This is a genomic window from Hymenobacter segetis, assembly GCF_038448715.1.
GTDB lineage: Bacteria > Bacteroidota > Bacteroidia > Cytophagales > Hymenobacteraceae > Hymenobacter > Hymenobacter segetis.
This window is the reverse complement of sequence record NZ_JBCEVZ010000025.1, coordinates 1-57,671: the sequence shown is the minus strand read 5'-3', so window position 1 is coordinate 57,671 and position 57,671 is coordinate 1. Positions and strand designations below refer to the sequence as shown.

Sequence of the window (57,671 nt, the reverse complement as noted above, 5' to 3'; positions counted from 1 at the left end):
GGCGACGAAAGTGGGGGCGGCAGATGCTTGCTGGCGGGGTGAAAATCGGCAGCTCAGTTCCAGCACGCCGCTTTGGGTGCCGGGCGTGAGGATGAATTCGTGCGGCCGGCCGGGGGCCAGCGTGGCAGTCTGGACCCAGCTCAGAGCCGCAAAATACTTGGTGGTATCGAGCTGGTGGGTTAGTAAGGCGCGGCCCGCCGCTTGCATGGTGATGGCCGATTTATGGTCGGCTTCGTGCGAATAATCGGTGCCCATATCGGCCCAGCCGGCGGTGGGGAAAGGGAAGCGCAAAGCCACTTTCAGGCGCCCGGCTTTTAGGAGCTCCGAAGTGACTTTGGCGGCCACAGCATCCTGCGCTTGGTGGCCGACGGTGACCACGTCCACCGCCGCGCCTTCCACCGTGAAATGGCTCTGGATTTCGCCCGTCCACGGGTTCAACTCCTGGTGGATGTTTTTGAGGTCCTGTATTTTGGCCAGCTGGCCGTTTTTCTTAAGGATGATAAAGCCCAGATTGCCCAGCTGCAGGCGGTGCGGATTGGCGCGGAGGTAGTCAACGGCATCTTTGTTGCCGGGCGTTTTCACCTGCACCGAGTAGCTCACGGGGCGGCCGTTGAACTGGTATTCGCGCAGGCTTTGGGCGAATTTGTAGCCTTCTTTATTCGGGAAGCGGTGCCAGCCCCATTCCGATTCGGTGCCGAGTGGAATGCCCTTCTCGTAGTGCAGGGGGAATGTTTGCAGGCCCGTGATGTCGGCGGTGAAGGCGAATCTGCCATTGCCCACGGATAGGGAATTGAGCGAGTCGGTATTCGTGATTACCACTTTGTGGCGCTCCACGAGGGCCTGCCGGTTGATGGGCTGGGCGGCAAGCGAGAAGATGCTGGTTGCTAATGAGATAGTTAGTAAAAATTTGGAAGTCAGTTTCATAAGGGTTAGGAGAAGCATTAGTTACGGTCAAGTGTCACGCTCATCAGCCCAATTACCACGTCGTTGGCCAGGGCTTTCAGGGAGAGGGATTTTAATTTTTTGCTGGGGTCGAGGAGCAGTTCCAGCACGGTGGCCGCGCCGCCGTCGATGGCGCGGGTGCTAAAGCCTTTGATGCTGTTGTACTGGCTGAAATCGCGGGTGATGAGGCCGGTTTTGAGGTGGACGCGGTAAGGTTTCGGCGCGCCGGTTTGGAAGGCGAAGCCGTCGTCGAGGTAGTCCTGCTCGATGGGCCACCAGGAGTCGGGGTTGCGCAGGGGCAGGGTGGCGGTGGTGTTGTCGGCGTAGGTGATGGTGATTTCGCCGTTGAGGAACTGGCTTTGCATGGCGTTGGTGGAGCCGGCCATGAGCAGCACGGCGCGGCGGGCGCGGCCCCGTAGCGGCAGCGTGGCTTGGTGGGGGTAGTTGTCCCACTGCGATACGAAGAGGATATTCTTCGCACCGGCCACGCCAGGTGTGCGTAGCGGCACGCCTTCAGGCAGTTGGATTTCGTTTTTCGAACCAGCTAAGTGGCGCAGGCCGCTGTCGTCGATATTGGCCTGGGTGAGAGGGTAACACCAGTTTCCGATGCCTTGGGTGGGCAACTCCAGGGTGGCCACGGCGGGGCGGGGAATAAGGTATTTGTTCCGGAAAATCTGCGTTACCCGGTCATTGAAAGCGGCGGATAAATCAAGCGCTTCCCACTTGGCAGTATTAGTAGAATTAGCTGTAGGAGCGGAAGTGTCCGGGCGTTGCACGGAAATTTTCAGCGGTTCCCACCACGTCAAATCACCCTGCTGAAGCTGTGCGAAAGCGGTGCGGCTGCCGGGCATACCGGCCACCTGCGCCGCGAGTGCCGAGCCGTTCAGGCGGGGCTGCCGCAGCACCTGCTGCGGGTCGGAAACCTGAATAATCCGGGCATGGGCAAACGTGACGTTAAAAGCCGCACCGAAAGCAGCTGATTCCTGCGACGCGGCGGCATCGGGCATTTCGCCCTGCCACTCGATTTCCACCACGTAGCGTGCTGCCGGGGCGCTGCTGATTTCGATAGTCGGCTGGCCCACGGCGGCGGCTACGTTGTGCCAGGCGGCCGGCTGGCCGTTCACTGTCAGCGAAGCCACGCGGCTGGCCAGGGCGGGCACGCGCAGCTGGAGCGCCAGCTGTTTCGGGAGGTGCGGGGCGATGGTATAGGTTTCGCGGCGGCCCTGGCGGCGGAAGTGGAAAGTGACATCGGGCACTTGCAGCGCGGCCGAATCCCAGGCGGCGGGCAGGCCGGGGCTGATGCGTAGGGTATCGTGCAGGGCATCGGGGCGGATGCCGAACAGGCCCTCGACCAACGAGCGGCTTGCCATGCCGATGGGGTCGGCGAAATCGCGGTAAAGTTCGCCCCGGTAGGTGTCATAGAAAGAAATCTGCTGGAAATTACCGGGGCTGCTGCCCAGGTACTGGCTTTCGAGCAGGGCACTTTTCCAGAGCAGGAAGGCTTCTTCGCGGCGGCCGGCCTGCCAGTTGGCGAGGCTGGTGTGCAGGTTTTCGGCCAGCACCACGTTGTTCAGCGACCAGTCGTAGGGCTGCCAATTCGTAGTTGAAAGCAGGTAGTAGCCGGCATCGGGCAGGCCGGCGGCGCGCACCGGGATGTGCGGCATCTCAGCATCAATGTAGCGGAGTGCCTGGTAGGCCTGGAAGGCATCGGGTACTTCCGAATCGAGGGCGTGGTAGATGGTCCAGAGGCCGGCGGCGGGGTGCAGGCTTCGGAGGCCGAGGGCATCTTGGTATTCGGCGTACCGGCCCTGGGCGGGCAGCCACAGCCGGCTTTGCAGCGCCTGGTGGATGTGCTGCGCTTCCTGGCGGTAGGGGGCGGGGTTTTCGCCCAGTAGGCGGGCCAGCTCGGCGGCTTTTTGGTTGGCGAAGTAATTGTAGGCCGAACTGTGGGTGACGGCCCCGCCGCTGTATTGCAGCGCATCGGAGGCCCAGATGGCGGCGTAGGCATCGTAGAGGCCGTCGTTGTCGGGGTCGAAGTTGCGCTTTTCCCAGGCCAGGTGGCGCTGGAGCACGGGCCACATCTCGCGGGCAAATTTCAGGTCACCGGTCCAGTTGAAATGGCGCAGCAGCTCGTCGATGAACACGAGGTTCATGTCGTAGTGGTGGGCGCGGAAATCACCGCCGGGGTTGCGCGATATGTAGCCTTCGGTAAACACGGCGGTGCCCAGCTTCTCAAGCTGCCGGGCCAGGTGCAGGGCGGTATCGGGCGTGACCGGGCCGTTGGGCGGGCTGGTGAGCTGCGACTTGGCATAGGCCCGGAAGTGGGTAGCGGCGCGGTCGTGCCAGCCGAGCGGGTCGGCCACGTAGGGACCGCGCCAGCCATCGAGGCGGATGCGCCAGGCTATGGCTCCGTGCAGGTAGGAGGGGGCTTCCCAAATGGCATCGGCGGCCACGGACAGCGCCCCGCCCAGCGTGTTGATGTAGGGGTCGGGCGTGCTGACTTTGACACGGCCGGCCAGCGCGGCGCGGGCGGCTTCGGCCTGGGCAAACGCGGTCGGTAAAGCGGCGTAGGTGGGTATTGGAGCCGTTTCTGACTTTTGCACGGCAAAGTAAAACTCCTTCTCACTTATGACCGGTACCGTGCCCGCCAGCACCGGCGTGGCCGATGCGGAGGATGCCAGAAGCTGCTGCGGCGTCTCCTGCTGCGTGGCGTCGGCTACATGCGTTTTGGATGTGGGCGGCACCACGCCCATCAGTATTTTTGGCTCAGCAGCGGTTGGCTTTGCCGCTTTGTCAGTGCCTGCTACCAGCTTCGTAGCCGTGCCGTAGTTTAGCGTAAAACTGTTCTTTTTCAGGTCAAACGCATTGCCCTGGCAATACTCCGGCTTCAGGTAAAAACTTGATTCTGGGTCGGCTCCAATGTCGCCGTCGCGGCTGAATTTCTTGCCCGTGGCTCCGCCGAAAGCCCAGAGCAATTGCACGGAATTGGCCGGCACGTTTTCGAAGCGGGCTTTTATGATGAGGCCTTCGGCCTCGGCACGGGCCAGCACTTCGAGGTGGAGCTTGCCGGGTCCCAAAAGCGGGTCGGTGATGTCGTAGAGCATCAGGCCCGGGCGGTAGCGGGCGGTGATGTTTTCGGCTTTGATAAGCCATTTGCTTTGGCCGTTGGCCAGCAGTCCGAATTTCAGATTGCCGCCCATGCCGGGCAGGTAGAGGGCAAATTCGGGCAGGTCGCCGGCCTCGACGCGAAAGGCCGTGTTGGTACCGTAGAGGGCGCGGGTGAAGCGGTGCGTGCCGTTGGTGATGACGAAATCGGTGCCTTCCGGGTGATAGCGCAACGTGCGCGGCTGATTGTGCCAGAGCGGCGGCGGCGGCGGCGCAGTTTGCGCCCGGGCCAGCGGGCCGGCCAGCAGCAGGATTGCGCAGAACAGGAAAGCGTTTTTGAGCATAGCGGCGGGTTAGGGCGCGGGCGAGCCGGCCGGCGTTGAATACACTTCCACTTCCACCAGACCCAGGGTGCCGGGCGGGCCGGCCTGGTCGGTGGCGGCGGTGGGCACTTTGGGCGTTTCGAGTTCGGTGATATTGAAGGCGTCTTTGGCTTGAGTGGTGCCGGTTAGCTCGATGCGCAGTTTCTGGCCGGTGCGCGGCGGAAATATCGCGGTGAAATAGCCCAGGCTGCGCTCCGTGGTACCGCTGAAAATCTCCTGCCCATCGAGTAAAATACGAATGGGATAGGTGCTGGTGCGCCATCCCGTCAGTTTCATCGCCACCTGGCTGATGGGGGCGGTACGGGCCAGCGCGTACTCAATCCACGGCCGGGCCTCTTTACGGTCCGAAATCCACTCCGACAGCTCATTGTCATCGAAGCTGAAAGCAGCGTTGGCCGCATTGGAGCTGGCGGTAGCGGCGGTAATCGGCACCGTCACCCGCGAGACGGTGAACGACGGCCCGGCCGGCGTGGGCCCACGCCGCAAACTCACCGGCAAATCTGCACCCGGCAGCTGCGTCATCAAGCCGTTTTCTACACGCACAGGTTCCGATTTCAGGCTGACCGTAGCCGGTTTCAAGCCCTCAGAGGTGGCGGTAATATTGATTTTGCCGGCCTGCGTGGTGCTGCGGATGAGCACGCGGTTCACGCCACCTTCCACGGGCAGGCTCTTGGCCAGAATGTAGTTGCCGGGCCCCTGCGCCAGGCCGCCGCGCCACTCGGCCGGCCCGCTCAGGGTGAAATTCACCATGTTCAAAGCCGTGGGGCAGCGGCGGCCTTGCGCGTCAATTGCTTCAACCTGAACTAAGGCCAAATCGGTGCCATCGGCGTGCAGGCCGGTGGGGCTGAGTATCGGGCTGAGGCGCAGGGCCATGGCCGGGCCGGCGGTCTGGTGCTCGGCTTCGCTCACGGACTTGCCGGCCGCATCGTAGCTCACGGCGCGGAGGGTGCCGGGCTGCCAGGTCACGTTTTTGAAGGTGAACAGGAAGCGGTAGCTCTGCTGGCCGAATCCTAGGGATTTGCCGTTGAGAAACAGTTCCACTTTCTCGCCGTTTGATACCACGTCCACGTTTTTCACCGTGCCCGTTTTGTAATTCCAGTGGCCGATGATGTGCGTGTGCATTTTTTCCGGCTCGACCCAGCCGTCCCACATTACCTGGTGGGCGTAGTAGCCGTCTTTGGCAATGCGCAGGGCGTCGACTTCGCCGCTGCGGCGGTAGTTTTCCTCGCCCCGGTAGTGGGTATTAGTGTCGCTGAACACGATGTTGACGCCGCCGGCGCTGGTGCGGGTGCCGGTGCCGGGCCGCTCGTGCCAGTAGTCGTACCAGCGCATCACATCCTCGCGGGCCTGCGAGTCCTGGTTGCGATTGTAGTCGGCGGCGTTCGCGCCTTTGTAGAGCGGGCCTGCGCCGTCCTTGTGGAAGGGTGGCGTGAGTTCGTCCCAATACTTGCGCAGGGCCTCATCGCGCGAGTATTCCATAGCCCAGAGCGGCTTGGTGGCGCTTTTGTTGATGTAGAGCATTTCGCCGCCGTACTCGGCTGCTGGAATATCCAGCATCTCGCGCGAGCCGATGGCGCGGCCGCCGTGCGGGTCATATTGGTTCCGAATGTCCTTCAGTTCCTGCATGTGAGCAGCGCTGATGCTCTCGTTGCCACCCTCGTAAAACAGGATGCTGGGGTTGTTGCGGTTGTAGATGATGGCGTCGCGCATCAGCTCCAGGCGCTGGCCCCAGCGGCGGTCAGCCACGTCCTTTTCGGCGTCGCCGGCGGGCATGGCCTGGGGCAGGCCCACGCGGTCGCAGCTTTCGATGTCCTGTTTCCAGGGCGTGACGTGCATCCAGCGCACCAGGTTGGCGTTGCCGGCCACCATCAGGCCGTTGCTGTAGTCGGAGAGCCAGGCCGGGATGCCCAGACCCACGGCCGGCCACTCGTTGCTGGTGCGCTGGGCGTAGCCGTGCACCTGCATGGCCCGGTCATTCAGCTTGATGAGGCCGTTGGCAAATTCCGTTTTGCGGAAGCCGGTGCGGGTTTTTACTTCGTCGATGGCCTTTTTATCGATGATTAATCGGGTTGAAACCGTGTATAAATAGCCATAGCCCCAGCTCCAGAAATGTAACCCGCTGAGGCTGGCGCGGGCCGTTACCGTCTTCGTTTCGCCCGGTTGCAAGGTCGTTTCGCCACCGCTGAAGGTGCTGACGGGTTTGCCCTCGCCATCGGCTACCGACGTTTCAAAGGTGAAGGTGCGGGCGGCCGGAAATTCGTTTTTCACCTGCGCCTCGGCTACTATCGTGGCCCGGCCGCCGGCCACGTCGAAATCCTGCGCATAGACATACACGCCCGTGGTGCCCAGCGCCGAAAATAGCGGCAGCGTCTGGTGCAGCGGGCTCATTACGTGTAGAAACACGTTCTTGGGAATGCCGCCGTAGTTCGCGTTGAAGTTGCGGTTGCTCCATTGGAACACCTGGCCGCTGGCTTTTTCCTTGTAATCCCAGTCGTTGTCGGTGCGCACGGCTAGCACGTTGTCGGCCGGCGCGGGCTTGAGAAAAGGCGTTAAATCGAAGCCGATGGCCATTACGCCGTTTTCGTGCAGCCCCAGGCGCTGGCCGTTCAGGTAGAACTCGCCGGCCAGCCGCACGCCTTCAAACTCGATGAAGACTTTTTGCCCTGCCGCCCCGGCTGGCAGCCGGAAGTGCTTGCGGTACCAGGCCACGCCGGTGCTCAAATCCTTGATGTCCTTGCTGAACGCCTCATCCTCGTTCCAGGCGTAGGGTAGCGTCACCTTTTTCCACTGGGCATCATCAAATGTGACGGCTTCGGCACCGGGCGCATCGCCCACCCGCACTTTCCATTCCGGGTTGAAATTGAATTTCTGGCGGCTGGCTGCAGGTGGCGCGGCTTGGGCAGCGGCGGCTACTTTCAGTATCAGAAACCCGCACAAAAAGCACCCACGTACAAAGCGCAGGTTTGCCAAAAAGCCGGAAAATAAGCGGGTGAGTTGCGGCATCGGGTGGGAAATAGGAGGGAGGAGCAAAAGAAGCGGCCGTCGCGGCCCGCACTGTCCTGTACTGTGGGGTGCGGCGGGACGGTCCGAACGCAGCTACGCCCGGTTTCGGCCCCGCCAGCATAGTGCCGACCGAAGCCAAAACCGGGCGTAGCGCCTCAGCAAACAGGGTTTTTAGTAGCCGGGGTTCTGGTCGTAGAGACCGGGCACTGCCGCCAGCTCGGCCTGCGGCACGGGGTAGAGCAGCAGGTTGGCGGTGATGGGCCGGGTGATTTTGTTGAACGGCGGGGCCAGGTCTTCACGTGCGGCCCAGGCGTTCATCACGGTCAGGGCCAGACCGGAGCGCATGAGGTCGTTCCAGCGCAGGTTCTCGCCGGCAAACTCGCGGCGGCGCTCCTCCATGAGCGTTTCCAGAGTGAGAGTGGTTAGGGGCGGCACGCCCGCCCGCACCCGGATGGGGTTCACCAGCAGCAGGGCATCGGCCACGCTGCCGCCCACGCCGCGCATCTGGCATTCGGCCTTCATCATCAGGATGTCGGTGTAGCGCAACACGATGTAGTTCAGGCCCCAGTCGGTGCGGCTGGCGCCTTTGGCGGCCACGTTCACGTACTTTTTGAAGAACGGCCGGGTATCCGAGATAGTCGTCGCACCGGTGACGTACGAGAAGCCAGGCTGGATGTTGAATGCTTTGCGCACGTCAGCCGTCGCATACGTATTCACCAGGTCGTTCGAGCAGGGTTTGATTTCGACCGAGCCGGCCGAGAATGACAAACCAATCTGAGTATAGTAGCCATCGGGCACCACAATGTTCTGGAACGAGCCACCCACCGTGCCGTTGGCGAAGTACTGAATGTCGAAGATTACCTCCGAGTTGTTCTCGGCCGTGGGCGAGAAAATGCCGGCGTAGGTGGCCTGGGTGGCGTAGCGGGCCGTGCCAGTGGCCGCGATGATTTCGCTGAGCAGGGCATTGGCTTTGTCAAACTCGTTGGAGTTCATGCCGGGGCCTTTGATGCCGTAGTCCGGGCCCGAGCGGGTGAGGTACACCAGCGCCAGAATGCCCTTGGCAGCTCCCACCGTCACGCGGCCCACGTTGGCCCCCGTGTAGGAAACGGGCAGGTTGGTGATGGCGGTGCCCAGGTCTTTAATAATCAGCTCATACACTTTGGCCACGTCGGCGCGCGGAATCTGGGCTACTTCGCGGGGCAGCAGGGCATGCTCAATCACGGGCACGCGGCCAAACTTGCGCACCAAATCGAAATACATGAAAGCCCGAATGAACTTGGCTTCGCCCTCGTAGCGGGTGCGCAGCGCGGCCGGCACCACCGAGCCATTGGCGGCCAGCTGGTCGAGCATCACGTTGGCCCGGTAGATGGTGGCGTAGTCCGTAGCCCAGGCATCGGCCACGATGGCGTTGATGTTGAGCAGGGTGGAGAAGTTGTTGATGGGGTCCCAGTCGCGCCCGCCTACGGCGCTGGAGGCGTAAATATTGTCGGAGCGCACTTCCGACAGGTACACCTCGCGGTCGGGGTAGCCGCGCAGCTGGCTGTACACCGAGGTCATGGCTTGGTCGAAGTCGGTGGCCGATTTATAGAAGTCTGGTACCGAACCGTTCGAAATCGGCAGCTGGTCCAGGTCTTTTTCGCAGCCGCTCAGGGCCACGGCGCAGGCCAGGCTTAAGAAGAGGAATATACGTTTCATGGGAATTTTCAGAAGGGTGAGTGGGACAAACCCAGCCGATTAAAAAGTGAGGTTCAGGCCCAGAATCAGGGTTTTGGCCAGCGGCAGTCCGCCGTAGTCGGAGCCCGACACGAAGGTGCTGCCGTTGTTGGTGTTCAGGGCGTCGGGGTTGAGGCCGCCGTAGTAGTTGTCGTGCCCGAACCAGTTTTCGGCGGTCACATACACGCGGGCACCCTGCGCCACGCTCTTCTTGATAATCAGGCCCAGGTCGTAGCCCAGCGTGATGGTGCGCACCCGGTAGTAGTTCGACGAGTACAGCCAGTCGGTGTTGCGGATGAAGGTGGTGCTCAGCGGCGTCGCCTTGCCCTTGATGCCGTCGCCGGGGTTGTCGGCCGAAAACCACCGGTCGCGCACGCGGCCCAGGGCGTTTTCCTTGTAGCCCACGCCCATCCGGTCGATGGCCCGGCCCAGGGTGGAGTAGATGGAGCCGCCGGCCTGGCCCTGCACCAGGAAGCTCAGGTCGAAGCCCTTGTAGCGCAGCGTGTTGGTCATGCCGTAGGTGTAGGTGGGGTTGGGGTTGCCCACCACCTGGCGGTCGTTGAAGTCAATTTTGCCGTCGCCGTTGAAATCTTCAAACTTGGGCTCGCCGGCCGACTGCGTGCCCAGCTGGGCCACCTTGCTGTCGATGTCGGATTGCGAAAGGATGCCAGTCTGCTTCACCACGAAAATGCTGTAGATGGGCAGGCCCACTTTCAGGATGTTGCTGGGCGTATCCAGGCCGTTAGGCACTTCGATGGTGGCATCGCCGGGGCCCAGGTGCACCACTTTGTTCTCGTTGTGGCTCAGGTTGAAGGAAGTAGTCCAGGAGAAGGCGCCTTCCAGGTTGCGGGTGTTCAGCTCCACTTCCCAACCGTTGTTGCGCACCTCGCCAATGTTCTGCAGGCTGGTGGTGAAGCCCGAGCCGCTGGCCACGGGCACGTTCAGGAGCAGGTCCTGGCTTGTTTTGGTGTAATAGTCGGCCGAGGCCGTGATGCGGTTTTTGAGGAAGGCCACGTCCACGCCGAAGTCCACGGTGCGGTTGCGCTCCCATTTCAGCGACGGGTTGCCCACTTTGTTGGGAGCCTGGCCCGTCACCTGCACGGCCGAGGTGCCGCCCAAGGCGTAGTTGGCAAAGCCCAACGTGGCAATGCTGCTGTAGTCGCCGATGGTGTTGTTGCCGGAGTAGCCCAGGCTGCCGCGCAGCTTCAGGTCGCTCAGTACGTTAGTGGTAGCCGCCATAAACGGCTCCTGCGAGATGCGCCAGCCGGCCGATACGGCCGGGAAAACGCCGGCCCGGTCCTCAAACCCGAAGCGCGACGACGCATCGCGGCGCACGCTGGCCGAAACCAGGTACTTACCGTCGAAGGCGTATTGCAAACGGCCGAAGTAGGAGAGCAGCACGCTCTGGGTCTCGGTGGTGTAGTTGGCGGCCGTGCCCGTGATGTTGGTGGCCGCGTTCAGCGTGGTCAGGTTGTTGTTGATGAAGCCACCGTTTGCGGCCAGGGCCACGTTGTCGAGCTTGGCAAAGTTGTAGGCCTGGCCCAGCAGCACCGAGAAGTCGTTTTTGCCGATGACCTTGCTGTAGGTGGCCGTGTTTTCGTTCACAAACGTCTGGCGGCGGAAGGCGGCGTACGAGCCGCTGGCCAGCGAGGTAACCAGCGTGCGCGTGGGTGGCTGAAACGACTTCGACGTGGCGTCGGTGTTGTCCATGTTCAGCGAGGAGCGTAGCCGCAGGCCCGTAATGGGCTGAAACTCGCCAAACACCGTGCCCAGGGTCCGGAACGTGCGGGTATCGCCCTGATAAGCCTTGATAAGGGCAATCGGGCTGGCCGTGCTCACGCCCCAGCGGTACGCGTCGTTTTTGCCATAAGCCGTGTTCACGCCGGCCGTGTCTTCCACCACCGGGGTTTCGGAAAGCAGCTGGTGGAAGCGGTTGTCCTTGCCTTCGATGCCCGGGTCGGTGGCAATCGAAAACGACGGGCTCACTGTCAGGCCGAAGCGCAGCTTGTCGCTGGCTTTTACTTCCACGTTGGCGCGGGCCGAGTACCGCTTGTAGTCAAGGCCAATAGCGAAGCCCTGCTGGTCGCTGTAGTTGCCCGATACGAAGTAGTTCACGTTATCGGTGGCCCCGGAGGCGCTCACCTGGTAGCTCTGGCTCAGGCCGGTGCGGTAGAGCTGGTCCTGCCAGTCCACAAACGCCAGGCCGGGGTGGCCGGGCATGGCCCAACGCTCGTCCAGCATCAGGTCGGTGTTGTACTGCGTGGGCCCCAACTGCGTGGGCAGTACGCCCGTGGCCGTGAGCGTCGAGTTCAGAATCTGGCGGCGGGTGGTGTTGTTCTGGTCGGCGGTGCGGGGCGTGGCACCGGGCGTGGTCGGCGTCGAGCGTACCCAGTTGGTGTTGATGATTTCCGTGGCTTTCGAAATCCACTCATCGCCGCTCAGCACGTCGAGCTTTTTGGCGGCCCGCGAGCCGCCCACGTAGGTATTCACGCTGATTTGGGGCTTGCCCGAGCGGCCGCGCTTGGTGGTGATGAGCACCACGCCGTTGGCCGCCCGCGAGCCGTAGATGGCGGCCGCGGCCGCATCCTTCAGCACCTCAATCTTCTCAATGTCATTAGGGTTGATGTTGTCCAACGGGCTGCCGGCGCTGAAGCGCCCGCCACCGTTGGCCGCCGCCGTCTCCAGCGGAAAGCCGTCGATTACATACAGCGGCTCGTTGCCGGCCGAAATAGAACCCGCACCCCGCACCTGAATGCTGAAGGCCCGGCCGGGCACGCCCGATACCTGCTTCACTTGCACGCCGGCCAGCTGGCCCACCAGCGCCTGGTCGACGCGGGTAATGGGCCGTTCTTCCAGCTTGCGGGCATCCAGGGTGGCAATGGCGCCGGTCACGTCGGCCCGCTTCTGGGTGCCGTAGCCCACCACCACCACCTCGTCGAGGCTCTTGGTGTCGTCGCTCAGCTTCACGTTGAAGCTGCCGGGGCCGGAAAAGGGTTTTTCCTGGGTTTGAAACCCAATAAAGCTGAAAACCAGCGTGCCGGCCTTTTCAGGTACCGAGATGGTGAACGAGCCATCGGCGTTGCTGGTGGTGCCCAGCGTGGTGCCTTTCACTACCACGGTCACGCCGGGCAGGCCTTCGCCGGTGGGCGAGGTCACTTTGCCGGTCAGCTGCCAGTCGGCGGCTACGTGGCGCACCGGGTGCGCGGCGGCCAGTGCCGTTCCCGGCCCCGCCAGCAGGAGCATTGGCACACACGCCGCGAGACGCAACCGATGCCAGGGATAAAACTTCTTCATGAGCGTATGAACTTGGGTGAGATTTTTTTGAAGAAAGAAGGGACGTGGAGGCCGAACCTGAGGCCAATATTATGAGCGTGTTTCGCCGGTACTCTCCTGTAGACTACTGCTTAGCTGCACTTAGTTTAGTAGTTGCTTACTCACTACCGTCGAGGCTGCCACCTGCGGGCCGCGCCCGGCTGGCCGGCCTCACACTTTGAGTAACCCAAAATCCGGTGCCGGAGCGCCGGGCCGGTAGCAAAGTGCTGCTGCGTGGCGGCGGCCCAGCCGGTACGGGCAGTTGCAGCTGCCCATACCGACCTCGCCGGGGTTGATTTGGTAGCAACCTGCCGGGGCTCACCATTCATCTATGCAAAAATCTATTTTTTCTAATTAATAGCCTTCCCGCACCCTCCTGCCCGCCTCCAAAAACGATTTTTCACCGCTACTCTTTGCCCTGCGTGGGCGTGCGCCACTGGTCGGTGCGGAAGGGTGAGGCCGGCAGCCCCACGCTGTTGAACAGGTTGGGCATCGGCGACTTAGCCCATCCGAAGCGCACCGCTACCGGCCGCGCCACCTGCGGGCTGCTCACCACCACCGTGCGCCCCACGATGCGCGCCTGGGCGGGCCGGAACACGCTGTCGGGGCCAGCAAGGGTGAACTCACGCAGAGCTCCGTCGCGGCTCAGCAGGCCCTCGGCGTAGTCGAAGGTGAGGCGGGCCTCACCATTTTTTACCAGCATAGCCTTGTAGCGTGGGCCGGAGTAGGGGAGGGCCGGCGTGCCGTAGGTTTTGGCCAGTGCCCACAGGGCCAGGCGATGGCCCACGGTCTGCTTGTCGCGCGGGTGGATGTCGAGCGAGTCGCCCACGTCGGTGGTGACCACCATGCCGGTGTGCGGCACGGTTTGCCAAGTGAGCAGCTGCGCTTCGCGGATTTCGGGGTTCTGGCCCTTGTGCGGGGCTATTTGCACGAAGTAGAAGGGCAGGCCGGGCAGCTGCCAGTCCTGCCGCCAGTTCGCAATCATCGCCGGGAATAGCGTGCGGTATTGGTAGGCGCGCTCGGCATTGCTTTCGCCCTGATACCAGATAACGCCGCGCAGCGTGTACGGCTCCAGCCCGCGAATCATGCCGTTGTAGAGCTTCGCGGGTGATTTATTGCTGGTGGCACTGAGTGGCTCCTCCGGCTTGGGGCGGGTAGTCTGGGGATTATCAATTTTCTCCTGTTTCCAGGCCGCCAGGGCAGTTTCGTAGGCCGGGCGCTGCGTCAGGCCCAGGGCGTAGCGGGTGAGGATGGGGCGCAGCACGGGGTTGTTTTCCAGCACCTCCCGCCGTGTCCACGACTCGGCCGGAGTGCCGCCCCAAGAGGAGTGAATGAGGCCCACCGGTACGTTTAATTTCTGGTGAATTTCAAGGCCAAAGAAGTAGGCCACGGCCGAGAACTTGCCCACGGTTTCGGGGTTGCACACTACCCAGTTACCGGCCACGTCGCGCTGCGGTGTATCGGATACGCGCTCCGCCACCGTGAACATGCGGATAGCTGGGAAATGGGCATCTGGAATTACTTCAGCGGCATTCTTGACGCCCGTCATCCATTTGGCCGCGCCCTTATCCACTGAGAATTTCATGTTTGATTGGCCCGAGCACAGCCACACTTCGCCCAGCAGCACGTTGTTGATGGTGAGCTTGTTTTGGCCGTTGATGGTGATGGTGTAGGGGCCGCCGGCTTTGGTGGTGGGCACGCGCACCAGCCAGTTGCCCTGCGCATCAGCCGTGGCTTTGGCGGGGGCTTTTTGCCAGCTGGCGGTTACCGTCACGGCTTCGCCGGGCGCGGCCCAGCCCCAGAGGGCCACCGTGGTTTTCTGTTGGAGCACCATGTTGTCGGTCAGCAACGCGGGCAAGGTGACGTCGGCGTGGCTAAGGCGCGGGAGTATCAGTAGGAGCAGCAGGAAGTAGCGGGCCATGAGTTAGGGATTGAAGTAGGGTGCGGGGCTTGTCCCCGCCCGTCGTTGAACGGCTAGTGCCCGAATCGTTCAACGACGGGCGGGGACAAGCCCCGCACCCTACACTATTTTCAGAATGAATGCCGAAGCCGTCATCTCCTTCCCACCCTGCGAGGCGCAGAACAGATACTCCGGCCGGCCATCGCGTAGCAACAGCTGCGGCCGTTCGAGGCGGCCGTAACGCTTGAGTTTGGGCGGCGCGGGCGGTTCCTGCACGCCATAGTCCCGGATGGGCAGGAAGGCGATTTTGGGGAATGTCCAGGCCTTGCCATCTTCGGATTCAAGGTAGAGGCCCACTTCCTGGCTGTACACGCCCATGTCGCGGGCCAGCAGGCAGAGTTTGCCGTGCTGCCGCCACACAAAGGCATCTTCGAACTGCTTGTTGCTGCCCTGCTTGGAGAAATCGATAACCGGGTTGCCTTCAAATTTCACGTATGGCCCGGCCAGCTTATCCGAGATGGCAAGGCCGTATTTGCGGTTGCCGCGAATTTCTTTCCCCTTGGCCTCGTCGTATTCCTTGGTATTCCAGGACTTATAGTAGAGCCAGTATTGCCCGTTGGGGTGCTTGATGAAGGCCGGATTGGTGGTGCAATGGTCGTCCCAGGCTCCGGTGGGGCCGGGCAGCAATAGCGGCGCATCGGGCCGCGTCCAGGGGCCGTTGAGGGTGGGGGCGGTGGCGAGGCCGATGCGCTTGGTGTCGGTTTTGCCGTTGGAATTGCCCATGAAAAACAGGCAGTATTGCCCATCCACGAACTGGATACTGGGATTGTGGCAGGTGGTGGCGTCCCAGTGGCCAGGGCCGCGCGGGGCCAGCACAGTTCCGAGCACGGTGAAGGGCCCTTCGGGCTTGTCGGCCACGGCATGGGCTATTTCGGAGCCGTTGAGCCAGCCGCCCATGCCCTTTTTGGCATCCCAGCGTGAGAAGAAAACGTGCACCTTGCCATCGGGCCCGTAGATGGGCGAGTTGCACCACACATAGTAATCGGGCAGCTCCAGGGCCCGGCCCACGGGCCGCAGGTGCTTGCTGAATCTGGCGAAAGCGGCCTTGGGATAATCAATGAGCCGGCCCGTGAAACCGGCCAAAGCGCGCGTCAGCGGGGCTAGTAATAAACCAGTCAGAAACGTGCGGCGGGCCAGCATAAGCGCGGGTGGGATTGGGGCAGTGGATGAGATGTGATGCAACTACGGCTGTCTTTCGGGCGGCACTCTCCTGCACTCTGCCGGAGCCATGACAGTGCAGGTAAGCGCCGGTAGCCGCCGCCGGTACTTTTAGCCCACTCGTCACTTCCCGCCCATGAAAATTTCCGTCCTGACCATTGGGGCTAGTATGCTGCTGGCCGCTTCTGCCGCCGCGCAATCGCCTAAAACCACGTACAAGTTTGATTTCGGCCCCGGCAAAACGGCCGCCGGCTACCAGCAGGTGCTGCCCACCGCCACTTATTCGGATGCCACCGGCTACGGCTTCGATTTCGGCACGACGGTGACGGGCACAGACCGGGGCGGCAAGGATGCCCTGAAAAGCGACTTCGTAACCAGCAGGCAGCCCTTCTACTTCTCAGTAAAGCTGCCCGAGGGCAACTACAACGTGACCGTGACCCTAGGCGACACCAAGGGCCCATCCAGCACTTTTCTGAAGGCCGAATCGCGCCGCCTGCTGCTCGAAACTACCGCCACTAAACCCGGCCAGTTCACGACCCAAACCTTCACGCTCAACGTCAAGAGCCGCCGCATCAGCGACACTGAAACCGTGAGCCTGAAGCCCCGCGAGCTGCATAAACTGGACTGGGACGACCGCCTAACCCTCGAATTCGACGGTGCGAACCCCTGCCTGGCCGCGCTGGAAATAACGCCCGCGCCCACGGCCACCACCATTTTCCTGGCCGGCAACTCCACCGTGGTGAACCAGGACGACGAGCCTTGGGCCGCCTGGGGCCAGATGCTGCCGCGCTTCCTCAAGCCCGGCGTGGCCGTGGCCAACCACGCCGAATCGGGCCTCACGCTGGGCAGTTTCCTCAGCTCGAAGCGCCTCACCAAAGTGCTAAGCGTGATGAAGCCCGGCGACTACCTGTTCATCGAATTCGGCCACAACGACCAGAAGGACAAGGGCGAAAACGACGGTGCGTGGAAATCATATTCTGAGCGGCTGCACCTCTTCGTGCAGGAGGTGCGCAAAAAGGGCGGCATCCCGGTCATTGTCACCTCCACCAGCCGCCGCACCTTCGGGGCCGATGGCAAGATTGAAAACAGCCTCGGCGACTTCCCTGCTGCTGCCCGCAAGGTGGCCGAAGAGGAGAAAGTCCCGCTTATCGACCTCAACGCCATGTCGGCCAAATTCTACGAAGCTCTCGGGGTAGAAGAATCGAAAAAAGCCTTGGTGCATTACCCCGCCAACACCTATCCCAACCAGCCCGAACCCCTCGCCGACAACACTCATTTCAATCCCTACGGGGCCTACGAGCTGGCCAAGTGCGTGGTCGAAGGCATCAAAACCAATAAGCTGGGCCTGGTGAAATTCCTGAAAAATGACACGCTCACGTTCGACCCGGCCAAGCCGGACGCACTGGCCAGTTGGATTTGGATTGACAGCCCCCGCAGCGCCGTGACTAAGCCGGACGGGAATTAGCCGCGCAGTCGGGGACCTGACTGTTGCTAAAAATCAAACCCACTCATTTTCCTCAATGGCCAATCGAGCTTCCCTAAACGCAATTCATCGCCTCTTCTGGGTGAGTTTCTTCGTGGCTATTGCCGCCCGCGTTGCGGCCGCGCCCATCGATAAACGCCACCTCCTTATTGCGCCGGGTACCCTCACCGAGAGCTCAGTTACACTCTTGTGGGACAAGGAATCCGGGAAAGAAAAGGTGGCCTACGAGCTGTCCTTGAATGGCAAAGCCGTGGCTTCGACAAGCAAAACCAATTACACTATTGCCCAACTGGCACCCGCTACCCAGTACACTATTCGGCTGAGTGTGAAGCCCGCCAGCGGCCAGAAGGACAAAGAATTCAGCACGCTCACCTTCAAAACTGCCGCCAAAGGCAAGGTGTATAACGTACTCGATTACGGTGCCAAAAACGACACCGCCATCGTCAACACCAAAGCTATTCAAGCGGCTATTACTGCCTGCGAGGCGGGCGGCACCGTCTACATTCCGAAGGGTACTTACGTGTCGGGCGCGCTTTTTCTGAAGAGCAATATGACGCTGCGCATTGAAGGCGTGTTGAAAGGCTCCAGAGTGCCCGACGACTACCTGCCGATGATTCTGAACCGCTTCGAAGGCTGGGAATTAAGCACCTACGCAAGCCTGCTCAACGCCGGCACGCTAAATCGCAACGGCTACACGGTGAGCAACCTGCGCATCACCGGTGGCGGCACTATTTTAGGCGGCGGGCGGCGGCTGGGCGATGCCATGACCAAAGCTCACGGCCTGCGCAGCCGGGGCCGCCTCATCTGCCTGCTGAGCTGCCAGGACGTGAGCATTTCGCACCTCACCGTGACGGAGCCGCCCTGCTGGACCATCCACTACATCTACAGCCACAACATCAGCTGTCACGATTTGGCCATCGTCACCAAAGGCATCCACAACGGCGATGGCATCGACCCCGATTCGTCCACCGATTCCTACATTTTCAACTGCACCTTCGATACCGGCGACGACTGCATCGCCATCAAATCGGGCAAAAACCCCGAAGGCTTCGCCATTGCCAAACCCACGCGCAACGTGCGGATTACCGATTGCGACTTCCTGCGCGGGCACGGCATTTCCATCGGCAGCGAGATGTCGGGCGGCGTGAGCGAGGTGCTGGTGCAGGACTGTAAGGCCGGCCCGTTGCTGCACGGCATGCAGATAAAGGGCACCAAAGACCGGGGTGGCTACGTTCGCAACGTCACCGTCAGGGAGTGTCAGCTGCGCCAAATCACCATCTTCTCGGCCGTCAATTATAACAACGACGGTGCGCCCGCTCCCGAAATTCCTACTTTCGAAAACTTCGTTTTTCAGAACATTGACCTGTCCGAAGCCTCCGCCGCTGAGCCTGCCATCAACATCAACGGCTTCAAAGACCCCGCGCACCGGCTGCGGAATGTCACATTTAGTAATATCCGGCTGCCGGATAATGCGAAGGTCGTCATCAACGATGCCGAGCGAGTGAGCTTTACGGAGGTGAAATCGGCCAGCGGAGTCAAGCCCGCTTACTCCGCAACCGGCAGCGTTGATATAAGCTACTAAGCAGTTTGATAATGAAAATTGCCGTCTTCCTCGCCTTCGTTGGACTTCTGGCCGGCCCCGCCTGCGCCCAGACCGCGCTTCCTAAAAACGAAGCCCTCATCTTCTGCTACTTCAAAAACAACGGCCAGGACGGCCTGCACCTCGCCAGCAGCCGCGACGGCTACACCTGGACCGCCCTGAAACACGACAGCACCTTCCTGCGCCCCACCGTGAGCCAGGACCGCCTGATGCGCGACCCCTGCATCCTGCGCGGCGCGGACGGCCGCTTTCACATGGTCTGGACGGTGAGCTGGCAGGACAAGGGCATCGGCTACGCCACTTCCAAAGACCTCATTCACTGGAGCGAGCAGCGCTTTCTGCCCGTGATGGCGCACGAGCCCGGCACCCGCAACACCTGGGCCCCCGAAATCACCTACGACCCCGGCTCCAAAACCTACCTCATCTACTGGGCCAGCACCGTCACGGGCAAATTTCCCGAAACCCAGAGTCAGGAGGAAAAGGGCTACAACCACCGCATCTACGCCACCAGCACGAAGGATTTCCAGACTTTCACGCCCACCAAACTCCTCTACGAGCCGGGCTTCAACGTCATCGATGCCAGCATTCAGCCCGATGGCAAGCGCTACGTGATGTTCCTCAAGGACGAAACCCGCGAGCCTGTGCAGAAGAACCTGCGCGTCGCTTTCTCCGATAAACTCGTCGGCCCCTACGGCCCTTCTTCCGCGCCAATTACTGGCAGCTACTGGGCCGAGGGACCGACGGCTATCAAGCTGGGCGCGGAGTGGCTGGTGTATTTCGACAAGTACCGCGAGCATAAATACGGAGCCATAAAATCCGCCGATTTAACGCACTGGACCGACGTTTCTGACCAAATAAAGCTGCCGGCGGGCCTACGCCACGGCACTATTTTCCGCGTCTCAGCCCAGGAGTTAAAGTTGCTGGAGCAACAGTAGTCGCTGATGAATCTTATGACCAAAATATCCCGCCCCTTTGCCTGGGGCTTGCTGGGAACCGCGCTGGTAATTGTTTCCCCACGCCATGCCGTTGCGCAAAAGGCTTCTGGGAAAACTGTCGTGAAACCCGCCCCCAAACCCCTATTCCGCGACCCCATCTACGACGGCGCGGCCGACCCCGTCATTATCTGGAACAAGCAGGCCAACAAATGGTGGATGTTCTACACCGACCGCCGCGCCACCGATACCACCGCCACCGGCGTAACCTGGGTGCATGGCACCCGCATCGGCATTGCCGAATCCGGCGACGGCGGCACCACCTGGACCTACCGCGATACCGCCAACATCAACTACCGCCCTGACCGAGACTACACCCACTGGGCACCCGACATCGTGGAAGATAAGGGCCTGTACCACATGTTTCTGACTTACGTGCCCGGCACGTTCACCGACTGGCAGCACCCGCGCGTTATCATCCAGCTCACCAGCACCGATTTGCTGAGCTGGAAATACGTGCAAACTCTCCCGCTCATCACCGATAAAGTTATTGATGCCAGCGTGTTCAAGCTGCCTGACGGCACTTGGCGGCTGTGGTACAACAACGAGCGGGACCACAAATCCATCTACTACGCCGACAGCCCCGACCTGCGGCACTGGACCGACCACGGCCAGGCCCTGAACGAGCGCGGCGAAGGCCCCAAAGTATTCCGCTGGCACGAGCAATACTGGATGATAATCGACCAGTGGAAAGGCATGGCCATCTATCATTCTGATGACCTGCTGCACTGGCAGCCCCAGCCCGAACGCATCCTCGAACAGCCCGGCCGGGGCCGCGACGACCAGGCCATCGGCGGCCACTGCGACGTGGTGGTGAGTGGCAATCGCGCCTACGTATTCTATTTCACCCACCCCGGCCGCAGCCAAGCCAGTCCCGCACCAGCCAATTCCATTGCCGCCAAACGCAGCGTCATACAGGTTGCCGAGCTGGAATTCAAAGACGGAAAACTGACGTGTAATCGGGATAAGCCAACGTTTGTGCAGCTTGGCCGGCGCTAGAACAAATCGTCCTTCACCGGGGCGATGTAGGGCTGCGGCTTGCTATCGGTGGGCGGCAGGCCGAAATAGAAGTAAAGCGTGCGCTTGATTGGGGTACCGGTCAGGTGGTTGGGCTCAGAGTTGGGCCCGAGTTTTTCGGGGTGCTGGTCGATGTTGAGGCCGAGCTTGGTGCCGATGGGCGGTATGTTATCCAGAAAAGAAATATCGCCGGTGGGCAGGCCGGGCTGGGGCTTGATGCCGGTAAGACCGTAGAAGTTGAAGCGCCGTACGAACAGGTTTTTATCGGGGCTGGCGATGAGGAATTTGCCTTCCACGGTGTTGAATTCCATCCAGGCGATGTCGGCAAAATAGCCTTTGAACTCAGGGTAAATCCAGGGCGCGGCGGCGGTTTGGGTGTTGTTGTTGGCGTTTTCCCACACGTTGAGGGTGGTGCCGGCAAGGCGGTTTTTCCAGGCGCGGTAGGGGCCCTGGCCCAGCCATTTGGCTCCAATCACGAAGTTCTCGGGGTAGCTGAAACTGAGGCCGGTGAAGGCGTAGTCGCCGGTGAGGGCGTATTCGTAGGTGAGCTCAAGCCAGCCGGTGGCGTGCATCTTCCAGCGCACGGTTTTGAGGTCGCCGGAGTAGCTGGCTTCTACTACTTCGCCGTCAGGTTCGGTGCGGTGTTTCAGGCCGGTGAAGGTGGCGGTGCCGGTCACCATGACGGGGCCGTTGGTGAAGCTGAGCTTGTCGCCGTTGTTGCCTTTTATGCCGCTGAGGTGGCCGTTGGTTTTGTTGAAGATGACCGAAATGCCGCTGGCCGTGAGGCTGAGCGTGGTATCGGTTTCGGCCACTTGCACGGCGGGCTTGTCTTTGGCCTTGAGCGCCAGCACGCTATCCAGCAGGCGGGCGTTGCCGCCGGTTTTCCAGGTCCATTTATACACGAGGTTTTTGGCCGGGTCGAAGGCGGAGAGGACGATGGCGTCGTAGCTTTTCCAGTCTTTGGGCAGCTCCAGGTTTAGCTTTCCTGTGGCTAACGGGGCCAGATTGGGGCTTTTGATGCGGCTCTTTTTCTGCGTGATGCTGCCCGCAAACGGGTCGCTCGGCTTGCGGAAATTCACCAGCTCCCACTGAAAAAAGCACTGGCTGAGGTTGGTGAAATGGTAGCGGTTTTCGACTTCCACTTTCCCGTCGAATTTGGCCGGCAGCTCTTTCGGGGTAATGTGAATGGGCGAGAAAATCTCGCGGATGGCGAAGAAGCTGCCCTCTTTTTCGCGGTGCGGGCCCAGGAGGCCGTCGGGCGCGTTCACGCCGTTCACGTCGATGATGTTGTGCTGGTCGGTGCGCACGATGCCCTCGTCCACCATGGCCCAGAGGAAGCCGCCGCCCGAGCGTTGGGCCTTCCAGTGCAGCTCCCACATATCGGCCAGGCCGGCCCCGCCGCCGCCATCGTCCTGGCTGTGCAGGAATTCGGTGGGCATGTAGATGAGCGAATCGGCGAGGATTTTCTGGGTGCTGTAGAAGTCCTCGTAGTGGTTGCAGTCGATGCCGCTGGCGGCGTTGCCGGGGCGGTGGTGCGGGTGAATGACCGGGCGTTTGGTGAGGTCGTACTGGTAGAAAATGGCGTCCAATTCTTTGTTGGTGCCGCCCTCGTTGCCATTGTCCCAGAAGATGATGCTGGGATGGTTCTGGTCCTTTTCCACCATGGAGCGCACAAGCGGGGTGCCAGCCTTGGTGCTGTAGAATTTCTGCCAGCCGGCCAGCTCATCGAGCACGTACAAACCCAGCGAGTCGCAGAGGTGCAGGAACTCGGCATCAGGCGGGTAGTGCGACATGCGTACGGCGTTCATGTTCATCTCCTTCAGCAGCTTCACGTCCATCAGCTGGATGGAATCGTTAAGGGTGCGGCCGGTTTCGGGCCACCAGCTGTGGCGGTTGGTGCCCTTCATTTTCACCTGCGTACCGTTCACGTAAATGCCCTTGCCGCGCCGCACTTCGATGGTGCGGAAGCCGAAGGTTTCGGTAGTTTGGTACTGGGTTTCGGAGCCGTTGCGCAACGTTAGGCGGGCGCGGTAGAGGGTGGGCGTTTCGGCCGTCCACTGCCTGGGGTTTTTGATGGTGGTGCTGAGGCGGGCGACGGTATCGCCGGCGGCTATAGTGGCGCTGGCGGTGCCCACGGTTTGGCCGGTTTGGTCGAGGATTTCGGCTTGAAGCTGGGCGGCTTGCTTAACGTTGCGCACGTTGGCGCGAAGCGTGAAGCTGCCATTGGCGCGGGCATCGATAGCCACGTTGTCGGCGTATTGTTGCGGGTAGGATTGCAGGTAAACTGGCCGGAAAATCCCGCCGAAAACCCAGTAATCGGCCAGCCGCTCGGCGTTGTTTACGCTGGGCTCGGCCGACATTTTGCTCACTTTTACTTCGAGCAAATTGGCCTCGCCGAACTTCAATTTGTCGGTGATGTCGTACTTGAAACGGTAGAATGCTCCTTGGTGAATAGCACCGGCAATCTGCCCGTTCACCTTCACCTCCGTATCCGTCATCGAGCCTTCAAACACGATTTCGACGCGCCGCCCGCGCCAGTTGGCGGGCACGTTGAAGCTATGTTTATACAGCCCTTGCTCATCGGCGAAGCGGAAGTTTTTGCCGTAGGTTTTGTAGTCGCGGCCGTAGTTGTAGAGGCCGAAGCCCTGCTGCTCCCAGCACGACGGTACGGCAATGGTGGTCCAGAAGCCGCTTTTGCGCCCACCGGTGCAGTAGAAATCCCAGCGTACTGTGGGGTGGTTATCGCGGCCGGAGAGGTATTGAATTTGGCGCTGCGCTGGGGTTTGAGCGTGGGATGTTGGGGCAGAGAGCAGCGCCAGAATCAGCAGCAGATATTGGATTGGTTTGGGCATTGGAAGGCGATGTAGAGACGCGACCCTTCGCGTCTCGTCGTTGCTGATGTTGCTAGGGCTCCGCAGTTCCGGCCGTTCAACGGGGAGGCGCGAAGGGTTGCGTCTCCACATCGTTCGGGCAGGCCTAGTAATGCGTGTGGTTGACCACGCTGTTTCTTAGATATTCCACATCCTTTTTCGAATCCTTGCCGCTATGCACGGCGCTGCGGCTGCCAAAAACACTCAGCCGCCCTTGGCTCAGAGTGATGACTTCCTCTGCGCCCTGACCCATGAAATCGAACATGTGGAAGACCATATCCGGGAAGTAAAGCTCGCCGGTGCCCGCGTCGTTGAGGTGGAATTTGTGCCAGAATAGCCAGGTGGAGCCGTCGCCGCGCCAGTTACCGCGCACGAAATCGGGGTTGCCATTGAGGGGGTTGCCGGGCCATTTTGTTACCAGGTTGCCCGTGTTGTCGAACCAGTAGAGCTGGCTGGAGAGGCCGGGCTCGTCGGCGGCGCGGTTGCCGTAGGTGCGGCCGCCAATGACGACTTGGGGGCCGGGTACGTTCTTCAGGAAATTGCCCACAGCGAGCTGCTGGCTGTGCTCGGCGGTGTTTTGCCAAATGATTTTGCCGGTCATCGCCTCGTAGATGAATACGCCGGTTTCGCTATTGGCGGTGGCGATGTCGAGCTTGCCGTCGCCGTTCATGTCGATGAATTTGTAGCTGTCGGCGTGGTCGTGGTTGTCGGGCAGCAGGTCGAAGCGGTTCCAGATTTCCTGGCCCTTGGTATCGAGCAGGAGGGAGCCGACGAGCACCTCATCAAGGCCGTCGCCGTTGAGGTCGATGGGGTAGATGTAGTGGCCGAGGTTGTCTTTTTTGCGGTGCTCGATGTGCTGCCAGAGCTGTTTCAAATCGGCCGAGTAGGCGGTCACGTTTTCGGTGCCGCCCATGTCGGTGTAGGCCACCAGGTCGTTGGCCGGGCCGGGGTGCAGGTGCGCGATGGCCAGCCGGAAGTTGTTGTAGGCGTGCGGCAGCGGCTGGGTGGGCCACGCCGTTTTGCGCAGGATGCGGCCCGTGCGGCCATCGGCCACCACCAGCCATTCCTTGCCGTCGATGAAGCGCCAGTGGACGACTTCGGCCCGGCCATCGTGGTCGAAATCCCAGAGCACGCCGGGCGCTTCAAATTCCGAACGTTCCTTCACGTACTCGGCGGGCGCTTTATACGCCCACAGCTCTTTGCCGGAATTATCGAAAACGTGGGCAGAGAAGTCCGGTTCCAGCACCATGAAATCGGTTTTGCCGTCGTTGTTCACATCGCCAAATTTCACGGCGTTGGCGGGCGGAATGGTGTATTGCTTTAGCAGCTGCACATCCTCTGGCAACTGGTAGGGCCGCACGTCTTCCTCCTTCAGATTGGCGTTTTTGCTCAGCACCAGAACGTCCACGGCCGCGCCCATTTCGATGCGCGTGAGCTTCACGTAAGCCAGTCCGGCGGGCAGCTCAAACGTGCCGCCGGCCTGCCAGCTCAGTGGTCCGCGACCAAAAGTGGCGGCCGTCACCTTATCGTTGATGGCGACTTTGAAGCTGGTGTTTTTCTCACCTTGGCTGCGCACGAATAGCGTGTACGTGCCCGCTTCCGGTACCTGCACGCGCACCTGCATGTTGGTTTTCGATTTCAATACCAGGGCCGTGTTGTTGAAAATCCAGGGGGCGTGCAGGGCGTTGGCATCGGCGATAATGACGCCCCGTGGAATTTCCTGGATGAAATCCGAGGCCGGTATGATGACCGTGGCCGGCAGCGGCGCGGGCCGGCCGGCGGGCAACGATTGGGCGCTGGCATTCAGGCTCAGCAGGTACGGCAGTAGCGAAAGGGCGAGTTTTCTCATAGCAGGTGGCAGTAGCGCGAACTTTTAGTTCGCGTAGCCGAATGGGTGTAACGGCGTGGGGACGCGAACTAAAAGTTCGCGCTACTTCAAATACTTGCGCAACGCTAGCCCTTTCGTGGCCCGGATTCCCTCCGCCACGGTAGCCGCGTTCAGCATCGCGCCGGCCTCGATGGTGTGCGTGTGGTCTTTCGATGTGAAGTAGACGGTGCCCACTTTGGCTTCGCCTTCGCGGTCGTATTTATCGGCCACCAGCCGGTTCAAATCGATGAAATAAGCCCCGCCCTGCTTGGCGGCTTCGGCGGCCCATTTGGTGTAGCTGTCGATGGCGCGGGCCACCTTGCCGTCCTTCCACACGTTGCGCGGGATGAGCGAGCAGACCACCGGCGTGGCCCCTTTGGCTTTAGTTTCGGTGATGATTTTACGGAGGTACCAGCCGTAGCTGTGCACCACTTCCTGCTGCTTGGTGATGGGATTGTAGAGGTTCTGGCTTTCCTCGCCGTTGCTCTTGATGGTGCCCCGGGCGCGGGAAGTATCAACCAGTGCGCCGTCGTCGTTGTGGCCGAACTGCATGATAACGAAGTCGCCGGGCTGGATTTTGGCTCGCACCGCTTCCCACAGGCCCTTGGTTTGGAAGGTGCGGCTGCTGGTGCCGCCCAGCGCATCGTTCTCGATGCGGATGCGGATGGTGTCGAAGTGCGCGGGCAGGTAGTTGCCCCAGCCCCAGAGGCCGCCGTCGCCTTTGCCCTTGCCGTTTTTCACGGTGGAGTCGCCGATGAGGTAGAGGGTAGGTTTGCGCTTGGCCAGCGGATGGGTAAAGCTGGCCAGCAGCAGGGCTACCAGCAGCAGGCCGTAGCCCAAGCTGGCGCGGAGAGGTAGGTTGGGTTTGGGGGATTTCATAAACCGCTTACTTCTTCAGGTACTTGCGTAGCGCCAGTTTCTTGTTGACTTTGATGCCGTCGACCACCGATTCGGCGTTGATAATTGCGCCGGCTTCGTTGGTGTGGGTGTGGTCGCCGGGGAAGAACTTCTTCACTTCCACCGGGCCCAGTTGGTCGTATTTCAGGGCGGTGATTTCGTTCAGATTGATGAAGGCGATGCCTTCCTGCTGCGCCACTTCCTGGGCCCACTTGCCGAAGTCGTTGCTGGCCCGAATGACCTTGCCATCCTTCCACTCGTTGCGCGGAATCATGGAGCAGACCACCGGCGTGGCCCCTTTGGCCCGGGCCTCGCGGATGAATTTGCGCAGGTACCAGCCGTAGGTGTTCACGGTTTCGGGGTGGCCGTCGGGCCACACGAGACTCTTGGTTTCCTCGCCGGTGCCGCGCAGTACGCCGCGCCGGCCGGCCTTGGTGGTATCGGGCGGGCTGCCCTCGTTGTGGCCGAACTGCATCAGCAGAAAGTCGCCGGGCTTGATGGCGTCAATGGTGGTTTTCCAGCGGCCTTCGGTGATGAAGGTGCGGGTGCTGCGGCCGGCCTTGGCGTTGTTGCGCACCTTGATTCGGGTGGTGTCGAAGTAGGCGGCGATGACGTTACCCCAGCCCGCCTGAGGCGGGTTCGGGTTGTTCACCGTGGAGTCGCCGATTAGGTAGAGCGTGGGCGGCGCAGTGGGCTTGCCGAAGGCGCAAATCAGCAACAGCAGGGCGGCAGCGGCCAGCAGATGCCGGGGGAGCAGGGGCTTTTTCACGGGTGGGTTTGGGGGAGGAGAGGCAGCACGGTATTCGATAGCCAAATGTTGGACGGAATGCGGGCGGCGGTATCCTGCACCTACCTGCACTGCGGGGAGCCGCCGCAGATGCTAAGTGACATCCGGCGCGCGTGGCGGATGCCACTTAACGGCCTTAAAAGCACCCGCCGCGCGCGTTCGGCCTCACTTACCCTCCTGAGTAGCATCCGCCGCCGGCGTCCAGCTATTCCTATCCCCTCAGGTATGGCCTGCCGTCGGCGTCCGGCCTATTTCATCCCCTCGCCCAGAAAAAAGCCGGGGTGTGGGGGCTGGTTGTAGCCCACGTTTTCGCGGGCCACGCCGAGGCGGTAGGCGCGGTCCTGCATCAGCGTGACGAGGCGGTGCTGGGTGGGAATCGAGGTGCTGAAAATGAGCAGAGCCGAATTGTCAGCGGTGCGCCACACCACCTCTTCGCGCCAGTCGCCCAGCAGGTCGGCGCTGAGGCAGGGCGTGGCTTTGGTGCCGTTGCAAGAGGCAGCGTTGAAATCCTTGCCTTCGAGTAGCTTGGTGAGTTGGCCGGCTTGGTAGTCCCATTTTTCCACGCGGGTGTCGTTCAGCAGCTCGCGCAGCAGGTCGCCATCCCACCACAGACCGAAATTTACGGAGCGCGGCGAAGGGCCGATTCGTTCGCCTTTGCAGCTGAGTAGGCCCAGCTCGGGGTTGCTCACCCACATTTCCGCGCCGGGGTAGCGCGGGTCGATATCGGCGGCCATGCCCCGGCCCACGTCCTCGCCGGGCAGTTTCGAGAACAGGATTTGGCCGGTGCCGGCGGCGTAGAGAGCCGCGCCGGGGCCGTTTTCGTGGCCGGGTACCTTCTCCTCGTTTTCGTGCACGCCCCAGGCTTCGAGGCCGGGCAGGCTGGGGTCGAAGTCGGAGACGTGCAGGGCATCGCCGTGGCGCAGGCCGGTGCTGAACAGGCCCGTGCCGTTGTCGTCCACCACCATCGAGCCGTACACGATTTCATCTTTGCCGTCGCCGTCCACATCGTTCACGCTCAGGCCGTGGTTGCCCATGCCGGAGAACGGGTTCTGGCCGTCTTTCGAGTCGAATACCCAGCGCGAGGTGAGCTTGCTGCCGCGCCAGTCCCAGGCGGCCAATACGGTGCGGCCGTAGTAGCCGCGGCACATCACTACGCTGGGGTGCTGGCCGTCGAGGTAGGCCACGGCGGCCAGGAAACGGTCGACGCGGTTGCCGTACTGGTCGTTGCCGCCATTGCCCCCGATGCCACCCCAGCCGCCCAGCTCGCCCCGCGCCGGCAGGTAGGGTGTGGAGGCCAGCGCCGCGCCGGTTCGCCCATCGAACACCGTGAAATACTCCGGCCCGGCCAGGATGCGGCCGTACCGGGCGTCGCGGGCCGTGGGCACGCTTACGCCGTCGGTGGGCACGGTGAGGGAGCGGTAGTCCTTCTTGTCATCTCCGACGATTTTGCCCGCGCCGTCCACGGTGCCGTCGGCGGTTTTGCAGGCGATTTCGGCCCGGCCGTCGCCGTCCAAATCATAGGCCATAAACTGCGTGTAGTGCGCCCCGGCGCGGATATTCCGACCCAGGTTGATGCGCCACAGGCGGGTGCCATCCAGCTGGTACGCATCGAGAATAACCGGGCCGGTGAGGCCACTGGAGCCGTTGTCGCGGGCGTTGGTAGGCTCCCATTTCAGCACGATTTCGTACTGGCCGTCGCCGTCGAGGTCGGCGGCGCTGGCGTCATTAGCAGTATAGGTGTACGGGCTGGTTTCGGCCCCGCTGCTCACCGTGCCGCCCGGCGGCGGCTGCAGCGGCAGGCGCAGGTAGCCGTCGGCCCACGTTTTGGCGGTGGCTGAGGCATCAGCAGGAGCATTGGCGGCTCCCGCGACTTGTTTGGTAGCGCCGCCAGCAACTCGTACTGAGTACGTAGTTGCCTGGCCCTTTTTAGCGGTTTCATCCAGCCAGTTGGTGCCGGCTGTGAGCGGCTGCTTGTTCAACTTGACTGCCGTTGCGCCGGTTTGCCGGTACACATCAAAGCCCACGCCGGGCGCATCACTCACCAGCAACCGCCAGCTCACCAGTACCTTGCCATCAGGGCGCGCCACCGCCACTAGCCCCCGTCCCAACCGTTCGGGCTGCGCCTGCGGGGCAATGGTTGGCGGGGCCACTTGGCGGGCACCCAGCAGGCCGGTAGCCAGCAAAAAAACAGCAAGGCGGTGATTCATAAGGATGAATAAAAAAAGCCCGGCCCCCATCTATTCGATAAGGCCCGGGCTATTGAGGGCAAGCATTGAAATGGCGGCTATTCGTTGGCGCTGATGGCGGCCGTGTCCTCTACCGGTGCCTTATGCTCGGGCGAGCCCAGATAATTGCCGTAGCCCACCACCACCGTAGACAGCACCACGGCAATAATGCCCAGCGTCACTGTTCGCATGGTGCTACGGTTGGCCCCGCGCCACTCGTGCAATACGAGGCCCCACATGCTGCTGAAGGCGATGATAAAGGCCATGTGCAGCGTCCAGCCCGAGAAGCGGTAGGCCCCCATCTGGCTGTCGCCCATGCCGTAGAAAAAGAACTGGAAATACCAGGTAGTGCCCGCCAGCGCGCAGAAAATGATATTGCGCAGGGCCGGGTAGGAGGGGTTTAGGTAGTCAGTATAGGTCTTGTTTTTGACGTTGAGGTAGAGGCACCAGATGGCGTTGGTGGTGAGACCGCCGGCCAGAATGATGACCAGAATGGCGTTATTCACAAACAGCGGGTTGGTGCCGTTTTTAGCGGCCAGTTCGGCAATGGGCTGCCCGGCCGTGAGCCCGAACGAAAAGCAGGCGCTCATGATGCCCGAGAACACGGCCACCATCAGGCCCTTTTTTAGGTCGAATTCAGCAATGGATTCCTGCTTCTGCTCCTGGGTCAGGGTCTTTTCTTTCAGCAGGCCCGCCCGGCCGCAAATCAGAATACCCAGCACGCACACGCCCAGCCCTAGGATGATGTACCGGCCTGAGTCCGTAGCCAGCAGCGCGCCCATCTTGCCCTCATAAATGGGAGGAACCAGCGTGCCAAACACCGCGCACAGCCCCAGCGTGACGGCCATGCCCAGGCTCAGGCCCAGGTACCGCATGGCCAGCCCGAACGTGAGCCCGCCCGTGCCCCACAAAATGCCCCAGAAATACGCCCACGCAATGGTGGAGTTGTCGGCCTGGTGCAGCACGTCGAACAAATGCGGCACCGTAAGGTAGCCCAGCACCCACGGCGCTACCAGCCACGACACAATGCCGCCCACCAGCCAATAGCTTTCCCAGGCCCAGCCGTTCACCTTCTTATAAGGCAGGTAAAAACTGCCGGAGGCAAAGCCGCCCAGCGCGTGAAGGATAACTCCCCAGATAACAGCCATTGCTACGTTCGGTATGGTAAGGTATTAGGCAAAGCTGCCGGGTAAGTGAGGACAAACCCTCCTGTGCTCTCCTGAACGCGAAATAACGCCGGATTTCGCGCCTTTCGGAGCCGGGCCGGGCGGGTAATAATTTTTTTACCTCCAAGCAGGAGAGTGCAGGATGTTGGCCGTTAGCCCTCCCGGCACCTTTGTACCATCGCAAACCTATTTCGAATTCTGGTTAACGCATCTGCACCTTATCTCATGGAAAAAACCCTCACTTTCCAGCACGTCAGCTACCTCTGGGACGAAGCCAAAGCCGCCGAGCTGGCGGGCGACGAAGTAGCCCTTTTCCTCTACCGCTCCAACCTGCTCGGCGCGGATTTGCGCCTGACCAACTACGCCGGCGGCAACACCAGCTGCAAAATCCAGGAAACCAATCCCGTCACCGGCGAAGCCGCCGAAGTAATGTGGGTGAAAGGCTCGGGCGGCGACATCGGCACGCTCACCAAAGCCGGCTGCGCCAACCTGTACGTTGAGAAATTGCACCAACTCAAAGGCCGCTACCGGGGCCTGGAGTTCGAAGACGAGATGGTGGGCCTGTTCGAGTACTGCCTCTTCGACCCCAAGTGCGCCACGCCCAGCATCGACACCCCGCTGCACGGCCTGCTGCCCTTCAAGCACATCGACCACCTGCACCCCGACGCCCTGATTGCCATCGCGGCCAGCAAGGACGGCGAGCAAATCATGCACGACATCTGGGGCGACACCATGGGCTGGCTGCCCTGGCAGAAACCGGGCTTCGATCTCGGTTTGCAGCTCGAGAAAATCGTGGCCGACAACCCCGGTCTGCGCGGCGTCATCCTCGGCGGCCACGGCCTGTTTACCTGGGGCGACACTTCGTATGAGTCGTACCTGAACACGCTCGAAGTTATTGAGCAAGCCGCAACTTACCTCGAAGCCAACTACGGCAAGAAAGCCCCCGTTTTCGGTGGGGTGAAGCGCGAGCAAACCCTCGATGCTACCCAGCGCCGCAACGCCGCCGCCGCCGTGATGCCCGTGCTGCGTGGCCTCGCCAGCAGCCAGCGCCGCATGCTGGGCCACTACACCGACGACGCCCGTGTGCTCGAATTCGTGAACTCGCACGACCTCGCGCGCCTCGCCGCCAAAGGCACCAGCTGCCCCGACCACTTCCTGCGCACCAAAATCCGTCCGCTCGTCCTCGATGCCGACGTGATGCAGGGCGACGCCGCCAGCGTGAAAACCTATCTGGAAGCCCAGTTTGAAGCCTACCGCAAGGACTACGCGGCTTACTACGAGCGCAGCAAGCACGCCAATTCGCCCGCCATCCGCGACGCCAACCCGGTCATCATCCTGTGGCCCGGCGTGGGCTTGTTCTCCTTCTCGAAAGACAAGCAGACCGCCCGCGTGGCCGCCGAGTTCTACACCAATGCCATCAACGTGATGCGCGGGGCCGAAGCCGTGAGCACCTACCAGGGCCTGCCCGAGCAGGAAGCCTTCAACATTGAATACTGGTTGCTGGAAGAAGCCAAGCTCCAGCGCATGGCCCCGCCCAAAGCCCTCTCGGGCAAGGTGGCCTACGTGACGGGCGGTACCGGCGGCATCGGCAAAGCCATCTGCGAGGAACTGCTGAAATTCGGTGCCTGCGTGGTGGCCGTCGACCGCGACCGCCTCGAAGAAACCCAAGCCGACCTGCGCAAGCAATTCGGCAAGGACAGCACCATCACCGCCCCCATCGAAGTAACCAGCGCCGAGAGCATTGCCGAGTCATTGAAAGCCGGCGTGCTACAGTTCGGCGGCGTCGACATCATCGTAAACTGCGCCGGCCTGTCGATTTCCAAGCCGCTGGCCGACACCACCCAGGCCGACTGGGATATCCTGAACGACGTGCTCGTGAAAGGCCAGTTCCTGGTGAGCCAGGCCGCCGTCACCATCATGCGCCAGCAGGCGTTGGGTGGGGATATCGTGAACATTGCCAGCAAAAATGGCCTCGTGGCCGGGCCGAATAACGTGGCCTACGGCACGGCCAAAGCCGCCCAGCTGCACATGAGCCGCCTGCTGGCCGCTGAGTTGGGCGCGGATAAAATCCGCGTCAACACCGTGAACCCCGACGCCGTGCTGCGCGGCTCGAAAATCTGGGAAGGCGACTGGGCCGCCGGCCGGGCCAAGGCCTACGGCATCACGGTCGAAGAGCTGCCCCAGCACTACGCCAAGCGCACGCTGCTGGGCGAGGAGCTGCTTTCGGAAGACATCGCCAAGGCCGTGCGCGTGTTCGTGGATGGCTCGCTGAGCAAATCCACCGGCAACGTGCTGAACGTGGATGGCGGCGTGGCCATGGCCTTCGTGCGTTAGCCTGTTGCAGCGTTAAGCCTGATAACCTGGCGTCCCGATTTTAGAATTGGGGCGCCAGGTTTTTTGCTGCGATAGTATTGGCTAGCGCGCGTGCGGCTGGCATTGCCGAAAAGGCTACATTTGGGGTACAGCCTCTGAATACTGCCTTTTTCTCTCCTTATACCACCTCGCTGAATTCTGCCGCTGCCAAACGGGTTTATCCGTAGTAGCGCGGCCGAAATTCACCTGACTTGCCCACCACCCGGGATGTATCAACTCCAACTAAAGCCCCTCGATAAAACGCCGAAGTACAAGCAGATTGTGCAGTCGGTCATCATGGATATTGAGCGTGGCGTGCTGAAAAACGGCGACCACCTGCCCAGCATCAGCGAGCTGAGCGTGGAGCACTACCTGGCGCGCGACACGGTAGAAAAAGCCTACCGCGAGCTGCGCGAGCGCGGCTTCATCACCTCGGTGCAGGGCAAGGGCTACTACGTGGAAACCAGCGATAACTCGAAGCTGAAAATCCTGCTGGTGTTCAACAAGCTGAGCTCCTACAAGAAAATTATCTACTACGCTTTCCTCGAAACCCTCGGCGACCGCGCCACCGTCGACCTCCAGATTCACCACTACAACGTGAATCTTTTCCAGGAAATCATCGAGAAGAATCTCGGCAAATACAACTACTACGTAGTGATGCCGCACTTCACGCTGGATACCGACAAAGCCATTTCGCGGGCCATTCTCAACACCATTCCCAGCCAGGAATTGGTGCTGCTCGATAAGGACATTCCCGAGCTGACGCACGACTGCCTGCGCGTGTTCCAGGACTTCGACAAGGACATTTTCACCGCCCTCGAAAAAGCTGAAGACCTGCTGGAAAAATACTCCCGCCTGGTCCTCGTGCTGCCTTCTGATGCCAACCATCCCGAGGAATTGCCTTGGGGTTTCCGCTCTTTCTGCCTGATGCGCAACAAGGAGTTTTCGGTGGTGGAAAACGCCATGAACGAAGTGGTGCAGGCCGGCACCGCCTACGTGGTAATCCGCGAAACCGACCTGGTGGAGTTGGTGAAGAAAATCCGCCAGACCAGCTACCTGCTGGGTCGCGAAGTAGGTATCATCTCCTTCAACGAAACGCCACTGAAAGAGCTGCTGAACATGACAGTGATTACCACCGACTTCGAGGCGATGGGCCGCACGGCCGCCACCCTGCTGCTGGAAAAGCAGCGCGTGAAAGTGAAAAACCCGTTTTACACGATTCGGCGCGGGTCGCTGTAGCGTGGACTCTGCGAGTCCGCGCATGGTACGTTCCATTCGCACCCGTTCGCGCAACCCCGCTCATGCGAGGACTCGCAGAGTCCACGCTACACCCCTCTGCGGGGGTGAGGTTCCCCGTGGGCGTCGATAAAACTTTCCGCCCGCAAACAGGAGAGCCCAGAACAGTTCCGGCCAATGGAAACGGGTAATTTGTTCTACCCAACCAACACCGGACATTATTCTCTCGCCAACTATGTTCTCCGACCAACGCCTCGCCGAACTCAACCAGCCGCTGCTGGCCGAGCACCAAACCCAGTTCCAGTACACGGCCGAATCGCCGCGCCTGCGCCACGCCGATGTGGCCGCCGTGGTGCAAAAGCTGATTGATTTCCAGGTCGCCATCCCGAGCTGGGCGCTGGGCACGGGCGGCACCCGTTTCGGCCGTTTCGCGGCCGGCGGCGAACCTGCCACGCTGGAAGATAAAATCGGCGACGTGGGCATTCTGCAAGCCCTCAACCGCTCGTCGAACTCCATCTCGCTGCACATTCCCTGGGATATTCCGCAGGACATTCCCGGCCTCCAGCAGCTGCTGAAGGAGAAGGGCCTGGTGATTGATTCGGTGAACTCCAATACGTTTCAGGACCAGAAAGACCAGCCTCATTCCTACAAGTTCGGCTCGCTTAGCCACACCGATAAAGCGGTGCGCGAACAGGCCATTCAGCACAACATTGACTGCGTGCGCTACGGCCGCCAACTCGACGCCAAAACGCTGACCGTGTGGCTGGCTGATGGCTCAAATTTCCCCGGCCAGTCGCACTTGCGCCGTGCTTTCTCGCGCACCCAGGAGTCTCTGGCTTCCATCTACGAAGCCATGCCTTCCGACTGGACCATGCTGGTGGAGTACAAGCCCTACGAGCCCAACTTCTACTCGATGGTGATTCCCGACTGGGGCACCTCGCTGGCGCTATGCCAGGCGCTGGGCCAGCAGGCGCAGGTTTTGGTTGACCTCGGCCACCACCTGCCCAACACCAACATCGAGCAGATTGTGGGCCGTCTGCGGCAGTTTGGCCGCCTCGGCGGCTTCCACTTCAACGGCTCAATGTACGGCGACGACGACCTGACCACCGGCAGCATCAAGCCGTTCCAACTGTTCCTGATTTTCAACGAGCTGGTGGATGCCGCCCTCGATAAATCGGTGCCCGCCGAGGCCGTGGCCTACATGATTGACGCCAGCCACAACGTGAAAGACCCGCTGGAAGACCTCCTGCAATCCGTCGAAAACATCCTATCCGCCTACGCCAAAGCCCTTTTAGTAGACCGCGAAGCCCTCGCCGAAGCCCAGGATGCCAACGACGTGGTGCGCGCCGAGGAAATCCTGCGCGACGCCTTCCTCACCGACGTGCGCCCGCTGGTATCGGAAGCCTACCTGCGCAGCGGCGGCGCGCTGAATCCCCTCGCGGCCTTCCGTGCTGAGGGAGTGCGCGAGAAACTCATCCAGCAGCGCGGCAAGCACAGCGTATCCACCGGGCTATGAGCACGACAATGAAAAAGTCAGTCTACGCCGTTTTCGACATTGGCAAGACCAATAAAAAGCTGATTCTTTTCGATGAGAACCAGCAGATTATTGACGAGGAGCTGCACATCTGCACCGACGTGCTCGATGATGACGGCTTCCCCTGCGACCACCTGCCGCGCCTCACCGAATGGGTGCAGTCGCACTGGAACCAGCTCCGCCACCACCCACACTACACCGTGAAGGGCGTGAATTTCACGGCCTACGGCGCGAGCTGGGTGCACCTCGGGGCCGATGGCCAGCCCATGCTGCCGCTCTACAATTACCTCAAGCCGATGCCGGCCGAGATTGAAGCGCAGTTCTACGCCTCGTTGAATCAGTCGCCGGAGGAGTTCGCGGCCGATACCTGCTCGCCGCGTTTGGGCCTGCTGAATTCGGGCCTGCAGCTCTACTGGCTGAAATACGCCAAGCCGGAGAAATACGCGCAGATTCACACCTCGCTGCACTTGCCGAATTACCTCTCCTACCTGATTTCGGGCGAGAAATTCAGCGACTTCACTTCCATCGGCTGCCACACGGCGCTGTGGGACTACAAGCGCAACGACTACCACGAATGGGTGCGCCGCGAGGGCATCGACGAGAAGCTCGCGCCTCTTACTCGCGATTCTATCGCCTCCGTGGTTGATGGCATCCTCGTGGGCGTGGGTCTGCACGACAGCACATCGGCCGTTATGCCTTACCTGGCGGAGAATGATGAGCCGTTCGTGTTGGTGTCTACGGGCACGTGGTCGGTCACCATCAACCCGTTCAACAGCAATTCACTTACCCCCGAACTGCTGCGCCGCGACTGCCTCAGCTTCATGACGCCCCGGGGTGAAGCCACTCGCGCCGCCCGTGTATTCCTGGGCCGCGAGCACGATTTTCAGGTTGAGCGCATCGCTGCGCACTTCCACGTCAAGCCCGATTTTTACCGCTCCATTGTGCTGGCCCGGCCGTATGATGAAGCCTCCGCCGGCTTCCGCCCAGCATGCATGGCCGGCACCGGCCCCTTCCCCGACCAGCCGGCCGAGGAGTGGGACTTGAGCGGCTTCCGTACCGCTTCGGATGCCTATCAGCACCTCATGCACGGGCTGATTAACATCCTTTTGGAGTCAATTCACCTCGTGTGGCAAGGCGAAAAAACCATCTTCGTCGACGGCGGTTTTGCCCGCAACCCGCTCTTCATGCAAACGCTGAGCTGGAACTTCCCGAAGGCGGAAATCCGCACGCTGGAGGTGCCGCAGGCCACGGCACTGGGTGCCTTGGTGCATTTGGAGCAGGGCGAGGCGCTGAAGAAGACGCAACCGCTGTTTACGGATGAGGATGATATGCCACTGGCGGCAGTGCGCGGCGATGCCGCGCCAGTGGGCAAGTAGCGAGGCAATTGCCGGTCCGACCACACTAGGCGGTCGGACCGGTTGCCGTGAGAACGAAGTACCAACGATAACCGGTCGGACCGCCTAGAGCGGTCGGACCGGTCCCAGACCGCTCTGTGCTGAAATGAAAGTTGCCCTATTCATCCCGTGCTACATCGACCAGTTCTACCCGCAGGTGGGCATTGCGACGCTTCAGCTGCTGGAGAAGCTGGGCGTGCAGGCGCACTTCCCGGCGCAGCAAACCTGCTGCGGTCAGCCCCTGGCCAATAGCGGCTGCGAGCATGACGCCCTGCCCATCTACAAGCATTTCGTGGAGACATTCAGCGACTACGACTACGTGGTAGCGCCCTCCGGCAGCTGCGTCTACCACGTTCGCAAGCACTTTGATAAACTGGACCAAACGGCCGACGTGCAGCACGTGCGCGGCGCGGCGTATGACTTGATTGACTTCATCAGCACGGTGCTGAAGGTGGAAAGCCTGCCGGGCGCATTTCCGCACAAAGTGGGCTTGCACCTGAGCTGCCACGGCCAGCGCGGCCTGCACCAGGCCAACGAATCGGAGATGACGCCGGTGCGCGACGGCCAGCTGCGCCGCCTCATGGCCTCGCTCGATGGCATCGAGCTGACCCAGCTCAACCGCAACGACGAATGCTGCGGCTTCGGCGGCACGTTCTGCGTGAGCGAAGCCGGCATCTCGGCCCGCATGGGCCAGGACCGCGTGGCCGACCACGTATTGAACGGCACGGAGGTGCTCACCGGCAGCGATATGTCGTGCCTGATGCACCTCGAAGGCATTGTGCGCCGTGCCCAGCTGCCCATCAAAGTGATGCACGCCGCCGAAATTCTTAACGGACTGACCGCATGAACCACGCCACCCGCGCCGACAAGTTTTTGCTGGATGCTGACCGCACCACCTGGCACGACGAAACCCTGTGGTTCGTGCGCGAAAAGCGTGACCGCGCCGTGTACGCCGTCCCCGAATTTCAGGAGTTGCGTCAGCTAGCGTCCGACATCAAAGACCACACTCTTAGCCGGCTCGACCTGTATTTGCAGGAGTTCGAGGCTGCCGCCCAAGCCAACGGCGTGCACGTGCACTGGGCCGCCGATGCAGCCGAGCACAACGCCATTATCCTAGATATTATTCAGAAGCAGGGCGCGACGCGCATCGTCAAGAGCAAGTCGATGCTGACCGAGGAATGCCACCTGAACCCGTATTTGATTAAGCACGGGATTGAGGTGGTGGATACCGATTTGGGCGAGCGGATTATTCAGTTTCGGGATGAGCCGCCGAGCCACATTGTGCTGCCCGCCATCCACCTGAAAAAGGAGGATGTGGGCGAGACTTTCCACACGCACCTGGGTACGGAGAAGGGCGAAAGTGACCCCCAGCGCCTCACCGAAGCCGCCCGCCAGCACTTGCGCGGTAAGTTCATCGCCGGGCAGGTGGCCATTTCGGGCGTCAATTTTGCGATAGCCGAAACGGGCGGCGTGGTGGTGTGCACCAATGAGGGCAACGCCGATTTAGGCGTGAACCTGGCGGCGGTGCACATCGCCTGCATGGGCATTGAGAAGATTATTCCGCGCCTCACCGATTTGGGCGTGTTCACGCGGCTGCTGGCGCGGAGCGCTACCGGCCAGCCGGTCACTACTTACACCTCGCACTTCACCAAGCCGGTGGCGGGCAAGGAGATGCACATTGTCATCGTAGACAATGGCCGCACCCAGCAACTGGGCCGGCCCGATTTTCGGGCTTCTCTCAAGTGCATTCGCTGCGGGGCCTGCATGAACACCTGCCCGGTGTACCGGCGCAGCGGCGGCCACAGCTACGATTTCACCGTGCCCGGCCCGATTGGGGCCATTCTGTCGCCGAACATCGACATGAAGAAGCACGCCTCGCTGCCGTTTGCCAGCACGTTGTGCGGCTCGTGCACCGACGTGTGCCCGGTGAAAATTGACATTCACACCCAGCTCTACAAGTGGCGGCAGGTGCTGGGCGAGGCCAATGAAATCCCGGCCTCAAAGAAGTGGAGCATGAAATTCATGGGCCGTGTGCTGGCCAGTACCCGCGTGTATGGCCTCGGCGGGCAGTTTGCTCGCAAGGCGCTGCGCCTGCTGCCGCACGGCCTCACCCACGCTACTTCCGTGAACGCCTGGGCCGTGGCCCGCGAGCTGCCCGAAGCACCCAAACAAAGCTTCCGCGAGTGGTATGCCAAGCAGCCGCAACCCGCCGCCCAACCCGCGCAACCTAAGATTCCCGCATGAGCACCGCATCCCGTGACCGCATTTTAGCTGCCACCAAGGCCAACAAACCCGCCGAATTGCCCCTGCCCACCGTGCCCGATTTTGGCGGCGAGGCAACGGCCGAGCGGTTTGCGGCGGTGCTGGCCGGCATCGGCGGCACGGTGGTGCGCATGAATGGGCTGGGCGAACTCGTGTCCACGCTTCAGCAGCTTTTTCCCGAGGCCCGCACTACGGCCTCGCCCTTGTTTGCGGCTTCTGTTCCCATAAATGCGCAGACGCCAACCGGCATTCTGGCGGCTATCGACCTGACCGTGTTGCAGGGCGAAATCGGCGTGGCCGAGAACGGTGCGGTCTGGCTGCCCGAGGCGAATATGATGAACCGGGCGCTGCCTACCATTACCCAGCACCTCGCGCTGGTGCTCGACCACCGGCGTATTGTGGCCACCATGCACCAGGCCTACGCGCAACTGCCCAACACCGGTGGCTACGGCAAATTCGTGGCCGGGCCGTCCAAAACGGCGGACATTGAGCAGTCTCTGGTGATTGGTGCACATGGGGCGCGCAGCCTGGTGGTGGTGCTGTATTGAGTTGGCATTTAATGGCTTGATTCGCCAGAAAATTTGCTATTTGACACGCTGATTCCTTCGTCTCATCAAAAAATAGCTCCTTGAAAAAAAACGTCTCCATAACCGCTGGCGCTATGGCTTCGCTGGTGTTGCTATTGGCCGGGCCGGCCTCGGCGCAAGCCCCCAACAGCTGGCAAAACCTATTCGATGGCAAGACGCTGGCGGGCTGGAAACGGCTAGCTGGCACTGCCGACTACAAGGCGGAAAACGGTGCGATTGTGGGCACTACGGTGCTGAATTCGGGCAATACGTTTCTGGTCACGGAGAAGGAATACGGCGACTTTGTGCTGGAACTGGATGTGATGATTGACAGTCCCACGAGCAACTCGGGCATTCAGACGCGCAGCCATTTTGACACCGAAGGCCACGCCGGTAAAGTGTATGGCCGGCAGGTCGAAATTGACCCCTCGGAGCGGAGCTGGTCGGGTGGGATTTATGACGAGGCGCGGCGGCAGTGGCTGTACCCGCTCGACCTGCACCCGGAGGCCAAATCGGCGTTCAAAATCGGGCAATACAACCACATCAAAGTGGAGTGCCTGGGCAACGAGATGAAGACCTGGGTGAACAACCTGCCCGTGGCCTACGTGGTGGACCCCGTGGACCCGCGCGGCTTCATCGGCTTGCAGGTGCACGGCATCACCAAGCCGGAAGACGCCGGCAAAAAGGTCTACTTTAAAAATATCCGCATCAATACTACCGGCCTGAAAACCAGCGCGTTTCCGGCTGATGTTTACGTGGTGAATTTCGTGTCTAATTACTTGAATGCCTACGAGAAACAGCACGGCTGGCGTTTGCTGTTCGATGGCAAAACCTCGGCCGGCTGGCGCAGTGCCAAGGGCCCGGCTTTCCCGGCCAGGGGCTGGGAAGTGGGGGATGGGACCATGACCGTGCAGCCCTCCGAGGGCAAAGAGGCGGCCAATGGCGGCGACATCGTGACCAACGAGGAGTTCAAGGCTTTTGACCTTTCGTTTGAGTTCAAGCTGACGCCGGGGGCCAACAGCGGCGTGAAATACTTCGTGACGCTGGACGAGAAAACGGAGGGCTCGGCCATCGGCCTGGAATATCAGGTACTTGATGATGCCCTGCACCCCGATGCCAAGCTGGGCCGCGACGGCGACCGCACCCTGGCCTCGCTCTACGACCTGATTCGGGCCGATAAAAACCCGCGATTCGTGCATCCCATCGGCGAGTGGAACGTGGGCCGCGTGGTGGTGCACCCCGACAACCGCGTGGAGCACTTCCTCAACGGCAGCAAAGTGCTGGAATACACGCGCGGCTCGAAGGAATTTGAGGCGCTGGTGGCCATCAGCAAGTACAACGTGTGGCCGAATTTCGGGATGGCGCCGCAGGGCCACATTCTGTTGCAGGACCACGGCAACCGGGTGTCGTTCCGCAGCATCAAAATCAAGACGCTCAAGTAAATCCTTTCTATTCCAACCAGAATTCCCATGTCGCACGAAGAACCCAATGCCCGTCGATTGTTCCTCAAGCAAACGGCGCTGGCCAGCGCCGGCGTGCTGCTCGCGCCCTCAATGGCGTGGTCGGCCAGCAGTTACAAGCGCATCATTGGGGCCAACGACCGGGTGCGCGTGGGCGTGGTCGGCTTCTCGGACCGGCACCGCAGCTCGCACCTGCCCAGCTTCCTGAACCACTACAAGGAGCTGAATTTCGATGTGGTGGGCGTGTCGGATATCTGGAAAAAGCGGCGGGAGGAGGGGGCGGCCACCTGGAAGGAAAAGCTGGGGCACGACGTGGCCGCCTACCGCAACAACGAGGAGATGTACGACAAGAAGGCTGTGGACGCGGTTTTTGTGAGCACTGCCGATTTTCAGCACGCGCTGCACGCCATTGAGGCCGTGCGGGCCGGCTGCGACGTGTACTGCGAAAAGCCCTTTGCCGAGACAATGGAGGACAACCGGGCGACGCTGAAAGCCATAAAGGCCTCGAAGCAGATTGTGCAGATTGGCTCGCAGCGCCGCAGCGGGGCCAATTACCATGCGGCCGATGCCTACATCAAATCAGGCAAATTCGGCGACATCAAAATGGTGGAGCTGACCTGGAATGTGAACCAGCCCGGCCGCTGGCGCCGCCCGGACTTGGTGCCGCAATTGAAAGAGGCCGATACGGATTGGAAACGCTTCATCATGAACCGGCCCTTCGAGGCGTTTGATGCCCGCAAATACCTGGAATACCGTCTGTTCTGGCCGTATTCGTCGGGCCTTCCGGGCCAATGGATGAGCCACCAGATTGATACCGTGCACTGGTTTACGGGCCTGCAACACCCGCGCAGCGTGGTGGCCAACGGCGGCATTTATATGTGGAAAGACGGACGCAAGAACTGGGACACCCTCACGGCCGTGTTCGACTATGGCCCCCAAAACGACCCCAGCAACGGCTTCCAGGTCACCTTCGGCTCGCGGATGGATAACGGCGACGAGCACCCGTCCGAAATCTATTATTCCAACGGCGGCGAGCTGAATTTGAACACCAACACCGTATCGCCGCGCGGCGGCCTCACCCAGAAATTCGCCGCCGATATGCATATGCAGCCATTTTTGCTGCCCGAGTCGAGTTTGTCGGCCGTCGAGCCGGTCATTGCCTCGGCCAACACCGGCGGCGACAAGCTGACCTCGAACCACGTGCGCAACTGGATGGAGTGCGTGCGCAGCCGCCAGCAGCCGCACGCCCCCGTAGAGGCCGGCTACAGCCATTCCATCGCTACTATCATGACCAACGCCGCCGTGCATTCGGGCATGAAAGCCACCTTCGACGAGAAGACGCAGGAGGTGATGGTAGGCGGCAAAGTGTTCAAATACTAATGCTGTTTCAGCCCCACCCGATGATGAAATTTGCTCTCCCCGGCGGCGTGCTGCTGCTTGCGCTGGCTGGATTTTCCGATGCGCAGGCCCAGAAGGCCGAGCCGGTGCGCGTGACCAAAGATGCCAAAGCCCGGAAGGTTGACGTGTTTGTGGGCAAGGAGTTATTCACCAGCTTTCTGTACCCTGACTCGCTGGAAAAGCCCGTGCTTTACCCATTGCGCGCCGCCAATGGCACCGTGGTCACGCGCGGCTTCCCGCTGAACCCGCAGCCCGGCGACCCCACCGACCACCCGCACCACATCGGCCTGTGGTTCAACTTCGAGAACGTGAACGGACTGGATTTCTGGAATAACTCCTACGCCATTCCGAAGGAGAAAAAAGCCGCGTATGGCTGGATAAAAACCGATAAGATTCTCACCATCAGTAGCGGCTCCACCGGCGTGCTGGCCTACCACGCCAACTGGACCAACCAGCAAAACGAAGTGCTGCTGGAAGAAACCACGCGCTTCGAGTTCAGCGGCACCGCCCGGGCGCGCATCATCGACCGCGTTACCACGCTCACGGCGGCGCGGGAAGTGACCTTCACCGACGCCAAAGACGGCCTGCTGGGCCTGCGCCTGGCCCATGAACTGCAAATCCCCGCCGACCAGGACCAGAAATTCACCGACAGCAAAGGCATTGTGACGGTGGTGAAAGCCGGCACCGACCACGTTGCCAACGGTACCTACCTCACCAGCGCCGGCAAGCGCGGCAACGATGCCTGGAGTACCCGCGGCGTGTGGTGCAAAGCCTACGGCAAAATGGACGCCGACTCCGTCAGCATCACCATCATCGACCACCCGAAAAACCCCAATTATCCCACCTTCTGGCACGCCCGTGGCTATGGGTTATTCGCTGCCAACCCGTTGGGCGAAAATATTTTCACCAACGGAAAATCGGCCAAAAACCTACAGCTGAAAAAGGGTGAATCTGTGACGTTCCGCTACCGCGTGCTGATTGACGAAGGCCGCCAAACCCCGACACCAAAGCAACTCAATGACGCGGCGGCTGATTTTGCGAAGAAGAGTGTGGGCCCGAGCAAGTAGCCTGACTGTTCTAATTACGGCTTGCTGACTGCGGCCGGGCCGGTTTTGGACGTGCGCCAGCGTAGTACATGGTAGGTGGCGCGGGTGGTGCCCACGTTTTTGATGCTGTGCATCTTATTGGGGGCCTGGAAAATGAGTGAGCCGGGGCCGACGCGCTTCAGTTCACCGTTCACCAGGGCTTCCACCGTTCCTTCGCGCACTATCATCAGCTCCTCGTCGGGGTGCTGGTGGGCGGGGTGGGCGTATTCGCCGGGGTTGAGGGTGGTGGCGTGCACTTCCAGGTTATCGAGCGTTTCGGTGGGAGAGTCGAAAAACGGCCGCCGCTCGCCCACTTTAGTGGGCACGGCTTTGTAGTCGTTCCACTCAAATACCGACGATGGCAGCGGGCCGGGCAGGCGGTTTTGACTGGCCACGATGGCCATTGGAATGCACATGAGCAGGGCCGTGAGGCCAACCAGATTTAGTTCTCTCTTCGTCAGCATCGGATTGGGAATAAGTGTTTGAAGTAACGAATCAGTGGGTGCCCATTCAATAAGCTACAAAAAAGAAGCGGCCTCCACAGGAAGCCGCCTCTTCAACGTTGGGGTCCATTAAAAATTAAAATTTGATATTCAGGCTGTTTTGTGCGTCTATAACTGCCTTATCGTCGTCGATGATGTTCACGTTTTTGTATGGCCGCCGACAGTTATTAAACCGGGCCGATAATGCTTGCAAAGTGGCACCACAACACTGACGTGACCCGTAGCGGCTGGTGGAGGAAAGAGGACTCCCACCCATCGTTTCTCCGGCGGGCTACGGGCCAGTCAGGTTGTTTACACTCACTCTACAAATCTGGAGATTGAGTCATCACTAACCTTCCCGCACCCTCCTGTATTGGCGTGAAAAAAGGCGCGTTATTCCATATAGAAGACCCGCGTTAGCTGCTGCACTACGGGCGAGTTATCCGGGTTAGTTTCCATCAAATCGCCCATGTAGGCCCACCAGCGCTGCATGATTTCGGTGGCCGGCAAATCAGCAGTGGTGTGGCCTGGCAGGCGCTTTTGCACCGCAAACAGCCGGCCGCTGGCGGCATCAAGGTAAATCGAATAATCCCGGATGCCGGCCTCGCGCAGCAGGGCCGAAAGCTCGGGCCAGATTTCGTCGTGGCGGCGCTGGTATTCGGCGGCCACGCCGGGCCGCAGCTGCATCGTGAAAGCTACTTCTTCCATAGTTAAAATCTATTGAGCGGGCGCGCCCGTGGTGGCTGGCGTGAGGGTGACGGGCCCGAGCAAACCGGAATCCAGCGGCGACCAGTTGGAGGTGGTGAAAAGGCCGTCGTCGCCCCGGTTTTCCTTGAGCTTGGCGGGCATGTTGGTGTTGTAGAAAATCTTCCAGTCGACGTGGTTGCGGTCCATGTCGATGATGCGGTTGGCCATCAGGTTGCTCACAGTCACGGTGAGGGTATTGCTGGCTTTGAGCTGGGCTTTGGGCACGAAAACCTGATACACCGGGCCGAGGAGCGTGGTAGCGGGCTGGCCGTTCACCTGCACGCGGGCGCTCTGGGCCACCCGGCCGAGGTCAAGCAGGAAGCCGTCGCCGGGGCCTTGGGGCAGGGCGAAGGTGGTGCTGTAGGTGGCGGTGCCCGAGAACTTGCGGCCCGCGTCGCCGGCCAGCGTGGTCCAGGACGTCAGCTCTTTGGTCTGAAGCTTGGCGGGCAGTTCCGGGCCGCCCGAGGTGAAATTCAGGTCCCAAGGGCCGGTGAGGGGCTGGGGCGCGGCGGCTACGGTGAGGTAGGGGTAGGCCGGACCAGTGAGCGCGCCTTCGTTGGTGTCGAGGATGCAGGTTTCGCCGGGGTTGAGCTGCACGTAGATTTCGGGCAGCCCGTTGGCCGTGGCGCGGATTCTGGCCATGCCCGTTTGCTCGGTCATGGGGTTATAGAGGGCAGCGGCTTTGGCGGGCGTTTGCAGGGTTATCCAGCCGGCGAAGGGCTTTTCGGCCCAGTTGGCCAGGAAGTAGTAATGGCCCTGAGCGTGGCTACGGCGCAGGAATTGCAGGCCCTGGTCGGCCAGCGTTTCGCGGCGCACGCTGGCTTGCGCCAGGAGCTGCGGCACGTCATTGCCCAGCAGCACGCGGCCTTTGCCGAGGCTTGCCTGCTGTACGCCGGCCTGGGCCGTGGCCTTGAACTTGAGCTGGGCCAGCAGTTTCTTGAAGTTGCTGCGGCGGTTTTCGAGGTTGCCAAGGCCGGGCACGTCGGCGGGCAACTGGTTTTGCAGCAGGATGGTAGCGCCATTCTGGGCCAGCTTCAGCAGGCTTTCCAGCGTGGGCAGCGGCATGAGATGGGCATCGGGCACGAGCAGGGTTTGGTAAACCGCACTGCCGCTGGTGGTGAGGGTGTTGCCGGTGTTTTTTACGGCTTGCACCTGCTTGTCGGAGATGAAATCGTAGCCGTAACCCTTGCTCAGCAGCAGCTCGCTGGTGGCTTCAATGGGCAGCCCTTTAAAGCCGTGCTCAATGCCGTCGAAATGCTGGAGCAGCACCTTGCCGGGCCGGGTATAGGCATCCGAAATGGGCAGGTAGAGTAGCACGTCGTTGCTGGGCTGGCCGGCTTGTAGGAACGACTGGGCGCGGGCCGTGTACAGGTTCAGCTTACCGAAATCCGTCCAGAATGGGTTCTGCGGATTAAACTCCACCGCCGCGTAGAACAGCCAGCCGGGCCACTTAGCCGAGGGAGGCGAATAGGCCGTGCCGTGGTAGAAAACGTGATTTACCCCGCCCAGCAGCATCCGGTCGATGGCCTTTTTTACGTCGCTCAGCTTGCTCAGGAAATGGTCATTCTCCCAGGTCGCCGTTTCGGCCGAGGTCAGCGGCTTGCCCGTGACGTGCGCGGCCGACGACGCGAATTTGATGCGCGTCAGGTCCTCGCCCTCCGTCTCGGGAATGTCGGTAGCGGCGTACAAATCCAGGATGTTGGCTGGCGAGCCGTGGGCCTGGTTGCGAATCAGCGCGTCGTGGGTTTTGGCCCAGGTGCCCCAGGTTTGGGTGTAGTTTTCGAGCAGCAGCTCAGAAATCGTCTGGCGGTAATCAGTGAGCACGCGCTGGTTTTCATCCTCGCTGGCCTTGTTGAACAGCGCCGGCAAATGCTGGCGCAAATCATAGCCGCGCCGTTTCTGGAATTCGGCAAACATTTGAGGTGTCCAGTTGGCCTCGCCCTGCGCATCGTCCACCTCGTAGGAGTCGTTGAAAAACGCCCGAATCGGCTTCACGTTGTGGCCCGCGAAAGCCTTGTCGAAATACGCCAAGTAATGGTCGGTGGCCGTCTTAGAGAAGTGGTCAATCACGTCGCCCTCACCGCCGGGGCCGGCGCGCTCCACCTGCTTGCCGTGCCCGCCCTGAAACAGCGCATATAGCGTCCAGGCTGAGCCAGCCGGTGCTGTCCAGCTTAGCTTGCCATCAGGGCCTACTTTGCTCGTCAAATCCAGCGTTTCGCCCTTGTCCGAATAAGCCATCAGCGCCTGCAGCGGCAGCGGCTTCTCGAAGCGCACCTGCTCTAGGGCCAGGGTTTGCATATTCTTGTTTTTGGCCACCGGGTCGGTCAATTGCTTGATATCGACCTTGTGGCCGATGGCCGTGGCAATGGGCTTCTGCATAAAGGTCACCGGCTCATTCAAACTCGCGCCTCCTTTCACCTCGTAGGTTTTGTAGGTTACGTACTTCGAGGCATCCACTGGGGCCACCCACGGCCCACCAAAGGGCCAGCCCGAGGCCTGCGCCATATCAATGCCCAGCCCCAGCCGCCCGGCCTCCGTGAGGGTATGCGAGAGCATGTCCATCCACTTCGGCGAGAGGAAGTCGATAAACTGGCTTTCCGCGCCCTTCACCCCATAAATCGTGGTGATTTCCAGCCCGCCGAGGTTGGCTTTCTGATACTCGGTGAGCACGGTGGTGAGGTCGGCTTTATTCACGGCGCTGCCTTCCCACCACCAGCGCGTCCAAGGCTTGGTTTGCTGGGTGATGGCCGGCCATTTGGGGGCCTGGGCGTGGGCGGTGAGGGAAGCGAGGAGGAGGAGGGCGAGGGGGCGTTTCATAGAATTTATTGGCACGTCATGCAGAGCGTAGCGAAGCATCTCGCGTACTCAAGGCAATGGCAACGATTGAATTGGTGGCGGCACGCGAGATGCTTCGCTGCGCTCTGCATGACGGGTTACTTCAATTTATAAACCTCACTTCCCGCCAGCAGGAAGCAGCCAAGGCCATAATCCTCAAAGTCGGGGCGGGAAGTGACGCTGACGGGCTGGCCGTCTTTGGGCTCCTTGCCGGTGCCTTGCACGTAGGCCAGCGAGCCGTTGGGCGTCACGCATTCGGTGGCCATGGCCTGCCAGGCTTTGGCGATGATGGGCTCGTATTTCTGCTTGTCGAGCAGGCCGTGGTTCAGGCCCCAGGCCATGCCGTAGACGAACAGCGCGGTGCCCGATAGCTCCTTGCCGCCGAAATGCGTGGGGTCGTGCAGGCTCACGTTCCAGTAGCCGTCGGCGCGTTGCAATGGGGGCAGGGCCTGCATCATGTTTAGGTACATCTGCTCGTATTCGGCGCGGTGGGGGGCATCTTTGGGCATGATGTCGAGCACGCGCACCATGGCGGCTACTACCCAGCCGTTGCCGCGGCTCCAGTAGCAGTCTTCGCCGTTGGGCTCCTTGTAAGGGGGCACGAAATCCTTGTCGCGCCACCACAATTTATCCTCGGGGTTGTAGAGGCCGTGGCCGCCGTGCTGGGTTTTTGAGTAGTTGTAGATGCGGTACATCTTCTCGTAGTAGGCCGTATCCTTGGTCATCGCGCCCAGTTTAGCATAGACGGGCATGGCCATTTGCAGGGCATCAATCCAGTTCCAGTCGTCGATTTTTGGGCTCTGCACCATCAGGTCGATGCTGGCCTTGATGTCGTGCAGGCGCTCCGGCTTGGGGTCAATCTGGTAGAGGTCGAGGTAGGTCTGGCCGGCGCAGTGGTCGTCGGCGTTGCGGTCCGTAATGCCTTTGCGGATGCCCCACTGGTGCTTCGTGCCCCAGTCCACGGCGTAGTCGTAGTAGCGCTTTTGCTTGTCGGTCTGGTAGAGGGCCATCAGGCCTTCGTAGTACACGCCGCGCGTCCAGATGTGGCTGGGCCGGGCAATATTGGTCACGATTTCCTTGCCGGGGTCGGGCCAGGTCCGCATGAAGTAGTCGTTGGCGCGGGTCATGCTTTTGAGCACGGCCTTTTTCTTCGGCAGCTTCTGGGCGGTGGCGGGCAGCGTGAGCAGCAGCGCGGCGCAGAGGAGGGAGTGAAGGGAGGTTTTTAGTAGCATTGGGTGAGGATATTGTCTTATCTGAACTTCATGCTGAGCGTAGCCGAAGCATCTCTACCGCTTCGTTGCAGCGATTGGATTACTTGCGCGGTAGAGATGCTTCGGCTACGCTCAGCATGACGTTCTTTTTCTTGTCTTGGAACAGTAACTACGACGCCGTTTTGGCGATTTCCACGGCGTACACTTGCTCCTGGCCTTCAAAATTGGCGCGGAATATTATCCATTTCCCGTCGGGCGAGAAATGGACGTTGGGCTCCAGCTTGTAGCCGTGGGTTTTCATGTTCACCAGGCGCTCGGTGCGGAATTTGTCGCCTTCGGGATGGAAGAGGTTAATCCACATACCGTCCGGGGCTTTGGCCACCTGGCCCGCGTCGCCGCCATCGCCGGCGAAGAGCTTCTGGTCGGGCGAAACGTTGAAGTGGATGGACCAGTCGTTGCGCTCCATCTGGTAGGCGCGTTCCTGGCCGGTTTTCACGTCGGTGCCGCCCAGGTAAAAGGTCACGCTGCGGGGCTTTTGCATGTCGTACCAGATGGTTTTGCCGTCGGGACTGAAGAATTCGTGGCCCGCAATTTCGCCGTCCACCGTGCGCTTATGCACCAGCTTCACCGCCTTGGTTTTGGTGTCGATGTGCCAGATGCGGTCCACCTTGCCCCAGGGGCCTTCGTGGCAAAACATCAGCAAATCGGGGTCGGTGGGCGAAAACTGCACGTGGTTCAGCCAGGCATTATCCGTGAATAGCTTGGTGAGCTTCCCGCCGCCATCCGTGCTCACCACAAAGAGCGTGCGCGGCAGCTTAGCGTCGTAGATGCGGTTGAAAAAGTCGCTCTTGGCCGGGTACTGGCGGTAGATTTCCTTTTCCGCATCGCTGCCCCAGGCCCCGCCAAGCTGGGTGTCGTCGGCATTCAGCGAAGTAATATCGGCCTTGAAATCGGCTGGAAACACGAACACGCGGCGCGTTTTTTTCGAGTCCACGTTGGTGGCATACACCGTGTCCTGCACCTGATAAAACACCTCCCGGCGCTTGCGGCCCACTATTTCGCCCTTCACCTGCTTGAAATAGCGCGTCAGCGGCTCGGTATGGTGGGTTTTCAGGTTCACCAGGCGCAGTTGCTTGCCCTGGGCATCGGTGTGGTAAATCACCATCAGGTCGCCCTCGTTGCCTCTGCCTTTCAAAAACGGGTTGTTGTGAAAGTAAAAGCTGCCGTTGTCGCCGTCCAGCTGGGTGAGGCGTACCACCTTGTGGCCGGTATCGGCATCAACCCACTCAGCAGCGGGCATGGGTTTCTGGCTGCCGGTGGCCATTTTGCTCTGCGCGTGGCTGCCGAAACTCAGTAGCAAGCCGCTCAAAGCGAATAAGTAGTTGGTTTTCATGGGTGGGATTTGAGGATTAGGAGGGTGGCTTATTTCAGGTTTTCGTAGCGGGGCGGCAGGGTGCGCAGGGCTTCGGGCACGTTCACGTAACGGGCCAGGTCGCGCAGGGCGATGACGTGGTAGCGGTGGTCGTGCAGGTATTTCAGGTACTGTTCAAACAGCGCGGGCGGGGTCGTAACCCAGTCGTGGGCCACGTCGGGCACGCCGTGCCCAGTCAGGATTACCACGCGGCCATCATGAGCTTGCCGAATGGCGTTGAAAACCTTGGCCGTATCGGTACCCGAGATGCTGAAGCTGGGCAGCAACATGGGATTGTCCTGGGTGGGGGCGTAAGCCCGGCCGCCGCCGGCGCGGGCAAACTGGTAGCCGCGCTCGGGCAGCAGCGCGGTGGCCGTGGGAGCGGTATCGTAGCCGGGATAAGCGAAGGTGACGGGCCGGGGAATACGCCAGGCGCGGCAGCGTGCTTCGATAGAATCCAGCTCAGCCCCAAGCTGCGCCCGGTTCATCTTGTTGACGTGCTGGTGGCTGAGCGTGTGGCTGGCCACCTCAAACCCCTGCCGGTGCAGGCCCTGAATCTGTGCCCATGTCATGTATTTGGTCTTGTCCGAAAACGGTGGCTCCCGGAACTCGCACACGAAAAACGTGCCGCCAAACCCGTATTTCTTCAGTAGCGGGGCCACGAAGGTGGCGTGGCTCACGGCCGCATCATCAAAGGTGAGGACGATGAGCTTATCCGGGACCGGCCGGCGCAATACCTGGGCCGAAATCTCACGCCCCAGTCCTAACCCGAACAGAGTCAGTAGACAAGCCAGATAAAAGCGAGCGGAAAGCGCCACGGGTACCGGGTGGGAATGCGTGAAAGATGCCGCAAGAACCTCGCGCCATCGCGCCCAACCTTCCTGTACTCTTCGGTGGGGCAATATTGGGGCTGTCTGCCAGATTGCCGAGAAGTTCGGGAATACAAAAAAGCGGCTCTTTCTGAGCAGAAAGAGCCGCCTGCGGGAAATGGAAACCGTTGGAAAACTGCGGGCTATTCGATGCGCCGCAATCCCAGTACGCCAATGATAATCAGGCTGGTATAGATCACGCTTTGCCAGGAAAACGGCTGCTTGAGGTAGAGCACATCCACGAGCTTGATGCCCACTACGGCCAGCGCCATCCAGGCCGAGTATGCCGTAGCGGTGGGAATGAATCGCATGGCCTGCGACAGGAACAGCACGTTGGCCAGCCCAAAAGCCACGTAGGCCAGCAGCGGCAGTACCGGTAGCAATAAGGCCGGATGCGTGAAGCTGTGCAGCCAGGCTACTTCCTTGATGCGCTGCATGTTGAGCGCCTTGAGACTATACGTCCAGCAAACCTCCATGAACGAGGCCAGAAACAGCGAAAACCAGGGATTAATCAACGGGACGAAGCAGCAGCAGTGGGGGAGTGAGAGGGAGTGGCCGGGGCCGGAGCTGCGCCAAAATTACCGCCCGGGCGCTGCGCGGGGATGGTTTCGGTATACGGCTCCGGCACGGGCCAGCCATGCAGGGGTTTCAGGGCCGGCACGCGGTCGGTGAGCTTGGTTAGCAGCCGCCCGCGAATGCCGTGGTATGCGCGGAATAATCGGGACCGTTTGACCAATTCTTCCTCATCGAAACGGGCTACGGAAAAGACGTGCTGGCTGAAATAATCTTTCGGGAAGGCGTAGGGCAGACCCCATTTCAGCGGCTTGTGGTCGGGGCGGTAGGCGGTGCCGAAAATCCAGTCCCAGAAGGCAAATTTGGTCGAGAAGTTGGCGTAGAATACTTCCTCGTGGTCGGCGTGGTGCCAGAGGTGCATTTCGGGGCCGTTGATGAAATATTGCAGGCGGCCCGAGCGCACGTCGATGTTGCAGTGAATCCAGATGCCCCACACGGCATCGATGCAGGCCTTGATGGGCACCACCATGGGGTCGGCTCCGAGCAGGATAATGGGCGCAAACTCAATGGTCTGGTTGATGATGATTTCTAGGGCGTGCGAGCGGGAGCCAGCCAGCCAGTCCACCTGCTTGCCCGAGTGATGCGCCTCGTGCGTGCGCCAGAACAGCGGGCTACTGTGCTGAAACCGATGAAACCAGTAGATGTAGAAATCGTGCGTCACTACGAAAAACAGCACCTGCGCCCAAATAGGCCAGCCCGTCACAAAATGCAGCTTCGAGAACCCGAAATGCTGGTCGAGGGGCTGAATGATGTAATCGAAAATGATGATTTTCAGGGCGTAGCTCTGCACGAAGGTGTAGAGCACCAAGTCGGTCCAGAAGCCCTCGCGGAAAAATGGCAGGCCCTTGCGGTAGGGGATGATGCGCTCCAGCGTGATGACCACGGCCACCCAAATCAGCAGTATGGCCGTGGTGATGAGTTCGACGTGATGCATGGTTTAGGGCAGATTCTGGATTATTGAAAGAACGGCATGCGGCAAAACGTCATGCAGAGCGTAGCGAAGCATCTTTACCGAGTTAGTAATCAATTTTACTATTGCGGTAAAGATGCTTCGCTGCGCTCTGCATGACGTTCTTTATTCGTTCAGGAGTTCAACTCAAACAGGCTACTCCTGGTTCGGCGTCAGCTCACGGCGCAGGCGGGCGCGGGGCTCCAATTCGGAGTCGTACACGCGCTTGATGCCATCGCCGAGGCCTTCCTCTACGTCGCGGATGTCGCGCACGAGCTTGGCCATGCCGCCGGGCTCTACCGAAGCGGCGTGGTCGGAGCCCCACATGGCGCGGTCCAGGGTGAAGTGGCGCTCCACAAAGCTGGCACCCAACGTCACGGCGGCCACAGTGGTAGCTAGGCCGGTTTCGTGGCCCGAGTAGCCGATGGGCGTGCCGGGGAACATGCCTTGCAGCACGGGCACCATGCGCAGGTTCAGCTCGGCGGGCGGGCAGGGGTAGGAGGACGTGGAGTGCGCAATCATCAGCTTATCCAGACCCACCCACTTCACGGCTTGGTTGATTTCATCGAGGGTGCTCATGCCGGTGCTTAGCATTAGCGGGCGGCCGGTGGCGCGCACGCGGTCCAGCAGGGGCTTGTCGGTGAGGGAGGCGGAGGCCATTTTGTACATCACGGGCGCAAACTGCTCCATGAAATCAACCGACGGCTCGTCCCAGCACGAGGCAAACCAGTCGATGCCCAAGGCGCGGCAGTAGTCGTCGATAGCCGTGTATTCGACCTGACCGAACTCGGTTTTGCGCTTGTAGTCGATGTAGCTCATGCGGCCCCAGGGGGTGTCGCGCTGCTTTTCCCACTGGTCCTTGGGTACACACAGCTCGGGCGTGCGCTTCTGGAATTTCACGGCGTCGCAGCCGGCCTTGGCGGCCTCGGAAATGAGCTGCTTGGCTAGGTCGAGCGAGCCGTTGTGGTTGATGCCAATTTCGGCAATGATGTAGGCCGGGTAGCCCGCGCCAATGAATCGGTTTTTGCGAATTTCAACAGCTTGCATGAGGCGAAGGGTTGTATTGTAGCACACGCTTTAGCTTGTGCCTGTAAGGAAGATGCGCAAGCTAAAGCATGCGCTATAAGAAATTAAATAGCCGTCCAGCCACCATCCACGACCAGGTTGGCTCCAGTCATATAAGCCGACGCATCCGAAGCCAGAAATACGACCGCGCCTTGGTAATCAGTAGGCGTAGCCATGCGCCCGAGCGGCGTTTTGGCGCTGTATTGCTTGACGAAAAACGCATCCTGGCTATTTTCCACGCCGCCGGGCGAGAGCGTGTTCACGCGCACGCCGGCCGCGCCCCAGTAGGCCGCCAGGTAGCGGGTAAAATTCACCACCGCGCCCTTGGTCATGGGGTAGGAGGGTGATTTATAGAAAGTTTGCTCGCCGGCCTCGTTGCGGTAAATGCTCTGGTCGGGCCCGACGATGCCGTAGGTGCTGGCCACGTTGATGATGCTGCCGTGGCCCTGCTGCGCCATGGGTGTGCCGAATACCTGCGCCGCCAGGAATACGCCCGTCACGTTCACCTCCAACACTTTCTGGAACGTGGCCAGTGGGAAGTTCTCGAACTTGCTCAAATCAGCCGCCAGCGCGGGGTTCTCGAACATATCGTTAATGGCGGCATTGTTCACCAACACGTCGATGTGGCCGAAACGGGCCAGAATCTGGTCGCGGGCGGTAGCCAAGGATTCCGGTTTAGTCACATCAACTGCCAACGACAAGTGCGGCCCGCCACCCAGCCCAAAGGCCACGGCTGCGGCGGCTTCCGCGTTGAGGTCGGCCACAACCACGTTGGCTCCGGCTTCGGCCAGGGCCGCGCAGTGCTTCTGGCCAATGAGCCCGCAGGCACCGGTGACGATGGCCGTTTTGCCCGTTAAATCGAATAAATTCATCGGGCTTACTTGGCTTTAACCGGCGCGGCATTCGTCACCTTGCGGAACACGGCTTCCACCGGCTCACCGAGCAGGCGCGAGGCTACGTCACCAGCTTCAATAGCTTCCTTCAACAGCGGCAGCACTTCGCGGTAGGCGGCCAGGGTATGGGCCACGTCGGCATCGGTGTGCGAAAAACACATATTGTGGAAACCGCCCCACATGATACCGCGCTTGAACAGTTCCTGCTGCATGAATGCCTTTATTTCCATGCCGTTGCCGGCCGAGGGGTCGAAGGTTACTATCGTGCGGCAGTCATAGCCGTAGCATTTGGTGTACTGCGTCAGGCCCAGTTCGGCGGCAATTCCGTTGTAGCCGTCCTTGAGCTTTTTGCCCTGCTCGGCGAGGCGGGCGGGCACGTTCTTCTCACGCATCTCGGTGATGGTTGCCACGGCGGCGGCCAGGCTCAGCGCTTCACCCCCGAAAGTGGTGAAGAAGAACACATCCTGCTCGAACAGTTGCATCACATCGCGCCGGCCGGTGAGCAGGGCAATGGGCATGCCGTTGGCAAACGCCTTGGAATACACCGCCAAATCGGGCGTGATGCCAAAATACTCCTGTGCCCCACCCACGGCCACGCGGAAACCGGTCCACATCTCATCAAAGATGAGCAGCGTGCCGTTTTCCTTGCACAGCCGGGCCACTTCGTGGAGGAAGTTGTCCTTGGGCGCGTCGAAAATAAACGGTTCCAGAATCACGCAGGCCACGTTTTCATCGAGCAGGGCTTTCAGCGAATCGAGGTTGTTATATTCGAACGCGGCCACCAAGTCTTTGCTTTCCTGTGGAATGCCTTTGTCGCGGCTGGTGGTGCCGATGTACCAATCGTGCCAGCCGTGGTAGCCGCAGCACAGGACGTTATCGCGCCCGGTGAAGGCCCGCGATACGCGCACCGCCGCCGAGCACACATCCGCGCCGGTTTTGCTGATACGGATGCTTTCGGCGTTCGGAATAATCTCGTGAATCAATTCCGAAAGCTCCACTTCCAGCTCGTGCATCATCGAGAAGGTGATGCCGTCTTCGAGTTGGGCGCGAATGGCGTCGTCCACTTTCGGGTAAGCGTAGCCCAACGAAATCGGGCCAATACCCATCTGAAAATCGATGTACTCGTTGCCATCCACGTCCCAGATGTGGGAGCCTTTGGCGCGCTTCACGTACTTCGGGCTCACGCCTTTGGTGTACTGGCCGGGGCCTTTGGCGAGGGTCTGCGTCACCGGCGTCATGATTTTCTGGGCGCGGGCATAAAGCTCGTCCGACTTCGTGATGTCGGGGTAGTTTTCGTTGAAGGAAACGGTGTTGGGCATGGGAATTTGTGTCATCCTGAGCGCAGTGAAGGACCTTATCACGTCCGTACTGCATGGGTTAGAAATTCTGACGAAAGCAGCCGTGATAAGATGCTTCCTTCGTCAGCATGACAGACGATTGGTTTACTCCGCGAACTGATTTTCCAGCACGGCAGGACCTTCGGCAAGCGTTGCGCCCGCCTCGCCCAAAAACTCCGTGATGCGGCGGGCAATGTGGTGGCCGGTGAAGCCCTCGTACTCCAGCACGGCGCTGAGGCGGCCGGGGCGGTACCATCGCTCCTCCAGCGCCAAGGGCAGTACGCGGGCGGTGAGCTGGTTGCGCAACAGCACCTCGGCTAGGATGGAATAGAGGCCGCCGGTGATGAAATGGTCCTCCACCGTCACGATGAGGGAACCACGCCGCACCACTTCGAGAAGAGCGGCTTCGTCAATCGGCTTGAGGCTGCGCAGGTTGATGAGGCCCACCGATTTGCCCTGGGCTTGCAGCAGCTCGCGGGCCACCAGCGTTTGCTCGAAGAGCATGCCGTAGGTGATGATGGTGATGTCGGTGCCCTCGGCCACAATTTCGGCCTTGCCCATCTCAAATGGCGCGTGCGCGTAGGTGGCGGGGCGGGTGTTGATGCGCACGTAAGCCGGCGCGGGAGAGGCCCAGATGGCGGGCAGCATAGCCAGCATGTCCTGCTCATCGGCGGGCGCGAAAACGGTCATACCAGGAATGCCGCGCATCAGGCTCACGTCCTCAATGGCCTGGTGGGTGGGGCCGTTGCCGTCGGAAAGGAAACCGGGCACGAAGCCGCTCAGCTTCACCGGCAGTTGGCCGATGCCGACATCGGTGCGGATGAACTCGAAGGCCCGTAGCGTGAGGAAGGTGGCCAGCGCGTGCACTACCGGCACGCGGCCGCGCAGGGCCAGCCCGGCGGCGGCCCCGATGAGAGTTTGCTCAGTGATGCCGGTATCGATGAAGCGAGGTCCGAGCACGGCCGGCAGGTTGCGGATGAGGGCGCGGTTTTCGGCCGTCATCACCACCAGGCGCTCATCGGTGAGGGCGGTTTCCTTGATAAGTTCTTCGTAAGTCATAAGAAGCTATTAGCGGACGGTGAGGGTTTCGCTGGTCAGCGTAGTGGCTACCTGACTGTGCAGCTCGCGCAGCAATTCTTCTACTTCATCGGCCGAGAAGTTGCAGAACCAGCGGTCGGCGCGGGCTTCGATGCTGGGCAGGCCGCGCCCGCGCACCGTGTCGCAGATGATGACCGAGGGCTTGGTATCGGAAAAGGGTAGGGCGGAGAAGGATTCTTCCAACGCCTTGAAGTCGTGTCCGTCAATCCGGCGCACCTCACAGCCAAAGGCCTCGAACTTCGGGGCCAGCGGCTCCAGCGGGATGAGGTCCTCAGTGGCTACGTTGGCCTGGAAGTGGTTGCGGTCGACTACTAAAGTCAGATTGTTGACTTTGTGGGCGCTGGCTACCAGTAGGCTTTCCCATACCGTTCCTTCGTTCAGTTCGCCGTCACCGGTGATGACGATGACCTTGTTGTCCTGGCCGCGCATCCGGC

General features: G+C 60.9%; 40 protein-coding genes (1 of these 40 running past the window's edge). 14 read left to right on the top strand and 26 right to left on the bottom strand.

Going from position 1 to position 57,671, the window contains the following annotated elements:
- The 7 genes from AAFH49_RS11965 to AAFH49_RS11935 all read right to left on the bottom strand — a co-directional run.
- Positions 1 to 924: the 5' portion of a hypothetical protein gene (locus AAFH49_RS11965; protein WP_342298371.1), read on the bottom strand. It extends 1,212 nt beyond the left edge of the window; only the first 924 of its 2,136 coding nucleotides appear in the window; it begins with the start codon at positions 922 to 924; its stop codon lies off the left edge, out of view.
- Between the two features lie 17 nt (positions 925 to 941).
- On the bottom strand, positions 942 to 4,391 hold the full coding sequence (locus tag AAFH49_RS11960) for a DUF4450 domain-containing protein (RefSeq protein ID WP_342298369.1): 3,450 nt from the start codon (positions 4,389 to 4,391) through the stop codon (positions 942 to 944).
- Between the two features lie 9 nt (positions 4,392 to 4,400).
- Positions 4,401 to 7,433, bottom strand: a complete 3,033-nt coding sequence (locus AAFH49_RS11955; protein ID WP_342298366.1) for a glycoside hydrolase family 2 protein — start codon at positions 7,431 to 7,433, stop codon at positions 4,401 to 4,403.
- A gap of 171 nt (positions 7,434 to 7,604) precedes the next feature.
- The gene (locus AAFH49_RS11950) at positions 7,605 to 9,128 is read right to left on the bottom strand and encodes a RagB/SusD family nutrient uptake outer membrane protein (protein WP_342298365.1); all 1,524 of its coding nucleotides are present in this window, start codon (positions 9,126 to 9,128) and stop codon (positions 7,605 to 7,607) included.
- 39 nt (positions 9,129 to 9,167) lie between these two features.
- Entirely contained in the window at positions 9,168 to 12,440 is a 3,273-nt protein-coding gene (locus AAFH49_RS11945; RefSeq protein WP_342298363.1) for a SusC/RagA family TonB-linked outer membrane protein, read from the bottom strand.
- 424 nt (positions 12,441 to 12,864) lie between these two features.
- A complete protein-coding gene (locus tag AAFH49_RS11940; protein ID WP_342298362.1) occupies positions 12,865 to 14,379 on the bottom strand; it encodes a sialate O-acetylesterase in 1,515 nt (504 codons plus the stop codon).
- Between the two features lie 99 nt (positions 14,380 to 14,478).
- Positions 14,479 to 15,558 (bottom strand): glycoside hydrolase family protein, encoded by a 1,080-nt coding sequence (locus AAFH49_RS11935; protein ID WP_342298360.1) that lies wholly within the window; start codon positions 15,556 to 15,558, stop codon positions 14,479 to 14,481.
- A gap of 154 nt (positions 15,559 to 15,712) precedes the next feature.
- Between AAFH49_RS11935 and AAFH49_RS11930 the strand changes: the two genes are divergently transcribed.
- From AAFH49_RS11930 to AAFH49_RS11915, 4 genes are all read left to right on the top strand, one after another.
- The gene (locus tag AAFH49_RS11930) at positions 15,713 to 17,041 is read left to right on the top strand and encodes a rhamnogalacturonan acetylesterase (protein WP_342298358.1); all 1,329 of its coding nucleotides are present in this window, start codon (positions 15,713 to 15,715) and stop codon (positions 17,039 to 17,041) included.
- A gap of 55 nt (positions 17,042 to 17,096) precedes the next feature.
- Complete coding sequence (locus tag AAFH49_RS11925; protein ID WP_342298357.1) at positions 17,097 to 18,641, top strand: glycoside hydrolase family 28 protein; 1,545 nt, start codon at positions 17,097 to 17,099, stop codon at positions 18,639 to 18,641.
- Positions 18,642 to 18,652: 11 nt separating this feature from the next.
- Entirely contained in the window at positions 18,653 to 19,594 is a 942-nt protein-coding gene (locus AAFH49_RS11920) for a glycoside hydrolase family 43 protein (protein ID WP_342298355.1), read from the top strand.
- Between the two features lie 120 nt (positions 19,595 to 19,714).
- Entirely contained in the window at positions 19,715 to 20,650 is a 936-nt protein-coding gene (locus AAFH49_RS11915; protein WP_342298353.1) for a glycoside hydrolase family protein, read from the top strand.
- Here AAFH49_RS11915 and AAFH49_RS11910 read toward each other — a convergent pair.
- From AAFH49_RS11910 to rhaT, 6 genes are all read right to left on the bottom strand, one after another.
- Positions 20,647 to 23,520 (bottom strand): glycoside hydrolase family 2 protein, encoded by a 2,874-nt coding sequence (locus tag AAFH49_RS11910; RefSeq protein WP_342298352.1) that lies wholly within the window; start codon positions 23,518 to 23,520, stop codon positions 20,647 to 20,649. The two genes, AAFH49_RS11915 and AAFH49_RS11910, sit on opposite strands and share 4 nt — an antisense overlap.
- A gap of 124 nt (positions 23,521 to 23,644) precedes the next feature.
- Positions 23,645 to 25,387, bottom strand: coding sequence for a hypothetical protein (locus AAFH49_RS11905; RefSeq protein WP_342298351.1), 1,743 nt, complete (start codon positions 25,385 to 25,387; stop codon positions 23,645 to 23,647).
- A gap of 81 nt (positions 25,388 to 25,468) precedes the next feature.
- Complete coding sequence (locus tag AAFH49_RS11900; RefSeq protein ID WP_342298349.1) at positions 25,469 to 26,284, bottom strand: rhamnogalacturonan acetylesterase; 816 nt, start codon at positions 26,282 to 26,284, stop codon at positions 25,469 to 25,471.
- 7 nt (positions 26,285 to 26,291) lie between these two features.
- Positions 26,292 to 27,071, bottom strand: a complete 780-nt coding sequence (locus AAFH49_RS11895) for a rhamnogalacturonan acetylesterase (protein ID WP_342298347.1) — start codon at positions 27,069 to 27,071, stop codon at positions 26,292 to 26,294.
- 266 nt (positions 27,072 to 27,337) lie between these two features.
- Positions 27,338 to 29,296: a rhamnogalacturonan lyase gene (locus tag AAFH49_RS11890; RefSeq protein ID WP_342298345.1), complete on the bottom strand. Its 1,959-nt coding sequence runs from the start codon at positions 29,294 to 29,296 to the stop codon at positions 27,338 to 27,340.
- A gap of 77 nt (positions 29,297 to 29,373) precedes the next feature.
- The gene (rhaT, locus tag AAFH49_RS11885; protein WP_342298343.1) at positions 29,374 to 30,462 is read right to left on the bottom strand and encodes an L-rhamnose/proton symporter RhaT; all 1,089 of its coding nucleotides are present in this window, start codon (positions 30,460 to 30,462) and stop codon (positions 29,374 to 29,376) included.
- Positions 30,463 to 30,705: 243 nt separating this feature from the next.
- Between rhaT and AAFH49_RS11880 the strand changes: the two genes are divergently transcribed.
- The 10 genes from AAFH49_RS11880 to AAFH49_RS11835 all read left to right on the top strand — a co-directional run bounded on the left by AAFH49_RS11880 (position 30,706) and on the right by AAFH49_RS11835 (position 43,749).
- On the top strand, positions 30,706 to 32,814 hold the full coding sequence (locus tag AAFH49_RS11880; RefSeq protein WP_342298341.1) for a bifunctional aldolase/short-chain dehydrogenase: 2,109 nt from the start codon (positions 30,706 to 30,708) through the stop codon (positions 32,812 to 32,814).
- A 246-nt stretch (positions 32,815 to 33,060) separates the two neighbouring features.
- Positions 33,061 to 34,071, top strand: a complete 1,011-nt coding sequence (locus AAFH49_RS11875; RefSeq protein WP_342298339.1) for a GntR family transcriptional regulator — start codon at positions 33,061 to 33,063, stop codon at positions 34,069 to 34,071.
- Between the two features lie 232 nt (positions 34,072 to 34,303).
- Positions 34,304 to 35,584 (top strand): sugar isomerase, encoded by a 1,281-nt coding sequence (locus AAFH49_RS11870; RefSeq protein ID WP_342298337.1) that lies wholly within the window; start codon positions 34,304 to 34,306, stop codon positions 35,582 to 35,584.
- An 8-nt stretch (positions 35,585 to 35,592) separates the two neighbouring features.
- Positions 35,593 to 36,978, top strand: coding sequence for an FGGY-family carbohydrate kinase (locus tag AAFH49_RS11865; protein WP_342298335.1), 1,386 nt, complete (start codon positions 35,593 to 35,595; stop codon positions 36,976 to 36,978).
- A 124-nt stretch (positions 36,979 to 37,102) separates the two neighbouring features.
- On the top strand, positions 37,103 to 37,843 hold the full coding sequence (locus tag AAFH49_RS11860; RefSeq protein ID WP_342298333.1) for a (Fe-S)-binding protein: 741 nt from the start codon (positions 37,103 to 37,105) through the stop codon (positions 37,841 to 37,843).
- On the top strand, positions 37,840 to 39,240 hold the full coding sequence (locus AAFH49_RS11855; protein WP_342298331.1) for a lactate utilization protein B: 1,401 nt from the start codon (positions 37,840 to 37,842) through the stop codon (positions 39,238 to 39,240). The genes AAFH49_RS11860 and AAFH49_RS11855 overlap by 4 nt, the downstream gene beginning before the upstream one ends.
- Positions 39,237 to 39,806: a LutC/YkgG family protein gene (locus AAFH49_RS11850; RefSeq protein WP_342298329.1), complete on the top strand. Its 570-nt coding sequence runs from the start codon at positions 39,237 to 39,239 to the stop codon at positions 39,804 to 39,806. Before AAFH49_RS11855 ends, AAFH49_RS11850 begins: the two co-directional genes overlap by 4 nt.
- Positions 39,807 to 39,919: 113 nt before the next feature.
- Complete coding sequence (locus AAFH49_RS11845; protein ID WP_460615987.1) at positions 39,920 to 41,266, top strand: 3-keto-disaccharide hydrolase; 1,347 nt, start codon at positions 39,920 to 39,922, stop codon at positions 41,264 to 41,266.
- A gap of 27 nt (positions 41,267 to 41,293) precedes the next feature.
- Positions 41,294 to 42,664: a Gfo/Idh/MocA family protein gene (locus AAFH49_RS11840; RefSeq protein ID WP_342298326.1), complete on the top strand. Its 1,371-nt coding sequence runs from the start codon at positions 41,294 to 41,296 to the stop codon at positions 42,662 to 42,664.
- Positions 42,665 to 42,687: 23 nt separating this feature from the next.
- Positions 42,688 to 43,749: a DUF6807 domain-containing protein gene (locus AAFH49_RS11835; RefSeq protein WP_342298324.1), complete on the top strand. Its 1,062-nt coding sequence runs from the start codon at positions 42,688 to 42,690 to the stop codon at positions 43,747 to 43,749.
- Positions 43,750 to 43,763: 14 nt separating this feature from the next.
- Here the strand turns inward: AAFH49_RS11835 and AAFH49_RS11830 are convergent, their stop codons facing one another.
- The 13 genes from AAFH49_RS11830 to AAFH49_RS11770 form a co-directional block, all read right to left on the bottom strand.
- Positions 43,764 to 44,231: a cupin domain-containing protein gene (locus AAFH49_RS11830; protein ID WP_342298322.1), complete on the bottom strand. Its 468-nt coding sequence runs from the start codon at positions 44,229 to 44,231 to the stop codon at positions 43,764 to 43,766.
- Between the two features lie 411 nt (positions 44,232 to 44,642).
- Positions 44,643 to 44,957, bottom strand: coding sequence for an L-rhamnose mutarotase (gene rhaM, locus AAFH49_RS11825; protein ID WP_342298320.1), 315 nt, complete (start codon positions 44,955 to 44,957; stop codon positions 44,643 to 44,645).
- 9 nt (positions 44,958 to 44,966) lie between these two features.
- Positions 44,967 to 47,813, bottom strand: coding sequence for a glycosyl hydrolase (locus AAFH49_RS11820; RefSeq protein WP_342298319.1), 2,847 nt, complete (start codon positions 47,811 to 47,813; stop codon positions 44,967 to 44,969).
- 116 nt (positions 47,814 to 47,929) lie between these two features.
- Positions 47,930 to 49,063, bottom strand: a complete 1,134-nt coding sequence (locus tag AAFH49_RS11815; RefSeq protein WP_342298318.1) for a glycoside hydrolase family 88/105 protein — start codon at positions 49,061 to 49,063, stop codon at positions 47,930 to 47,932.
- Positions 49,064 to 49,211: 148 nt separating this feature from the next.
- Positions 49,212 to 50,435 carry an oligogalacturonate lyase family protein gene (locus AAFH49_RS11810; protein ID WP_342298317.1) on the bottom strand — a complete coding sequence of 408 codons (1,224 nt, stop codon included), beginning with the start codon at positions 50,433 to 50,435 and terminating at the stop codon, positions 49,212 to 49,214.
- 29 nt (positions 50,436 to 50,464) lie between these two features.
- Positions 50,465 to 51,271 carry a polysaccharide deacetylase family protein gene (locus tag AAFH49_RS11805; RefSeq protein WP_342298315.1) on the bottom strand — a complete coding sequence of 269 codons (807 nt, stop codon included), beginning with the start codon at positions 51,269 to 51,271 and terminating at the stop codon, positions 50,465 to 50,467.
- Between the two features lie 194 nt (positions 51,272 to 51,465).
- Complete coding sequence (locus AAFH49_RS11800) at positions 51,466 to 51,837, bottom strand: DMT family transporter (protein ID WP_342298313.1); 372 nt, start codon at positions 51,835 to 51,837, stop codon at positions 51,466 to 51,468.
- Positions 51,834 to 52,829, bottom strand: a complete 996-nt coding sequence (locus AAFH49_RS11795; RefSeq protein ID WP_342298312.1) for a sterol desaturase family protein — start codon at positions 52,827 to 52,829, stop codon at positions 51,834 to 51,836. The genes AAFH49_RS11800 and AAFH49_RS11795 overlap by 4 nt, the downstream gene beginning before the upstream one ends.
- A 171-nt stretch (positions 52,830 to 53,000) precedes the next feature.
- Positions 53,001 to 53,891, bottom strand: coding sequence for an N-acetylneuraminate synthase family protein (locus AAFH49_RS11790; RefSeq protein ID WP_342298310.1), 891 nt, complete (start codon positions 53,889 to 53,891; stop codon positions 53,001 to 53,003).
- A gap of 83 nt (positions 53,892 to 53,974) precedes the next feature.
- Positions 53,975 to 54,781, bottom strand: coding sequence for an SDR family oxidoreductase (locus AAFH49_RS11785; RefSeq protein ID WP_342298309.1), 807 nt, complete (start codon positions 54,779 to 54,781; stop codon positions 53,975 to 53,977).
- A gap of 5 nt (positions 54,782 to 54,786) precedes the next feature.
- A complete protein-coding gene (locus AAFH49_RS11780; RefSeq protein ID WP_342298307.1) occupies positions 54,787 to 56,121 on the bottom strand; it encodes an aminotransferase class III-fold pyridoxal phosphate-dependent enzyme in 1,335 nt (444 codons plus the stop codon).
- A 123-nt stretch (positions 56,122 to 56,244) separates the two neighbouring features.
- A complete protein-coding gene (locus AAFH49_RS11775) occupies positions 56,245 to 57,198 on the bottom strand; it encodes a transketolase family protein (protein WP_342298306.1) in 954 nt (317 codons plus the stop codon).
- A 9-nt stretch (positions 57,199 to 57,207) separates the two neighbouring features.
- The coding region (locus AAFH49_RS11770) for a thiamine pyrophosphate-dependent enzyme (RefSeq protein ID WP_342298305.1) at positions 57,208 to 57,671 on the bottom strand (464 nt) is incomplete at its 5' end.

Excerpts from the sequence above, each read along its gene's own strand:
- AAFH49_RS11865 (WP_342298335.1), top strand. The coding sequence starts at position 35,593 with ATGAAAAAGTCAGTCTACGCCGTTTTCGACATTGGCAAGACCAATAAA.
- AAFH49_RS11830 (WP_342298322.1), bottom strand. The coding sequence starts at position 44,231 with ATGCTGACGAAGAGAGAACTAAATCTGGTTGGCCTCACGGCCCTGCTC.
- AAFH49_RS11955 (WP_342298366.1), bottom strand. The coding sequence starts at position 7,433 with ATGCCGCAACTCACCCGCTTATTTTCCGGCTTTTTGGCAAACCTGCGC.
- AAFH49_RS11880 (WP_342298341.1), top strand. The coding sequence starts at position 30,706 with ATGGAAAAAACCCTCACTTTCCAGCACGTCAGCTACCTCTGGGACGAA.
- AAFH49_RS11795 (WP_342298312.1), bottom strand. The coding sequence starts at position 52,829 with ATGCATCACGTCGAACTCATCACCACGGCCATACTGCTGATTTGGGTG.
- rhaM (WP_342298320.1), bottom strand. The coding sequence starts at position 44,957 with ATGGAAGAAGTAGCTTTCACGATGCAGCTGCGGCCCGGCGTGGCCGCC.
- AAFH49_RS11935 (WP_342298360.1), bottom strand. The coding sequence starts at position 15,558 with ATGCTGGCCCGCCGCACGTTTCTGACTGGTTTATTACTAGCCCCGCTG.
- AAFH49_RS11910 (WP_342298352.1), bottom strand. The coding sequence starts at position 23,520 with ATGCCCAAACCAATCCAATATCTGCTGCTGATTCTGGCGCTGCTCTCT.
- AAFH49_RS11960 (WP_342298369.1), bottom strand. The coding sequence starts at position 4,391 with ATGCTCAAAAACGCTTTCCTGTTCTGCGCAATCCTGCTGCTGGCCGGC.
- rhaT (WP_342298343.1), bottom strand. The coding sequence starts at position 30,462 with ATGGCTGTTATCTGGGGAGTTATCCTTCACGCGCTGGGCGGCTTTGCC.
- AAFH49_RS11845 (WP_460615987.1), top strand. The coding sequence starts at position 39,920 with ATGGCTTCGCTGGTGTTGCTATTGGCCGGGCCGGCCTCGGCGCAAGCC.
- AAFH49_RS11930 (WP_342298358.1), top strand. The coding sequence starts at position 15,713 with ATGAAAATTTCCGTCCTGACCATTGGGGCTAGTATGCTGCTGGCCGCT.
- AAFH49_RS11920 (WP_342298355.1), top strand. The coding sequence starts at position 18,653 with ATGAAAATTGCCGTCTTCCTCGCCTTCGTTGGACTTCTGGCCGGCCCC.
- AAFH49_RS11775 (WP_342298306.1), bottom strand. The coding sequence starts at position 57,198 with ATGACTTACGAAGAACTTATCAAGGAAACCGCCCTCACCGATGAGCGC.
- AAFH49_RS11780 (WP_342298307.1), bottom strand. The coding sequence starts at position 56,121 with ATGCCCAACACCGTTTCCTTCAACGAAAACTACCCCGACATCACGAAG.
- AAFH49_RS11900 (WP_342298349.1), bottom strand. The coding sequence starts at position 26,284 with ATGAAATCCCCCAAACCCAACCTACCTCTCCGCGCCAGCTTGGGCTAC.
- AAFH49_RS11905 (WP_342298351.1), bottom strand. The coding sequence starts at position 25,387 with ATGAGAAAACTCGCCCTTTCGCTACTGCCGTACCTGCTGAGCCTGAAT.
- AAFH49_RS11950 (WP_342298365.1), bottom strand. The coding sequence starts at position 9,128 with ATGAAACGTATATTCCTCTTCTTAAGCCTGGCCTGCGCCGTGGCCCTG.
- AAFH49_RS11855 (WP_342298331.1), top strand. The coding sequence starts at position 37,840 with ATGAACCACGCCACCCGCGCCGACAAGTTTTTGCTGGATGCTGACCGC.
- AAFH49_RS11925 (WP_342298357.1), top strand. The coding sequence starts at position 17,097 with ATGGCCAATCGAGCTTCCCTAAACGCAATTCATCGCCTCTTCTGGGTG.
- AAFH49_RS11815 (WP_342298318.1), bottom strand. The coding sequence starts at position 49,063 with ATGCTACTAAAAACCTCCCTTCACTCCCTCCTCTGCGCCGCGCTGCTG.
- AAFH49_RS11945 (WP_342298363.1), bottom strand. The coding sequence starts at position 12,440 with ATGAAGAAGTTTTATCCCTGGCATCGGTTGCGTCTCGCGGCGTGTGTG.
- AAFH49_RS11785 (WP_342298309.1), bottom strand. The coding sequence starts at position 54,781 with ATGAATTTATTCGATTTAACGGGCAAAACGGCCATCGTCACCGGTGCC.
- AAFH49_RS11850 (WP_342298329.1), top strand. The coding sequence starts at position 39,237 with ATGAGCACCGCATCCCGTGACCGCATTTTAGCTGCCACCAAGGCCAAC.
- AAFH49_RS11860 (WP_342298333.1), top strand. The coding sequence starts at position 37,103 with ATGAAAGTTGCCCTATTCATCCCGTGCTACATCGACCAGTTCTACCCG.
- AAFH49_RS11810 (WP_342298317.1), bottom strand. The coding sequence starts at position 50,435 with ATGAAAACCAACTACTTATTCGCTTTGAGCGGCTTGCTACTGAGTTTC.
- AAFH49_RS11840 (WP_342298326.1), top strand. The coding sequence starts at position 41,294 with ATGTCGCACGAAGAACCCAATGCCCGTCGATTGTTCCTCAAGCAAACG.
- AAFH49_RS11835 (WP_342298324.1), top strand. The coding sequence starts at position 42,688 with ATGAAATTTGCTCTCCCCGGCGGCGTGCTGCTGCTTGCGCTGGCTGGA.
- AAFH49_RS11875 (WP_342298339.1), top strand. The coding sequence starts at position 33,061 with ATGTATCAACTCCAACTAAAGCCCCTCGATAAAACGCCGAAGTACAAG.
- AAFH49_RS11820 (WP_342298319.1), bottom strand. The coding sequence starts at position 47,813 with ATGAAACGCCCCCTCGCCCTCCTCCTCCTCGCTTCCCTCACCGCCCAC.
- AAFH49_RS11890 (WP_342298345.1), bottom strand. The coding sequence starts at position 29,296 with ATGAATCACCGCCTTGCTGTTTTTTTGCTGGCTACCGGCCTGCTGGGT.
- AAFH49_RS11870 (WP_342298337.1), top strand. The coding sequence starts at position 34,304 with ATGTTCTCCGACCAACGCCTCGCCGAACTCAACCAGCCGCTGCTGGCC.
- AAFH49_RS11940 (WP_342298362.1), bottom strand. The coding sequence starts at position 14,379 with ATGGCCCGCTACTTCCTGCTGCTCCTACTGATACTCCCGCGCCTTAGC.
- AAFH49_RS11790 (WP_342298310.1), bottom strand. The coding sequence starts at position 53,891 with ATGCAAGCTGTTGAAATTCGCAAAAACCGATTCATTGGCGCGGGCTAC.